At 65.6% G+C, this 56,451-nt stretch carries 56 protein-coding genes and 1 pseudogene (1 of these 57 cut by a window edge); 20 read left to right on the top strand and 37 right to left on the bottom strand.

What is annotated here, in order from left to right; genetic code table 11:
• Positions 1-466: 466 nt before the first annotated feature.
• The 10 genes from NOF53_RS17135 to NOF53_RS17090 all read right to left on the bottom strand — a co-directional run bounded on the left by NOF53_RS17135 (position 467) and on the right by NOF53_RS17090 (position 9,817).
• Positions 467-1,855 carry an MFS transporter gene (locus NOF53_RS17135; protein WP_255970840.1) on the bottom strand — a complete coding sequence of 463 codons (1,389 nt, stop codon included), beginning with the start codon at positions 1,853-1,855 and terminating at the stop codon, positions 467-469.
• 52 nt (positions 1,856-1,907) lie between these two features.
• The gene (locus NOF53_RS17130) at positions 1,908-2,699 is read right to left on the bottom strand and encodes an enoyl-CoA hydratase/isomerase family protein (RefSeq protein ID WP_255970838.1); all 792 of its coding nucleotides are present in this window, start codon (positions 2,697-2,699) and stop codon (positions 1,908-1,910) included.
• 103 nt (positions 2,700-2,802) lie between these two features.
• The gene (locus NOF53_RS17125) at positions 2,803-3,741 is read right to left on the bottom strand and encodes a DODA-type extradiol aromatic ring-opening family dioxygenase (RefSeq protein ID WP_255970836.1); all 939 of its coding nucleotides are present in this window, start codon (positions 3,739-3,741) and stop codon (positions 2,803-2,805) included.
• 6 nt (positions 3,742-3,747) lie between these two features.
• Entirely contained in the window at positions 3,748-4,653 is a 906-nt protein-coding gene (locus NOF53_RS17120; protein ID WP_255970834.1) for a fumarylacetoacetate hydrolase family protein, read from the bottom strand.
• 40 nt (positions 4,654-4,693) lie between these two features.
• On the bottom strand, positions 4,694-5,395 hold the full coding sequence (locus tag NOF53_RS17115) for a 4-carboxy-4-hydroxy-2-oxoadipate aldolase/oxaloacetate decarboxylase (protein WP_255970832.1): 702 nt from the start codon (positions 5,393-5,395) through the stop codon (positions 4,694-4,696).
• Entirely contained in the window at positions 5,395-6,102 is a 708-nt protein-coding gene (locus NOF53_RS17110; protein ID WP_255970829.1) for a PIG-L deacetylase family protein, read from the bottom strand. Before NOF53_RS17110 ends, NOF53_RS17115 begins: the two co-directional genes overlap by 1 nt.
• Positions 6,103-6,146: 44 nt before the next feature.
• The gene (gene fdxA / locus NOF53_RS17105) at positions 6,147-6,497 is read right to left on the bottom strand and encodes a ferredoxin (protein WP_250773786.1); all 351 of its coding nucleotides are present in this window, start codon (positions 6,495-6,497) and stop codon (positions 6,147-6,149) included.
• Positions 6,494-8,155: an FAD-dependent oxidoreductase gene (locus NOF53_RS17100; protein ID WP_255970823.1), complete on the bottom strand. Its 1,662-nt coding sequence runs from the start codon at positions 8,153-8,155 to the stop codon at positions 6,494-6,496. Before NOF53_RS17100 ends, fdxA begins: the two co-directional genes overlap by 4 nt.
• Complete coding sequence (locus NOF53_RS17095; RefSeq protein ID WP_255970821.1) at positions 8,152-8,586, bottom strand: nuclear transport factor 2 family protein; 435 nt, start codon at positions 8,584-8,586, stop codon at positions 8,152-8,154. The genes NOF53_RS17100 and NOF53_RS17095 overlap by 4 nt, the downstream gene beginning before the upstream one ends.
• Positions 8,579-9,817 (bottom strand): Rieske 2Fe-2S domain-containing protein, encoded by a 1,239-nt coding sequence (locus tag NOF53_RS17090; RefSeq protein ID WP_255970819.1) that lies wholly within the window; start codon positions 9,815-9,817, stop codon positions 8,579-8,581. The genes NOF53_RS17095 and NOF53_RS17090 overlap by 8 nt, the downstream gene beginning before the upstream one ends.
• Before the next feature lie 229 nt (positions 9,818-10,046).
• Here NOF53_RS17090 and NOF53_RS17085 point away from each other — a divergent pair, with 229 nt between their 5' ends.
• Positions 10,047-10,796: an SDR family NAD(P)-dependent oxidoreductase gene (locus NOF53_RS17085; RefSeq protein ID WP_255970817.1), complete on the top strand. Its 750-nt coding sequence runs from the start codon at positions 10,047-10,049 to the stop codon at positions 10,794-10,796.
• Positions 10,797-10,821: 25 nt separating this feature from the next.
• On the opposite strand, the gene NOF53_RS17080 is transcribed toward NOF53_RS17085, so the two are convergent.
• From NOF53_RS17080 to NOF53_RS17040, 9 genes are all read right to left on the bottom strand, one after another.
• Positions 10,822-11,445: a TetR/AcrR family transcriptional regulator gene (locus NOF53_RS17080; protein ID WP_255970816.1), complete on the bottom strand. Its 624-nt coding sequence runs from the start codon at positions 11,443-11,445 to the stop codon at positions 10,822-10,824.
• Positions 11,446-11,481: 36 nt separating this feature from the next.
• Positions 11,482-12,537 (bottom strand): LLM class flavin-dependent oxidoreductase, encoded by a 1,056-nt coding sequence (locus NOF53_RS17075; protein WP_255970814.1) that lies wholly within the window; start codon positions 12,535-12,537, stop codon positions 11,482-11,484.
• A gap of 32 nt (positions 12,538-12,569) precedes the next feature.
• Positions 12,570-13,343, bottom strand: coding sequence for an SDR family NAD(P)-dependent oxidoreductase (locus NOF53_RS17070; protein WP_255970812.1), 774 nt, complete (start codon positions 13,341-13,343; stop codon positions 12,570-12,572).
• Complete coding sequence (locus NOF53_RS17065; RefSeq protein WP_255970810.1) at positions 13,340-14,953, bottom strand: class I adenylate-forming enzyme family protein; 1,614 nt, start codon at positions 14,951-14,953, stop codon at positions 13,340-13,342. Before NOF53_RS17065 ends, NOF53_RS17070 begins: the two co-directional genes overlap by 4 nt.
• 20 nt (positions 14,954-14,973) lie before the next feature.
• Positions 14,974-15,834, bottom strand: a complete 861-nt coding sequence (locus tag NOF53_RS17060) for a 3-hydroxybutyryl-CoA dehydrogenase (protein ID WP_255970808.1) — start codon at positions 15,832-15,834, stop codon at positions 14,974-14,976.
• Positions 15,835-15,886: 52 nt separating this feature from the next.
• Entirely contained in the window at positions 15,887-16,942 is a 1,056-nt protein-coding gene (locus tag NOF53_RS17055) for a 2-oxoacid:ferredoxin oxidoreductase subunit beta (RefSeq protein ID WP_308213835.1), read from the bottom strand.
• Between the two features lie 15 nt (positions 16,943-16,957).
• Positions 16,958-18,799 (bottom strand): 2-oxoacid:acceptor oxidoreductase subunit alpha, encoded by a 1,842-nt coding sequence (locus NOF53_RS17050; RefSeq protein WP_255970879.1) that lies wholly within the window; start codon positions 18,797-18,799, stop codon positions 16,958-16,960.
• A gap of 807 nt (positions 18,800-19,606) precedes the next feature.
• The gene (locus tag NOF53_RS17045; RefSeq protein WP_255970806.1) at positions 19,607-20,089 is read right to left on the bottom strand and encodes a VapC50 family PIN domain-containing toxin; all 483 of its coding nucleotides are present in this window, start codon (positions 20,087-20,089) and stop codon (positions 19,607-19,609) included.
• Between the two features lie 99 nt (positions 20,090-20,188).
• Entirely contained in the window at positions 20,189-20,782 is a 594-nt protein-coding gene (locus tag NOF53_RS17040; protein WP_255970805.1) for a TetR/AcrR family transcriptional regulator, read from the bottom strand.
• A gap of 206 nt (positions 20,783-20,988) precedes the next feature.
• Here NOF53_RS17040 and NOF53_RS17035 point away from each other — a divergent pair, with 206 nt between their 5' ends.
• Both NOF53_RS17035 and NOF53_RS17030 read left to right on the top strand, forming a co-directional pair.
• Positions 20,989-21,213 carry a hypothetical protein gene (locus NOF53_RS17035; protein ID WP_255970804.1) on the top strand — a complete coding sequence of 75 codons (225 nt, stop codon included), beginning with the start codon at positions 20,989-20,991 and terminating at the stop codon, positions 21,211-21,213.
• Positions 21,214-21,823: 610 nt separating this feature from the next.
• Positions 21,824-23,662: an FAD-dependent oxidoreductase gene (locus NOF53_RS17030; RefSeq protein WP_255970803.1), complete on the top strand. Its 1,839-nt coding sequence runs from the start codon at positions 21,824-21,826 to the stop codon at positions 23,660-23,662.
• A 1,010-nt stretch (positions 23,663-24,672) separates the two neighbouring features.
• Here NOF53_RS17030 and NOF53_RS17025 read toward each other — a convergent pair.
• Both NOF53_RS17025 and NOF53_RS17020 read right to left on the bottom strand, forming a co-directional pair.
• On the bottom strand, positions 24,673-25,074 hold the full coding sequence (locus NOF53_RS17025) for an SPW repeat domain-containing protein (RefSeq protein ID WP_308213834.1): 402 nt from the start codon (positions 25,072-25,074) through the stop codon (positions 24,673-24,675).
• Positions 25,075-26,083: 1,009 nt separating this feature from the next.
• The gene (locus NOF53_RS17020) at positions 26,084-26,854 is read right to left on the bottom strand and encodes an IclR family transcriptional regulator (RefSeq protein ID WP_374212627.1); all 771 of its coding nucleotides are present in this window, start codon (positions 26,852-26,854) and stop codon (positions 26,084-26,086) included.
• A gap of 155 nt (positions 26,855-27,009) precedes the next feature.
• Here NOF53_RS17020 and NOF53_RS17015 point away from each other — a divergent pair, with 155 nt between their 5' ends.
• The 3 genes from NOF53_RS17015 to NOF53_RS17005 all read left to right on the top strand — a co-directional run bounded on the left by NOF53_RS17015 (position 27,010) and on the right by NOF53_RS17005 (position 30,033).
• Positions 27,010-28,161, top strand: a complete 1,152-nt coding sequence (locus NOF53_RS17015) for an acyl-CoA dehydrogenase family protein (RefSeq protein WP_255970801.1) — start codon at positions 27,010-27,012, stop codon at positions 28,159-28,161.
• Positions 28,161-29,189, top strand: a complete 1,029-nt coding sequence (locus NOF53_RS17010; protein WP_255970799.1) for an acyl-CoA dehydrogenase family protein — start codon at positions 28,161-28,163, stop codon at positions 29,187-29,189. Before NOF53_RS17015 ends, NOF53_RS17010 begins: the two co-directional genes overlap by 1 nt.
• Positions 29,190-29,253: 64 nt before the next feature.
• Positions 29,254-30,033: an enoyl-CoA hydratase/isomerase family protein gene (locus NOF53_RS17005; protein ID WP_255970797.1), complete on the top strand. Its 780-nt coding sequence runs from the start codon at positions 29,254-29,256 to the stop codon at positions 30,031-30,033.
• 120 nt (positions 30,034-30,153) lie between these two features.
• Here NOF53_RS17005 and NOF53_RS17000 read toward each other — a convergent pair.
• From NOF53_RS17000 to NOF53_RS16965, 9 genes and pseudogenes are all read right to left on the bottom strand, one after another.
• Positions 30,154-30,737: pseudogene (locus tag NOF53_RS17000) on the bottom strand (glycerate kinase).
• A gap of 28 nt (positions 30,738-30,765) precedes the next feature.
• Complete coding sequence (locus NOF53_RS16995) at positions 30,766-31,074, bottom strand: glycerate kinase (protein ID WP_255970795.1); 309 nt, start codon at positions 31,072-31,074, stop codon at positions 30,766-30,768.
• Complete coding sequence (locus NOF53_RS27725) at positions 31,010-31,993, bottom strand: vWA domain-containing protein (RefSeq protein WP_308213833.1); 984 nt, start codon at positions 31,991-31,993, stop codon at positions 31,010-31,012. Before NOF53_RS27725 ends, NOF53_RS16995 begins: the two co-directional genes overlap by 65 nt.
• Positions 31,990-32,412, bottom strand: coding sequence for a TerD family protein (locus tag NOF53_RS27720; protein ID WP_308213832.1), 423 nt, complete (start codon positions 32,410-32,412; stop codon positions 31,990-31,992). The genes NOF53_RS27725 and NOF53_RS27720 overlap by 4 nt, the downstream gene beginning before the upstream one ends.
• 234 nt (positions 32,413-32,646) lie before the next feature.
• Positions 32,647-32,973, bottom strand: a complete 327-nt coding sequence (locus tag NOF53_RS16985; protein WP_255970793.1) for a hypothetical protein — start codon at positions 32,971-32,973, stop codon at positions 32,647-32,649.
• A gap of 127 nt (positions 32,974-33,100) precedes the next feature.
• Positions 33,101-33,394 (bottom strand): DUF2516 family protein, encoded by a 294-nt coding sequence (locus NOF53_RS16980; protein ID WP_255970791.1) that lies wholly within the window; start codon positions 33,392-33,394, stop codon positions 33,101-33,103.
• A 75-nt stretch (positions 33,395-33,469) separates the two neighbouring features.
• Positions 33,470-34,315, bottom strand: coding sequence for a major lipid droplet protein TadA (gene tadA, locus NOF53_RS16975; protein ID WP_255970789.1), 846 nt, complete (start codon positions 34,313-34,315; stop codon positions 33,470-33,472).
• Positions 34,308-34,814 carry a helix-turn-helix domain-containing protein gene (locus NOF53_RS16970; protein WP_255970787.1) on the bottom strand — a complete coding sequence of 169 codons (507 nt, stop codon included), beginning with the start codon at positions 34,812-34,814 and terminating at the stop codon, positions 34,308-34,310. The genes tadA and NOF53_RS16970 overlap by 8 nt, the downstream gene beginning before the upstream one ends.
• Before the next feature lie 105 nt (positions 34,815-34,919).
• Positions 34,920-36,191: a DUF445 domain-containing protein gene (locus NOF53_RS16965; RefSeq protein WP_374212626.1), complete on the bottom strand. Its 1,272-nt coding sequence runs from the start codon at positions 36,189-36,191 to the stop codon at positions 34,920-34,922.
• A 144-nt stretch (positions 36,192-36,335) separates the two neighbouring features.
• On the opposite strand from NOF53_RS16965, the gene NOF53_RS16960 reads away from it, so the two are divergent.
• From NOF53_RS16960 to NOF53_RS16950, 3 genes are read left to right on the top strand one after another with little or no spacing between them, the layout of a single operon-like run.
• Positions 36,336-37,070: a TetR/AcrR family transcriptional regulator gene (locus NOF53_RS16960; protein ID WP_159920202.1), complete on the top strand. Its 735-nt coding sequence runs from the start codon at positions 36,336-36,338 to the stop codon at positions 37,068-37,070.
• Positions 37,071-37,119: 49 nt separating this feature from the next.
• On the top strand, positions 37,120-37,425 hold the full coding sequence (locus NOF53_RS16955) for a DUF4873 domain-containing protein (RefSeq protein ID WP_255970783.1): 306 nt from the start codon (positions 37,120-37,122) through the stop codon (positions 37,423-37,425).
• Positions 37,426-37,472: 47 nt separating this feature from the next.
• A complete protein-coding gene (locus NOF53_RS16950; RefSeq protein WP_255970781.1) occupies positions 37,473-38,333 on the top strand; it encodes a polyphosphate kinase 2 family protein in 861 nt (286 codons plus the stop codon).
• Positions 38,334-38,347: 14 nt separating this feature from the next.
• Here NOF53_RS16950 and NOF53_RS16945 read toward each other — a convergent pair whose 3' ends face one another.
• Positions 38,348-38,569: a hypothetical protein gene (locus NOF53_RS16945; protein ID WP_109327758.1), complete on the bottom strand. Its 222-nt coding sequence runs from the start codon at positions 38,567-38,569 to the stop codon at positions 38,348-38,350.
• 119 nt (positions 38,570-38,688) lie between these two features.
• On the opposite strand from NOF53_RS16945, the gene NOF53_RS16940 reads away from it, so the two are divergent.
• From NOF53_RS16940 to NOF53_RS16930, 3 genes are all read left to right on the top strand, one after another.
• Positions 38,689-39,246, top strand: coding sequence for a DUF2231 domain-containing protein (locus NOF53_RS16940; RefSeq protein WP_255970778.1), 558 nt, complete (start codon positions 38,689-38,691; stop codon positions 39,244-39,246).
• A 19-nt stretch (positions 39,247-39,265) separates the two neighbouring features.
• On the top strand, positions 39,266-39,421 hold the full coding sequence (locus tag NOF53_RS16935) for a DUF6131 family protein (RefSeq protein ID WP_255970776.1): 156 nt from the start codon (positions 39,266-39,268) through the stop codon (positions 39,419-39,421).
• 186 nt (positions 39,422-39,607) lie between these two features.
• The gene (locus tag NOF53_RS16930) at positions 39,608-40,804 is read left to right on the top strand and encodes a glycosyltransferase (protein ID WP_255970774.1); all 1,197 of its coding nucleotides are present in this window, start codon (positions 39,608-39,610) and stop codon (positions 40,802-40,804) included.
• Between the two features lie 53 nt (positions 40,805-40,857).
• On the opposite strand, the gene NOF53_RS16925 is transcribed toward NOF53_RS16930, so the two are convergent.
• Positions 40,858-41,166, bottom strand: coding sequence for an STAS domain-containing protein (locus NOF53_RS16925; RefSeq protein ID WP_255970874.1), 309 nt, complete (start codon positions 41,164-41,166; stop codon positions 40,858-40,860).
• A gap of 359 nt (positions 41,167-41,525) precedes the next feature.
• On the bottom strand, positions 41,526-42,221 hold the full coding sequence (locus NOF53_RS16920; RefSeq protein ID WP_255970772.1) for a GAF and ANTAR domain-containing protein: 696 nt from the start codon (positions 42,219-42,221) through the stop codon (positions 41,526-41,528).
• 217 nt (positions 42,222-42,438) lie between these two features.
• On the opposite strand from NOF53_RS16920, the gene NOF53_RS16915 reads away from it, so the two are divergent.
• Complete coding sequence (locus NOF53_RS16915) at positions 42,439-42,873, top strand: ATP-binding protein (protein WP_255970770.1); 435 nt, start codon at positions 42,439-42,441, stop codon at positions 42,871-42,873.
• Positions 42,870-43,667 carry a SigB/SigF/SigG family RNA polymerase sigma factor gene (locus tag NOF53_RS16910; protein WP_255970768.1) on the top strand — a complete coding sequence of 266 codons (798 nt, stop codon included), beginning with the start codon at positions 42,870-42,872 and terminating at the stop codon, positions 43,665-43,667. The genes NOF53_RS16915 and NOF53_RS16910 overlap by 4 nt, the downstream gene beginning before the upstream one ends.
• A gap of 1 nt (position 43,668) precedes the next feature.
• On the opposite strand, the gene NOF53_RS16905 is transcribed toward NOF53_RS16910, so the two are convergent.
• The 4 genes from NOF53_RS16905 to aceA form a co-directional block, all read right to left on the bottom strand.
• A complete protein-coding gene (locus tag NOF53_RS16905) occupies positions 43,669-44,709 on the bottom strand; it encodes an NAD(P)-dependent alcohol dehydrogenase (protein ID WP_255970766.1) in 1,041 nt (346 codons plus the stop codon).
• Positions 44,710-44,793: 84 nt separating this feature from the next.
• Positions 44,794-47,088, bottom strand: a complete 2,295-nt coding sequence (metE, locus tag NOF53_RS16900) for a 5-methyltetrahydropteroyltriglutamate--homocysteine S-methyltransferase (RefSeq protein WP_255970764.1) — start codon at positions 47,086-47,088, stop codon at positions 44,794-44,796.
• Between the two features lie 116 nt (positions 47,089-47,204).
• Entirely contained in the window at positions 47,205-48,101 is an 897-nt protein-coding gene (locus tag NOF53_RS16895) for a 3-hydroxybutyryl-CoA dehydrogenase (protein WP_255970762.1), read from the bottom strand.
• 125 nt (positions 48,102-48,226) lie between these two features.
• Entirely contained in the window at positions 48,227-49,516 is a 1,290-nt protein-coding gene (gene aceA / locus NOF53_RS16890) for an isocitrate lyase (RefSeq protein ID WP_255970759.1), read from the bottom strand.
• A gap of 517 nt (positions 49,517-50,033) precedes the next feature.
• Between aceA and ramB the strand changes: the two genes are divergently transcribed.
• The 6 genes from ramB to urtE all read left to right on the top strand — a co-directional run.
• Complete coding sequence (ramB, locus tag NOF53_RS16885; RefSeq protein ID WP_255970757.1) at positions 50,034-51,446, top strand: acetate metabolism transcriptional regulator RamB; 1,413 nt, start codon at positions 50,034-50,036, stop codon at positions 51,444-51,446.
• 209 nt (positions 51,447-51,655) lie between these two features.
• Positions 51,656-52,909 carry an urea ABC transporter substrate-binding protein gene (gene urtA, locus NOF53_RS16880; RefSeq protein ID WP_255970755.1) on the top strand — a complete coding sequence of 418 codons (1,254 nt, stop codon included), beginning with the start codon at positions 51,656-51,658 and terminating at the stop codon, positions 52,907-52,909.
• A 43-nt stretch (positions 52,910-52,952) separates the two neighbouring features.
• On the top strand, positions 52,953-53,837 hold the full coding sequence (gene urtB, locus NOF53_RS16875) for an urea ABC transporter permease subunit UrtB (protein WP_255970753.1): 885 nt from the start codon (positions 52,953-52,955) through the stop codon (positions 53,835-53,837).
• Positions 53,834-54,949, top strand: a complete 1,116-nt coding sequence (gene urtC / locus NOF53_RS16870) for an urea ABC transporter permease subunit UrtC (protein WP_255970751.1) — start codon at positions 53,834-53,836, stop codon at positions 54,947-54,949. Before urtB ends, urtC begins: the two co-directional genes overlap by 4 nt.
• A complete protein-coding gene (gene urtD, locus NOF53_RS16865; protein WP_255970749.1) occupies positions 54,946-55,809 on the top strand; it encodes an urea ABC transporter ATP-binding protein UrtD in 864 nt (287 codons plus the stop codon). The genes urtC and urtD overlap by 4 nt, the downstream gene beginning before the upstream one ends.
• Positions 55,796-56,451 carry the 5' portion of an urea ABC transporter ATP-binding subunit UrtE gene (gene urtE / locus NOF53_RS16860; RefSeq protein WP_255970747.1) on the top strand. Its footprint extends 58 nt past the window's final position, so 656 of the gene's 714 nt are visible here — the first part of the coding sequence; the start codon lies at positions 55,796-55,798; its stop codon lies beyond the right edge, outside the window. Before urtD ends, urtE begins: the two co-directional genes overlap by 14 nt.

Here is a 56,451-nt window from a genome sequence, read left to right as displayed (position 1 = left end):
GGTGCGCTGTGCCGCGAACATCCCGAGCTCGAGGGCGTGCCGTCCTGCCACGACAGTCCTGATGAGGGCGGATCAACGGCACTGCGCGGAGTCCGGATGGGGCGATGCCGCCGTCCGGACGCAGATACCGCCGCGGGATTCGCATCACGGTGGCGGCCTCGCCTGCCCGAAAGCCGGTAACGTGACCCGGTCTTCGGCTACCGGGCGCTGCAGACCACCGCGAGCGCTCACCCATCGGGCCGTCGAGGTGAGACCGAGCCCCCGCTTCTCCCGTGGACCCAATGCATGCCCAACCGCGCTACGGTATCGAGGGAAGACCTCGTCCCCGGACCGGCGACCTCGACCACCACATGCGCGTCCGCATCGGCCGGTAGGCGTAACGACGACGGCAACGCCGGTCGAAGTAGCTGCGACCCGATCACCGTCGTCGTGACGATTCCGCCCACGTAACACCGGTCGCGTTCGTTCAGTGAGAGAGTTCGGCTTCTCCGGCGTCGGCCGCGATGTCCTCGAGGGACCTGTTGGTGGTCTGTTCGCCGAACAGCATCAGCCCGAGCCCGAGCACCACACCGACGACCGCGAGGTAGACGAACACCGCGCCGAAGTCGAAGGCGCTGTATACCGCCGCCACGATGAATGGACCACCGATCCCAGCGATACGACCGACACCGTTGACGACACCGTTGCCGATCCCTCGTAGGTGCGTCGGAAACACCTCGGGGGCATAGGTGTACACCGCGGTGAGTAGCGCGTGGATCAGCATCGAGATGGCGAACCCCACCACGAGCATGACCGATCGATTTCCGGTGGCGGCGAAGACGAACAGCAGAACCGCCAGCAAGACGGTCAGGACGAACACGTAGTTCTTCCGATCCCATCGGTCGATGAGCAGCGAGGAGGTCAGCGCTCCCGCCACCGAGGCGACTCCCAGGACGCTCACGAAAGTCAACGCCTCCGCCTGGGTGTACCCTCGCCCGGTCAGCAGCGACGGCAACCATGGCGACCACCCGTAGGCGAGCAGGACGAAGCATGCCATCGCCGCGGACGCGACCACCGTGCGCCTGACGTACCTCCTGGAAAATAGCTCGCGCGCCGATCCTGTGCGGATGAGCCGCTCCGGGCGCGGGGGCGGAAGGGGCGCTCCCGTCGCCGCGACCGCCTCCGCCTCGAGTGTGGCCACCAGGGTCTCGGCCAGATCGGGTCGGCCCCGGGCAACTTGCCACCGGGGTGACTCGGGAAGACGCCGGTACCCTGTCACGATCCCGAGGATGCCGAGCGATCCGAACACATACATCCACCGCCAGGCCTCGTCGCCGAGCGGAACGATGATCCTCGAGGCCACCGCCGTCACTGGCACGGCCACCGCGCCCACCGCTGCGATGATCGCGAGGTAGCGCCCGCGGATGTGTGCCGGCAACAGCTCACTCGCATACACCATCACTGCACCGACCAGCGCCTGCAAGCCCAGTCCGGTCAGCCCACGCAGAACGACCACGACTTCATAGGTCGGAGCGAACGCGGTTGCAAGACAACAGACCGAGTACAACACGGTGGAGCCGAGGATGATTCGTCGCCTCCCGAATCGGTCGGCGAGCTGCCCGCCGACGATCGCGCCGATGAACATCCCGACGAATGGCGCGGCGGAACCGAGTGCGATGTCGTTCACGCTCAGCCCCCACTGTTCGCGCATCGCCGGCACTGTGTTTCCGAACACGACGATGTCGACGGCATCGAACAGGTAGAAGAACCCGACGAGGATCATCATCATTCGAAGGGTGCTCGTCGCGACCGGAATTCGGTCGAGCCGGGCACCGAGCCCCGATGTGTTCGGTGCCTGTGAAGCATCAACAGTCATGACGGAGTCCGTTTCTGCGAGGTGCTAGGGTTGCGGTGCGGGGATTGGAAGGTCAGCGCCACGGCGAGTAATCGGCGGGACGCTTCTGCAGGAACGCATCGCGGCCCTCATCGACAGATTCGGCCGGCACACCCATGGCGATCATGTCGAGGCCGTTGACCATGGTGTCGTAGGAGTAGTTCCACCACACGTTGCTGCCGGCTTTGGCGATCTGAAGTGCCTGGGGATGCAGCGCAAGCAGCCGCTCAGCCCACTCACGGGTGGTCGACAACAGGTCGGCATCGTCGACGACCGCGTTGACCCAGCCCCACTCGAATGCCTGTTGGGCCGAGACCTTTTCGCTGAAGAAGACGATCTGTTTGGCCCGCTTCTCACCGATCTGCAACGGAAGGACGTTCGTTCCACCGAGGACTGGGCAGGCCCCGATCATCGTGCCTGCCTGACCCAGTCGAGCGCTACGTGCGGCAATTGCGAGGTCGGCCGCGATGACCAATTCGTTGCCGCCGCCGACTGCGATCCCGTTGACCATCGCGATCACCGGCTTGCGGCACGACCGAATCGACGTCATGGCCCGGATTGCGTAGACACCGGTGTCGACCAGGCCCTTTTTCGTGAACTCCCGCACGTCCCCGCCGGCCGAGAAGGCCCGGCCGTTGCCGGTCATCACCACGACGCCGACTTCCGGGTTGACCGAGAGTTCGTCCAATATATCGGCGAGTCGATGGAACTGACTGGGGCCAAAGGCGTTCAGCGTCTCGGGCCGGTTGAAGGTGATCCAGGCGATCCTGTCCTCGATCGAGAGAAGGATGTCCTCCTCCGATCCGTGGTATCCGTTCACTGACATTGCGATTCCTTTCCGATCAGGGTGTGGTTTGTCGCACCACAGGGCGCGGGCGTAAACCGGGGCGCGAACGATCGTTGATCCACGCGTTGAGTAATGGTGCGGGTCAGGACGCCAGGACCCACTGGGCAAAGCACATGCCTACCCCGTACCCGGATTCCGTGCGATACGCCGGGACATAGTCGAAGACATCAGCGGGGGCCTGCGCGCAGGCGTCCGCGATGATCCAGTCTGTGATTTCCGCTGTGCCGTTGAGTCGCAGGGGCAGGCCATGGTGCTCGTGTGCGCGCCGTAGCTCGTCATCCCCGATCGATCCCCAGGAGTTAAGGTCGTTCGACCGCATGGCGGCGAGCACCCGGGCGTCGAGTTCCTCGTCCAGCACAAGGTGACTGAGCCCACCGGACGCGAGGACCGCGACCCGCGCCTGCGAGGGCGCGGCGGCGATCGCGGCGCGCAGCGCCCGGCCGAAGGCCACACAGCGGTCCACGCTCGGCACGTTCGGCGGGTTCCACACATTGGTCATGATCGGAAGCAGCTCGAGACCGGAGTCCGCGAGGTCGAGGAAACGCATCGGCCAGCTGACCGCGTGGCCGATGCCGTACTCGTCTGAGGTCTCCGACACGTGGGCGATATCGAACCCGTTGTGGCACAGATACTCTAAGATTTTCCTGCCCAACTGGTGGGCAACCGGAACGGAGATCCGGAACAGGTCGGGGCCCTCATCACGTCGGTTCGCGGCACTGGCCTCGATCTGCTCACCGAGGAACATCTCGAACACCGGCGCCGAGCGCGGCCCGAAGTTCTCGCCCTGATCACTACCCACGATGAGCAGCACATCGGGCTCCGCAGCCAGGATGGCGGCGCGCAGTTTCGTCGTGGCGATGTCGTACCGGGCCTGGTGCTCGTCCCAATGGTCGCGCACATTGCCCACTAACTTCTCCAGGGAGGGTCGTGCGATGTTCGGCTCCAGCGCGGGCCAGTCGGAGACCGGCGCGATCAGCGCGGGGCTGTGCGAGGTTCCGAAGACCCCTACAAGATGTGCCATGTGTCCTCATGCTCCAGTGTCGATGATGTGGTTGTTCTGGCGGCCGAGCCCGGTGATCTCGCTTTCCAAGAGGGATCCGGGGCGTAGCCACTGCTGGGGTGTGCTGGCCAGGCCGACACCGGCCGGGGTGCCGGTGCTGATGACGTCCCCGGGTTCGAGTGTCAACGTCCTGCTCAGGTCCGAGATGAGTGTGGCGACGTCGTGGATCATCAGCCCCGTGTGCGAGCGTTGCTTCTGCTCGCCATCGACCCAGCACCGGAGCTCGAGGTCCTGCGGATCAGGAATTTCGTCGCTCGTGACGATGAACGGTCCCAACGGTGAGGAACGTTCGATGCTCTTGCCCTTCCACCATTGATTCCGCGACAGCTGCACGTCGCGGGCGCTGACGTCGTTGAAGACGGCATAGCCGAAGACGTGGTCGAGTGCTTGCGACCGTCCGATATTGCGACCGGCCTTCCCGATCACCACCGCCAGCTCGACCTCCCAGTCCAGCTGCGTGCTCACCCGCTCGTCCCAGGGGATGGCGTCGAACGGGCCGCAGACGCTCCGCACGTCCTTGGTGAAGTACACCGGGGCGTCGGGAACGTCGATCTCGCCGACCGCGCGCTGGGACTCGTCGATGTGCTCGCGGTAGTTGACCCCGACGCAGATGACGTTGCGCGGGAGCCGGCCCATCGGCGCGAGAAGGGTGAGTTCCCCGACATGGCCGGCAATATGGTCCGATCCGGACTGCTCACTGAGCCGGTTCAGGCGTGCCGTGCCACCGGCACCGAGCTCGACCCAGCCCGCCAGCGTCCGAGGCAGGTCCACGTCCCGACCGTCGACGAGCGCGGTCGCGTCGATGACCGAGTCATCGGCGCGAACGACTCCGAGGTGTGGCAGTCCGCCGGACAGGAAGGAACACAGGCGCATGAGATGACCTCTCGAATGGTGTCGTGAAAGCCGGACTTATCTAGTGCGGCTCGGGTATCCGTTGGACGCCGACCTTGCGCAGCTGTTCGTGCAGCTCCGGAGACAGGCCCGGCCAGCGGCCGGCCGCGATGTCTTTCAGTAGCACCGCCTCCCGCTCGACCCGCTCCTTGCCGCGGGCGAGAACCTCCCCGGCGGACTCGCGGGGTACCACCACGACACCGTCGTCGTCGCCGACGACGATGTCCCCGGGCCGCACCGTGGCACCGCCGGCGACGACCGGTGTGTTGACCCAGCCGGGCCCGCCCTTGGTGGTACCGGTGGCGGAGACGGTCCTGGACCACACCGGCAGTGGGAGCCGGCGCAGTTCCCGGACATCGCGGACTCCGGCGTCCACGACGAGCCCGGCAGCGCCGCGCGCAAGGAGGATGCTGGAGATGATCTCGCCGACCATGCCGGCCGTGGACGGGGCCAAGTTGGCAACGACCAGGACGTCACCCTCTTGGCACAGGTCCAGGGCCGCCAGCAGCATCAGGTTGTCGCCGGGCTGGTTGAGGCATGTCACGGCCGGGCCGGCGACCCGGGATCCCTCGACGAGCGGCTTGATCGCGGGATCCATCAGGCCACTGCGACCCTGCGACTCGTGCACCGTCGCGACGCCGAGTTCGGCGAATTCCACCGAGAGCGCGCCCGCTGTGCGGTCCACTCGAGCGAAAATCGACGGACTGATTTGGTGGTTCGTCATCAGAACAGGTCCCCGGCCGCGGGCAGGAAGCGCTCGAACGCCTCTGCGTGTGTGACCTTCCGCTCGAGCAGGAGCCCCGCCATGATCGCCCGATAGCGGGCCCGCTGCTCGTAGACCTCGATCATGAACTGCTGCACCTGCGAGCACTGCATCATCTCGAGTTTCTGGTCTGCGACGTCGCTGATGTCGATGTAGGTGTCGGGCGTGAAGTCGCAGAACTCGGGAAACTCCGGTTCATAACCGTGGATCTGGCGCACGACGTGCCGCGCCGCTGCGGGGAGACGTCCGTGCGCGCGTGACCAGATCGCGGCGGCCTCGACCAGGTCGGCCGTCGCGACGTGATCGGGGTTGTTGGGGTCTCGTCGGCCGTGGGTGAGTACGACATCGGGTCGAAGTTCGCGGAGCAGCCGAACCATTTCGAGGCGGCGATCGTTGTCGATGACCATCGGGTAGTCGCCCCAGTCATAGGTGCGTAGTTCCACACCGGCCACGGCCGCGGCCTTCTCCGCCTCTCCCAGGCGGAGCGCTCGGACCTTCTCGGCCGTCTGGCCGGGCTCTGCCCACGCCGACGCGGACTCGCCTCGCTCCCCCATCGACAGGCACACGACGGTCACGTCCGCCCCGGCTTGGACGTACTTGAGAATTGTTCCGCCCGTGCGCCATACCCAGTCCATGCCGTGCGCGCTGACGACTGTCACCTTGGTCATGTCGTGTCTCCTTGTTTCGTGTTCGCTCGAGGTCGGTGTTGCGGTCAGTGGTCGGAGCCGGCTCGCGGCATCGCGCGGACGTAGCTGCTGTCCGCTGCAACGGGTCCAAGGCTCCGGGCCCCGCCGGGAGAGCCGATGGGTTCGTCGCGGCCTGGTAGCACGGTCTGGAAGAACTCGATTGCGTCGGCGACGAAAGGTTCGAAGTCCTCGTCGTCGTCCCGGTCGGAGGCGATCGCCTCTACCGGGCAGGCCGGCTCACAGGCACCGCAGTCGATGCACTCGGCGGGATTGATGTACAGCTTGCGTTCGCCCTCATATATGCAGTCGACCGGGCATTCCTGCAGGCAGGACCGGTCCATGACGTCCACGCACGGGGCCCCGATGACGAAGGTCACGATGTCACTCCCTGCTCGTGTGCATATGTTCCGATGGGGCGTTGCGCCGTGAGGTGCCGGCCGGCGCCGTAGCCGAACGCCAGGGCCGGGCCGATGGTCGCGCCGGCCGCCCAGTAGCCGTCGTTGGACGGCGACGCGGCGCAGTTCCCCACCGCGTACAGGCCGGGAACCGGGTCACTGTTTTCGTCGAGCACCTGGCCGGTGGTCGTGGTGCGCGGCCCGCCCTTGGTGTCAAGGGTCCCGAGACCGATCAAGACCGCGTGGTACGGCCCCGCCTCGCTCAGGGGCGCCATCACCGGGTTGGGTCCGCCCCCGGCGCGTGGTTCACCGGTGAAGAACATCTCGATCGGCTCGACGCCACGACCGTGGTCTGCATCGACGCCCGCGGCCGCCAAGTCGTTGAACCGCGCGATGGTCGCTGCGAGGTTTGACCGGAAGTCACTTCTCAATCGCGCGCCACCGGTCACGGATCGTAGTGATTGCAATCGGCTCTCGAGCCCCGCGCACAACTGTTCCCAGCTATCGCCCGAGACGAGGTGCGAGGTGGATTCCCCCGGCAGCGCGAGCGGGTAGGCGAACTGTTCGGTGGAGAACAGTTGCTCGGTTCGGCTGTCGAAGAGCAGCACCAACAGCTCAGGCGCACCGTCACCGAGGTGGATTTTGGCCCGATCACTGTAGAACAGCTTCTCGTTACCGACGCGGCGCCCCGCGAGATCCACGATCAGCGACGAATCTCCTGGGGCCACCCACATTCCGGCTCGCGTCTCGGTGGAGCCCTGGTGAGTGTGCTCGATCGCGACCTGGTCCCACCATGCACACTCCATGTTGTGCAGCGGGATCCCGAGGGACTCGAGGGCGCCGAGCGCGTCACCGGTATTCGCCGGGGCGGCGCACCCACCCCAGACCCGCGCGGGCAGGTGCTGTTCCCTGCGTCCCGGGTCGTGAGTGAAGCCCCCGACCGCGAGCACCACACCGAGTCGTGCCCGGACCTCGCAGTCGCGGGCGTTCTCGAGATCGCGGACGACCGCACCGACCACCCGACCGCCGTCGACGAGCAAGTCGGTGAACGCCTGACGCGTCGCGACCCGTACGCCCAGCCGCCGCGCGGCCGCGGTCAACTGCGCGACAAGATCGGCACCATCAGTCGGCCGGCCCTCGTCGTCGGCGGGGCACAGGGCCCGGCCATACACCCCGCCCTGTTCCGGCAGGCCCATGTGGTAATCCGGAAACCTTAGCGCCAACTCCATCGTGGAGCGCAGCGCCCCGATGCCACCGAGGAACTCGACCGCTTCGGATGCGAGCCCGTAGTAGCCGCTGATGAGGTCGTGTTCCCATTTAGTCAGCCCGAACAGGGCATCGTCGGCGCGGTAGCGGTCGGGGGCACTGACTCGGGCCATGTATCGAACGGCACGGTCCTCGGGATCGTCGATGCCGCGTTCGTCCATCAGGTGGTTACCGGGAATCCAATACACACCGCCCGATTTCGCGGTCGTCCCACCCACGGTGCCGGCCTTCTCGAATAGCTGCACGGTGCATCCTGCCGCGGCGGCGGTCACCGCAGCTGCGAGACCCCCTGCGCCGGAGCCGAACACCACGACGTCGGCCACTGAGTCGGCTTCGCCCGCTCTCACGTCAATGCCACGAGTGTCAGATCTCATCGCGACTGCTCCTTGCTCGCACCGAGGCGCGTGTCCAACTGAACGACCCTGCTGCCGAAGCGCCATCCGTCGGGGGTGCGGACCAGGTTGTCCGTGTAGCGACCGGTCGCCATGAGTGTGGGCTGTTCCTGGGTCGGGTAGCGGCGAAACATCAGCAGGTTGCAGCGTTGCTCGGCGCGATCACCGTCGACCGTCACTTCGGGATCGAGGGTCATGTGCAGGATGCCCCATCCACGGGACCGGCAGAACTGACCGAGCTCGGTGTGCCCGGTGTACGTGACGCCTTCGCCCGCGACTTCCAGGCGCCCGGATTCGAGGAAGGTTCCGGCCCACTCGGTCGCATCCGCGTTGTCGAAGCACCGGTTGTAGGTTGCGGTCAGCTCGCGGATCGCCTGCCAGTCCGCGAAGTCGACACCGGTTGCGCTAGACATAGCGCGCCTCACCGGTCGCCGCGGTGCGCCAGTCGTCACCGGTGTCGAGCGTCATCGCGACGCCGGCGGTGCCCGGCCGGGCGAACGGATCTGCCTGCCCGAACACCTCCGCGTTCTTCTCATGTGTGCGAACGGAGTTCAGCAGCATTCGGCGGGTCCTGACTACCGCGATGTCGCTGGTGCCCAGCTTCTCCCGGCTGCGGTCGACGATCGGACCCTGGCTCTCCTGGATCGCGACGTCCTCGAGGACGAGGTTGCTGAACCCGGAGAAGTGCCCCGCGGCCATGAGCGCTCGATCCTGTCCCCAGCTCTGCTTGCCGCGGACCAGCTCGGCGAAGTCGTCCGGTGCTCCCGTCAGGTCGCGGTACCAGAAGTGCGTGTCGGTGTCCTCGGTGAGCGGATGGTCGTCGTTCCACCGGATGAACCATTGCCGAGAGTGCTCGTCGTCGATGGGCGTTCCGATGATCGCGATCCGATCCTCGTCGCCGGTCGGGATGTACGCCGTCCACGGCATGACGAATTCGGTGACCCGCACGTGCATCCGGTCCGCACCCGCGTGTCGGATGGCGGCGAACCGGATGCCGTAGCCGGTGTCATCGGATTCGTACCGCGGCGCCGAGTCCTCGGCCGTCTCGCCCAGGCTGCCGCTGCTCTGACCCAACCACGACTGGTGAAGGATCGACACGTGCGAGGAGTCCAGGGTGCCCTCCACCGCCTGCAGCCAGTTGCAGTTCGTCTCCGCTGCCAGGGCGCGGACGTGATCCGCGGGGACATCGTCGAACGGGAAGCGGGGAAACGACGGCGGATCGTCGTGCGCCCCGAGATACACCCAGACCACCCCGCCGGCCTCGCGTGCGGGGTACTTGCCGACCGCGATCTTGTCGGCCATGTCCGTCAGGCGCTCCGCGGGCTCGGACGGCACCTCCACGACCGTGCCCGTGACGTCGATCTTCCAGCCGTGATAAATGCACCGCAGGGCGCAGTTCTCGTTGCGGGCCAGAGCCAGTGATGCCCCTCGGTGCGGGCACGCCTCGTCCAGAAAGCCCACTTGTCCATTCGTGGCGCGGAAGGCCACGAAATTCTCACCGAACAGTCTCACCTGCACGGGCGCGCCGTCGGCGACCAACCGCTCCGAGCGGACCGCGGGCGTCCAGTACTCACGCAGGTACGCGCCCATCGGCGCTGCACCCTCTACTCGGGTCAGGAGTTCGTTGTCTTCATGCGACAGCATGCGGATCCTCCACTCGTCCACGCCTCACAGTTGGGCGGGCTGAATCAGTCTCGGGGCCAAGCACTTCGGTCGAAGAGCTGGCTGCATCCAGGGGGCTGAACTGTTATCCTGTCACTCGGAAGGGTAACGCGGTTTCGTGGAGGAAAGCAAGACCTAGATCACATCAACATCTATTCGTGGCCCGCACCACACCGTGAAGGCGGGTCCGATCACACACAGGAGGTAACAAATGCAGATTCCCGGAGCAGTAGCCGTGGTCACCGGCGCCGGCGCGGGGTTGGGCCTAGCCACCGCGCACCTGCTGTCACAGCGCGGCGCCCGAGTCGCGGCTCTCGACCTGACGGCCCCGCCGGGCGAGGCCACCGACACCTGGCTTCCGCTCACCGCGGACGTCGGCTCGGCCACCGAGGTCGACGCGGCCTTCGACGCAGCGGTATCGGCGTTCGGCCGGGTGGACATCGTGGTGCACTGCGCGGGAATAGCCGGAGGCTTTCGACTCATCGGCAGGGACGGGCCGGTGGATCCCGGCCGGTTCACCAGGGTGATCGACGTGAACCTGGTGGGCACCTTTCACGTTCTGCGCGCGGCCGCGTGGCGGATGAGCAGAGACCAGCGACCGGACGGGGAGAACGGCGTAATCGTCACTACCGCGAGCATCGCCGCCTACGAGGGACAGCAGGGACAGCTGGCCTACTCGGCGTCGAAGGCCGGTGTCATCGGGATGTTGCTACCGGCGGCGCGAGAACTAGCCCAGTACGGAATTCGCTGCACCGCAATTGCTCCCGGCGCTTTCGAGACGGCGCTCACGACGGACCTCCCGGCAGAGTTGCAGGAACAGCTGACCGCGTCGGTGGCTTATCCGCAGCGCCTGGGCAGGCCGACCGAATTCGCCGACCTGGCATGTGCGGTCATCACCAACGAGATGCTCAACGGTGAAGTCATCCGGTTGGATGCGGGCGCGCGGCTCTCACCACGCTGACCGCCTCGTAGAACAGGGGCGGGTTCTATTTTGTGCCCGCCCCTTTCACGCGTCGTGGCTGCGGCCGCAGGCCGTCGAAGGCCATGTCGATGATCTTGTCGACGAGCGGCCGCAGCGGTCCGTGGTCGTCCTCGTGGTACCAGAATGCACACCAGCTCATGCTGCCCATGAGCCCGTTCACCGTGAGTTCCGGATCGACCTTGCGGAAAATGCGCTTGCGTGAGCACTCCGCGACCACCTCCTCGAAGGTCCGCTGGTATTGGCGGACAACCGCCGGCTGGTGGCGACCGTTCGGCGCGGACGGCGAGGTCCACAGCTGCATGAAGCCGACCAGCACGGGGGACGATACGCGCAGGGTGCAATGCTCGGCGTGGAAGTAGAGGAGCTCGCGGAGCCGCTGGTCCGGCGTCAGGTCGCTGCGCTCGGCGATCTTGGCGAGCTCGTGCTCCGCGACGTCGGTGAAACGCGCTTGGATCAGCTCGACCAGCTCTTCCTTGGAAGCGAAATAGGTGTTCAGGCTGCCTTTCTTGATGCCGACGGCGTCGGCGATGTCCTGCAGGCTCGTGCCGTCGATGCCTTTCTGGCGGATCAGCTCGATGGCGGCGTCCAGAACTTCGGCGTGCCGCTCGGCGGAGCGCTTGGGTGGCATCGTCTTTCCCCTCCGGCAGGTAGGCGTGGCCCACGCTTACCGCGGCGGCGGTTGGCCTTCCGCCGTGGCACGCAGGCCGGGCACCGTTAGCCTACCGAACGTCTGGATGGCGTCGAGCACCGCGTCGTGCGGCATGTAGGGGTGATAGAGGCGGAAGCACAGGTGCGAGTCGGTGCGGCGGGCGAATCTGTGCTCGTACGGTCGCAGGGCGGCGGTGACCTCATCTACGGTGCCGATGAGATTGTATTCGCGGACGGCGTCGTCCGAGGTGAGTTGGGCGTGCGCCGCGACCGGCTTACCGGCTTCCTCTGCGGCCCACCGGGCGTGCACGTCCATCGTGTACGTCATGCCTCGCCGCGCGAGTTTCCAGCCGAGTTCCGGGTCCTCGGCGATGAATCCCGATCGCAGTTGACCGAACGAGAACGATTCCCGTCGCTCGTCGGGTGCCGATTCGAGCACGCGGGAATAGGTCGACATGATGGCGTCGAAGGGAGCGCACACCCCGAAGTAGCCGTCGCCCAGTCGCCCGGCGCGGGCGAGCGCCCGCGGGCCGGTGCCCCCGAGCCAGATGGGCGGGCCGCCCGGGGTGAACGGCTGTGGTCGGACGATCGCGCTGTCGATCTTGTGCACCCGCCCGTCGAAGGCGAATCGCTCACCCTGCCATGCGCGCCGCAGGACCTCGACGGTCTCCTCGAGCGCCCTGCCCCGTGTGGCCGGGTTGGCGCCGAAGGCCCGGAATTCGCTGCGCCGCCACCCCGTTCCCATGCCAAGGATGAAACGGCCGCCAGACATCTGATCGAGGACCGCGACGTCCTCGGCCAGCCGGAGCGGGTCGTGGAAGGGTGCGAGCAGGACCGCGGTCCCTACGACCAGCCGGGTCGTGCAGGCGAGGATCGCCGACGCGAGAGGCAGCACCGAGGGTAGGTAGCCGTCGTCGGCCCCGTGATGTTCGCTCAGCCAGATCGAATCGAGACCGACCGCTTCGGCCAGCTTCGCCTGCTCGATGATTCGGGCGTACTCGTCATGAAAGCCGATGTCCTCACCCGGCGGTACCTGTCCGGTGTACAGGCCGATTCCATACTGCACGTTCATACCTCCGTTACTCGAACGCTATGGATAGGGATCTATGTGGCCGGCGGTAGGGTGACCCACCCGCCGCCGTGAACTGCGATCTCCGCGCCGCTGACATAGGAGGCGTCCGGCGAGCACAGGAAAGAGACGACGGCCGCGACCTCTTTGGGCTCGCCGCCGCGCCGCGATGCGATGGCCGCGATGTTCGCCTCGAGCACCGCCGGATCGACGTCTCGGACAATGTCGGTGAGGATCGTCCCCGGCAGCACCGCGTTCGAGGTGATACCCCGACGTGACACCTCGAACGCCAGGCTCTTCGACATCGCCAGCAGGGCACCCTTCGAGGCGCCGTACCCACTGTCGCCGGGGCCGCCGGTCGCGCCGAGCACCGAGCTGATGAACACCACTCGCCCCCAACCGGCGTCGTACATGTGGGGCAGCGCGGCACGGGTGACCGACCAGGCCCCGCGGACATTTGTGTCGAGCATTTGCTCGAGTTCGTCCGGGGTCTGCCGGATCATCGCCCGCGAGCGTTGAACGCCCGCATTATTGACCACCACGACCGGTGGTCCGAGCTGTGAAGTGGTCTCAGCGACCAGTTCCTCGCCCGCACCCGCCACCGAGATGTCCGCCTGTATCGCGGCCGCGTTGCCCCCGTTGGCGATGATCTGCTTCACAACCGCCTCGGCGTCCTGGGCGGATCTTCCGTAGTTCACCGCAACGCGGTATCCCTGCGCCGCCAGGCGCAGCGCGCACGCGGCACCGATCCCGCGGGAGGCCCCCGTTACGAGTGCAACCCTCGGCGGCTCGTCGTTCGATATCGTCATGACACGTCCCTTTCGTGCGCTGCCCAGTGCGGGCGACGAAGCGCCAGCTTGTCGATTTTGCCGGGGCCGGTCCGGGGCAGCTGTGCGTGGAATTCGTAGGAGCGGGGAATTTTGTAGCCGGCGATCAGTTCGCGGCAGTGCCGGTCCAAGTCGGCGTCGGTCGTCGCCGCACCCGGGCGGATCACCACCGCGGCGTGCACCTGTTCGCCCCATTGTGGTGACGGGACGGCGATCACCGCGGCCTCCACCAGGTCCGGGTGTCGGGCCAGGGCGGCCTCCACCTCCGCCGCGTACACATTTTCGCCGCCGCTGATGATGGCGTCGCCCGCCCGGCCCACCAGGTAGAGGTAGAAGCCGTCATCGCGGTACGCCAGATCGCCGGACCAGTACCAGCCGTCGCGGAACCGTTCCCGGGTGACGTCGGGCTGTTGCCAATATCCCAGCGCGAAATTCGGTCCCCGGCCAATGATCTCGCCCGTCTCCCCGACCTCGCAGTCGGTGCCGTCCGGTCGCACCACCCGCACCTCCACCCCGACCACCGGCCGGCCCGCCGACCGGAGCACCTCGCTCCCGAGGAGCCGGTCCTCGTTCGGGAGGAAGCTCAGGATCGGACCCGCCTCGGTCATGCCGTAGGACTGGGTAAACGAGCAGCCCAGTCGCGCAATGGCCCGAGTCAGCAGTGTCGGTGAGATGGGCGCACCGCCGTGCACCACCAGCCGCAACGACGACAGGTTCGGATCCCGCCCGGTCCGGTCGAGGTACTCGAGCAGCAGGGTGAGCATGGTCGGGACCAGGAAGGTACAGGTCACTCCCTCTGTCTCGATTGCATCGACGACGGCCTGCGGGTCGAAGCGCGCTACGACCACGTGTTTTCCGCCCGCCCAGGTCATCGGGTAGGTCGACATACCATCGCCGAGGTGGAACATGGGCGAGCAATGCAGATACACGTCGTCGGCGCCGTAACCGACGCCGGCGATCATGTGCAACGCGTTCGCGGTGAGGTTGGCGTGGGTGAGCATCGCACCCTTGGCCCGGCCCGTGGTGCCGCCCGTGTAGAAGATGGCGGCGAGATCGTCTGCCTTTACGTCGAGTATGCGTCGCCCACCGGATACCTCACCCGAATCTGCGAGCACCTGCGCGAAGGTGACAACCCCGACGCCGCCGCACGCGGTGATCGCCTCTGCTCGCGCTCGATGTTCCTCGTCCACTACCACCACGACCGGGTCGCAGTCGCCGAGCAGCTCGATCAGCTCCGCGTCGGCGAGCCGGGCATTGAGCGGAACCAGGACATGACCCGCCGCCGGTATCGCGAAGTACGCGGCGAGGTACTCGGCGCTGTTGGCACCGAGAATTGCGATCCGGTCACCGTGCTGCGCACCGCACCGGGCCAGTCCGGCGGCCATGTGCTCGCACCAGGAGAGCAGTTCCGCGTAGGTGAGCCTGGTCGTGCCGTCGACGACCGCGACCGCCGCACCATGCAGGGCGGCGGCTCGCTTCAGCGTCCAGCTCAGGCCGGGTGCCACGGTGACCGCGGTACCGGTGCCGCCCGCATCGGAGAGCGACCACGTCACGGCCGGTGCCACGGTCAGGCTGGCGTCGTCGATCGGCACGAGTCCTCCTTCGCCGGTGATCATCGGGAGTACGTGAAGAAGCCGCGTCCGGTCTTCTCACCCAGAAGCCCGGACTCGACCATGCGCAGCAACAGCGGCGGCGGGGCGAACTGGGCATCCTTGAACTCCTCGTACATCGAGTTCGATGCCGCCAGCAGGATGTCGAGTCCGACGAAATCGGCGAGGGACAGGGGGCCGAGGGGATGAGCGCAGCCCTCAACCATGCCCTGGTCGATGTCGGCGGCGGAGGCGAATCCGGCCTCGAGCATCCGCACAGCCGACAGCAGATACGGCGTGAGGAGAGCGTTCACCACGAATCCCGCCCGATCTTGGGACCGGATCACGATCTTCTGCAGGTCCTCGCTCGCGAACCGCTCGATGCGGTCGATCGTCGATGCCTCCGTGTGCAGCGTGGGCACCAGCTCGACGAGCCGCAGCGCCGGAACCGGGTTGAAAAAGTGCAGGCCGACGACGCGCTGCGGCTGGGTCGTCGCAGCTGCCAGCTTCGTGATCGCAATGGACGAGGTGTTGGACGCAAGGACGGCGGTCGGTGCGGACACTGTCTTGTCGAGGGCGGCGAACAGCTCCACCTTGACGGGCTCGTCCTCGACGACGGCCTCGATCACCAGTTCTCGGTCGCCGAGTTCCTCGAGTATCGCCGTGTAGCGGAGTCGGGAGAGCGCCTCGGCGCAGTCGGCGCCGGTGATCTTGCCCGCTGACACTGCACGGCGCAGCGAACTTTCGGTCCGCACCCGGGCCGCCTCGGCCCTGCCCGAATCTGCCTCGCAGACTACGACATCGGCCCCCGCCAGGGCGCATACGCGGGCGATGCCCGTTCCCATGAGACCGCCACCCACGACGCCCACCTGATCGATGATCAATTTCTTCCTCCTTCGTTGGTCCCTGCAGTTGGGGTGTATCGGTGACGCCGGCCTACTCTGGGTCCGGGCCCACGAGCCAGGTATCGCTTCCCGCGATGACCGCGGCGAGATCGGGGGCCGGGCCGTCGCGCCGCGAGTCGACGAGTTGCTCGTTGACCAGGTCGTCGTAGGCGGGACGGGCCACATCCCGGAAGACGCCGAGCGGCGTGACGCCGCCGGGCCGGTCCGCCAGGCGCGAGAGCATGAATGCGATCGATGAGTCCTGTTCGTGGACATCGTGGATCAGCAGGGCGTCATCATCGGCGTCGTCGAGCGCCACGATCTCCAGACCGCCTCGCGGGGTGACCCGCACACCCTTTCTAGCGGTGGACCCGAAGACCACCGGTTCGCCGTGCCGCAGCCGGACGGTGACGTCCTCCCGGGTGTCGGGGTTCTTCAGCGCGTCGAAGGCTCCATCGTTGAAGATGTTGCAGTTCTGCAAGATCTCGACCAGCGCCGTTCCCCGATGCTGGGCCGCGGCTCGCAGGACCGAGGTGAGGTGGTCGCGGTCGGAGTCGACCGTCCGCGCGACGAAGGTCGCCTCCGCGCCCAACGCCAGCGAGATCGGGTTCAGCGGTCGGTCGATCGAGCCGGCCGGCGTCGACTTGGTGATCGTGCCCGCCGCGCTCGTCGGCGAGTACTGTCCCTTGGTCAGTCCGTAGATCTGATTGTTGAACAGCAGGATCTTCAGGTTCACGTTCCGTCGCAGGGTGTGGATCAGGTGGTTGCCGCCGATGGAGAGGGCGTCGCCGTCTCCGGTCACGACCCACACGGACAGGTCCGGACGCGACATCGCCAAGCCGGTGGCAATCGCGGGGGCACGACCGTGGATCGAGTGCATGCCGTAGGTGTTCAGGTAGTAGGGGAATCGGGAGGAGCACCCGATCCCCGAGACGAAGACCATGTTCTCCCGCGCGAGCCCGAGCTCCGGGAGCAGCCCCTGCACCGCCGCCAGGATCGCGTAGTCCCCGCATCCTGGACACCAGCGGGCCTCCTGATCGGTCTTGAAGTCGTTGGGAGTCAGGGTGCCTCGGATTCCGGGCGCGTGGCCCTCGCTCGCGTGCGCCATGAGGTTGTCGAGCATTCAGATCAGCTCCTCGATCCGCGCGGCAAGCTCCGCCGCGGTGAACGGCAGACCACGAACGCGGTTGTATCCGACGGCATCGACGCCGAACGTGGCCTTGATCAGCAAGATGAGCTGACCGAGGTTCAGCTCGGGGATGAGCACCGTTCGGTAGCGGTCCAGCACCTCGCCGGTGCGCGGGGGAAAAGGATTCAGATGGCGGAGGTGGGCCTGTGCCACGCGGCCTCCGCGTCCGCGCACGGCAGACACGGCCGCACAGATGGCGCCGTAGGTCGATCCCCACCCGAGGACGAGTACGTCGGCGCCCTCACCCGGGTCATCGACCTCGAGGGGCGCCACATCGTTCGCGATGCCCGCAACCCTGGCCGCACGAAGCCGCACCATCGACTCGTGGTTGTCCGGGTCGGAGGAGATAGTTCCCCGGCCATCGAGCTTCTCGAGGCCCCCGATGCGGTGCTCGAGGCCGGGAGTCCCCGGTACCGTCCACGGCCGCGCCAGCGTCTCGGAATCCCTGAGGAACGGCCAGAACTCGCCGCCGTGGTTCGGCTCGGTCGTGAACCGCACTCCGATGTCCGGAAGCTCATTTAGATCTGGCAGCCGCCATGGTTCCGAGCTGTTCGCGAGATGCGCGTCGGAGAGCAGGATTACCGGTGTGCGGTACTTCGTCGCGATCCGCACCGCCTCGTACGCCACGTCGAAGCAGTCCGAGGGCGAGCGGGGTGCGAGCACCGGCACCGGTGATTCGCCGTTGCGGCCGAACATCGCCTGCAGCAGGTCCGCCTGCTCGGTCTTCGTCGGCATGCCGGTGGACGGTCCGGCTCGCTGGATGTCGCACACGACGAGCGGCAGCTCCAAGGCCACCGCGAGACCGAGTGCCTCCGCCTTCAGCGACATGCCGGGGCCGCTGGTCGAGGTCACGCCGAGGTGACCACCGAACGAGGCGCCGATCGCCGCCGCGATCCCGGCGATCTCGTCCTCTGCCTGGAAGGTCCGCACCCCGTGGGCCTTGTGACGGGCGAGTTCGTGCAACAGGTCGGACGCGGGAGTGATCGGGTAGGCGCCGAGGAACAGTGGTATTCCCGCCCGCTGCGCGCCCACCAGCAGACCGTGAGAGAGCGCAGTGTTGCCGGCGATGTTGCGGTAGCGCCCCTGTGGCAGTCGAGCGGGGCGTACCTCGTACCGCGCCGCGAAGGTCTCGGTGGTGTCTCCGAACGCGTAACCGGCCCGAAACGCGGCAATGTTCACGTCTGCGATGCCGTCGGGGAATCGGCGGCGCAGGAACTGGACTGTCGATTCGGTGGGCCGGTCGTACATCCAGCACAGAAGCCCCAGGGCGAACATGTTCCTTGCGCGCTCGGCGTCCTTCTTGCCGATCGGGAACTCGCGCAGTGCCTCGACCGTGATCGAGGCCAGTGGAACGGCATGCAGACGGTAGCCATCGAGGGTGCCGTCCTCGAGCGGGTTCGATTCGTACCCGACCCGCCGCAGGCTCCGGCGTTTGAATTGGTCGCTGTCGACAATGATTTCCGCCCCGGTAGGAAGATCCGCCAGATGCGCCTTCAACGCCGCCGGGTTCATCGCCACCAAGACGTCGGGTCGGTCCCCCGCCGTCTGGATGCCGTGGTCCGCGAACTGCAGCTGGAATGACGACACGCCAGCGAGAGTTCCTGCCGGCGCTCGGATCTCGGCAGGAAAGTCGCGCATGGTGGAAAGATCGTTGCCCAGGAACGCGGTTTCTCCGGTGAACCTGTCACCGGCCAGCTGAACACCGTCGCCGGAGTCCCCAGCGAACCGAATCACGACACTCGACAGTCTTTGCTTCTCAACAGAACTGACAATCATGGAGGTCACCGCTCCTCGTTCCGGAGTTGCCGACGACAGGCGCGAGAATGCCCGGCCATCGGACCCGACCACAGAATCGGATCGGCTTGTCCGAGGAATCTAACCCCTTCCGATCGGAAGGTCAATACCCACCCCACGGCGGCGCCAACTGAGGAGTTGACCGCGACTGTGACCGAACATGAGCCCCAACATCAACTATGCGTGCCGATCCGTTTTCCCTGGAAGCGCGGTCCCACGGATTCATGACGCCCCGTCATGCACCCGAACCGGGAGACCTGCCCCATGTACGACAATGCCTAGTTGATCGCCCGGCGCGATCGGTGGCAGCACCCATCCCGTCTGGCGCACGGACTCAGCCGCAAGCGCGTGCCGCGGGCCAAACCTTGACGCCCAACAGCGAAACGTACTGCAGAGCAGTCGCGTTCAACTCTGCAGGCAGTGAGGCGGACCATTTCGTGCCCGTCGCATGTTGGCGCACGGCGCCCGAAGGAGTGGATTATGGGAACAACACGCAATGCTAGGGCACCAAGGCGTCCGCGGAGCCCGGCCCGCGGATGTGGTGGTGCTGGCCGTGCCGTCCGCACAGCGCGGCGTCGATAACGCCACGACCACTGCCAGCTGGGAGGTGGGTACGCATTCTTTGCCGAGTCTCTCGCGTTGGGCGGCGAGTTTTTGTTCGCTGCAACCGGCCCGACCACCCAACGGTCCGTGTCCACACCCCGGCGAACGGCAAAGGCCGTCGTGGCCATCGCACACGCTGGCAGAACAATCTGGCGCGCGACCGAACCCACCTGGTCACTCCCCCGCTCAGCGGCGGAGCGCAGCCGCGGAAATAGGAAGCCCCGCCGCCACCAGCCGGCACACACATCGGCCGGGATTCCCGGGTGGATTGCGCCACGCCGCGGCGGTCGCACTCACCGCCTGATGTACCCGCACCCCGTCGAGGTGGAACAAATCCATCACGAACTCGCCCGGATGCTCGGCTTCGATACCGAACTTCGCGAGCTCCGAGGCGGGGACATCCAGCAGATTCGCGGTAACGAGAATTTGGGCGCCGACGCGGATCACCGGACCCAGCACATGCCGATAATCCTCGTCCGGCATCGTGAGCGCAGGGATGAGTCTCTCGTATCCGGCGACCGGGGAGTCCGGTACCGCCCTGTTCAGCCTGCGCAACGTTCCTGTCGGGATGTCCGGGCGATCCTCGGCTAAATTATGGAGCATCTCGTCGAGGATGCGATCGGTCCAACGGGCGTGTACGAGGCCAGTCTGCAGAAGCCGGATCAGCACACTGATAGAACACTCACACAGTTCGCCCCTGATGCGTGCCGATCACCGCCTGCCGGTCGCCGCTCTACTGTGGTCGCGGGGCGCGGTGATCGGCGCTCCTTACTCGGTCAGGTCGGGCCACAGGGTGCGCAGGAGTCGGTCGGCCCAGTCGTCCTCGACGGTTCCGTGACGCAGCGCCGCGGCGAGGTAGGAGCCGATGATGATGTTGATGGTCTCGTCGGTGTCGAGGTCCGCCGGTAGGGAGCCGGCGGCGATGCCGGCGGCGAGAACATCGATCATGGTGCGGCGGCGGGCGGCGGTGACGGCCCGGAACAGGTCGGTGAACTCGGGGTCCTGATCGGTCAGGATCGCCGCGATCGTCCCCATCCCGGCTTGCTCCTCGAGGACCCGGCGGGTGTCGTCGAACATCCACCGCAGTTGCTGCCGAATCGGCAAGTCCCCCGGAATGCGGGGGGCGTCCTCGTCCACGGCCGCCGCCAGCGCAGCCCGCAACATCTGCGCCCGGTCCTGGTAGTGCCGGTAGATGGTGGTCTTCGCGACACCCGAGCGTGCGGACACCGCGTCGATGGTGACCCGTTGCGGGCCCTGGGCGCGCAACAAGTCGAGGGTGGCCTCGATGATCCGGGCAACGCTGCGTTGTCCGCGCAGCGCATAGGGCGGAGCCTGCGGCGATGGACCGTCTGTCGTGGGCATGTTGTCGCGTCCTCTCAGTCGTGGTCCTGCTTCTCTCGGCCTGGCCGGGGCGTTTCCCGCCGCCCGGGTGCGGTCGGTGAACGACGCTCAGCGAACCCTCAGAATCTTTCGCTACGCTTATCGTATCGTAGCGTCACGTTGGTGGTGCACCTGGCAGCCGGTGTGACGTCACGAGCGACATCCGCTTTCACAGGAGGAAGCACGAGATGACACCTACATTCACACTCGAGCGAGCAGATCGGTCGTTCACGACGAGCGCGCACAACCCCACCGGCCATGACGCGTGGTCCCCGGTCGTGCCGCTGATCGCGGTCGCCGCGGCGGCGCCGACCGCCGCATTCGCGGCAGTCGTGGCCCATTCCGTGACCACCGGCGCCCTGATCGCGCTGCTGATGTTCGCGGCCGTCGTCCTGGCTGCCCGAATGATCTGACCGAGCGTGCACGGACGTCGGCCGTAACCGATGCCCACCTACAACAGGAATCCCAGCAATGAACCTGCCCCGAACACCCACCCACACCCTCTACGGATCGACTCGCCTACGGCGGATCGATAAGCACCCTCGACATCAAAGCCCACATCGAGGCCATGTTCGACCCGGCCCGCACCGGACACACCCGCTGCACGGAACCGCCCGTCTCCGCACCCACTGAGACTTGGTCACGTCGAGTTCCCTGAAACCTCCACGGGCACAGAACGTTGTGTGGAACAACCGCGACTGAACCCAGCGACCGCCATCGCGAATCGCGATCAATCGAGGGTGTCGATCTTTCCGCAATATCGACACAGGCGGATCCTCGCCCAGTTATTCGTCGCAACCAGGGCGGTCGGTCGATGCGCGGCTTCTGAGTACTCAGCACCTGGCGGCACGGAGCAGGCACGGCGCCTTCTCCCAAAGAAGCGTCCGGGGCCGGCAGCCTTCTCAAAGCAATGCCCAGGGGGGAGCGATAGCCAAGCATAGTTGACAGTTCAATTACATAGCGGGTTGCATCCTGCTGATTCAGCAGGGTTGTGACCGAAAACTGTTTGTACGGAAGGACATCATGGTTAGCAGTTCGACTCAGAACAGTGGCTCCATCGGGACCGTGTCCCAGAAGGGCATCCCCCAGGAGGTGGACGTGGCGATCGTCGGGTCCGGCGGCGCCGGCCTGATGGCGGCACTGACCGCCGCCAAGGAGGGCGCGCGAGTCCTCGTGGTCGAGTCCCGCGAGATCGTCGGGGGCGCCACCGGGATCTCGGCGGGTGCCGCCTGGATCCCCAACCACGGCTTCTCGACCAAGGCTTTGAAGATCAACGACGACCTGGACCAGGCCCGGCGGTACATCTACGGCCAGGGCCGCGACCAGATCCTCGACCACGACCTGGTGGAGAAGTTCCTTCAAACCGGACCCCACGTCGCCCGGTTCATCGAAGAGCACACCCCCTTCGGGTGGATCCCGACAATCTGGCCGGACTACCGATCCGACATCGACGGCGCGTCCGTCGGTCGGGCACTCTTCCCCGGTCCGTACTCCCCCGCGGGACTGGGCGAGGACGCGAAGTTCGTGCGACCGGCCCTGACGACGGGCATGGCCAAGAACCCGCTCCCGTTCTGGCTACTGGGTGGGATCGGCATCGACGACGTCTGGCTCGCCGGACCGGCACTGATCGGAGCGCTCCTCGAGGCGGGCCTGCGCAACGGCATCGACGTCCGCGTCGAGACGCCCGCGACCCGGCTCGTCACGGACGAGTCCGGGGTGCGCGGGATCGTCGTACAGGCCGATGACGTCGAGCACACGGTGCGCGCCACCAGGGGGGTCCTGCTGGCCAGCGGCGGATTCGAGAGCTCAACCGAAATCACCACCACCTACCTCGACGCGCCCTTCGGCGTGCAGGTTTCCCCCCAGGGCCATGACGGCATCGCGGTGCAGCTGGCCCAGGAAGTGGGCGCTGCTCTGACCGGCATGGAGGACGCCTGGTGGATGCCCGGGGTGCAGCTGCCCGGTGAGGAGCTCGAGGGTCGCCCGCTCGCTCGGGTGTTTTTGGGCGAACGCGCGCTGCCGCACAGCATCATGGTGAACAACAAGGGCGAACGCTTCGCGAACGAGGCCCTGCCCTACGACCAATTCGGACAGATCATGCGCGAGGTCGACCCGGAGACCGGCACCATGCCGAACGTCACGGCGTGGCTGATCTTCGACCAGAACTACTGGACGAAATACGGGATCTTCGGCATCACGCCGGGCGCAGAGGTGCCCGACTGCCTCCACCGCGCCGACACCCTGTCGGAGCTGGCGAGCAAGATCGGGGTCGACGAGGTGGGGCTGCTCCGCACCGTCGACCGATTCAACCCCGAGGCCGCACGAGCGCGTGACCCGCAGTTCCACCGCGGTGACACGGTGTTCGACCGCTACTTCGGCGCCTTCTATCCCCGGCTGGGCAAGAACTCGCCCGACGCACGGTTCCCCGCCGCCACCGCCAAGGCCCGCAAGGGCATCGCCGCGGCGATCGGTCCGATCGTGAGCAAGCTCGCAGGACGGGTAGCGAAGAACAACGACCCCGAACGCGTCCGTTCCCTCGTGGTCGGGCCCCTGGCGAAGATCATCCGACCCGTGCTCGAGAGCCCGAAGTCGAGCGTGCTGGGACCGGTCGACACTGCGCCGTACTACGCGCTCGAGGTCCAGGCCAGCGCGCTCGGCACCGTGGGCGGTCCGAAGACCGACACAGCCGGGCGCGCGCTCGACACCGAAGGCAACATCATTGCTGGCCTGTACGCCGCCGGCAATTCCGGTGGCGCCCCCACGAAGGGTTTCTACGGAGGCGCCGGCGGGACGATCTCCCTCGGGCTCGTGTTCGGCTACCTGGCAGGACGGGAAGCAGCCAGCCGTCGCAATGACGCCTGAGCATCTCGTCGGTTACCTCGACCGCCCAGACGGCGGTCGAGGTAACCCCTCCCGGGCAACAGCATTCGCTGCGGGTATTCGCATGCCCCATCGTGTGCAGTCATCCTGGCAAGTACCGGCCTATCCTCGGCCACGACACAGCTAACCGAGACGAACCTGCCACGGCGAAACCGCAATGCCCATCTCATATGGGCAAACCCCTCGCCGACTCAGCACAACCGCAACGAAAGCTTTCAACAACATCAGTTTCACCCGATGAGCACTGTCACCCAATCCTCAGCTCCGAATCGGGCGATTAGATCGGTCTTTGAATGCAAATATCGGGAGAATCGCTGTATGGATCGTTTCTGGAACGGCACGGTCCCACGTCAGGTAGCCGACGCTCCGCCCGCACCCCTCCCTGAACCGGAATCACGGGTTGGCGGCAGTCCACCCCGGGGCACACTCCCCGAAATACCGCACCCCAAGGGCCACCTTCATCGCTTCCGCCGACCAAGCCGGCACTTCGCGAGCAGACCGCCCTCGTCGGCCAGGATGATTGACGGAGCGCTCGGCCGGGGCGCACCACTCCCGGCTTGCCGACTCCGTTTCGACGGCCCCTTGTCGACGACGGGCCGGCTCTTACAGCGGGGCGATAACACGCTCGATCGAATTGCCTTGCCGGCAGGAGGACTCTCCCGACACAATGTTGATCCTTCAGCACGGAGTTCGTCGAACTAACCTGCGGGGACCAGCAAAGACGTCTGCTCGACAAAAGGTTCGTGATTCGCCTGAACGATGGCTGAAATCGACGTCACAGTTTCGCGGACCTCGACCGCACCATGACTCCCCATGGACCACTCTTGTTCCTCGTACGCGGTCAACAAACGGTCAAAGGGGGCGACCTGGCGCAGTCGACCGTCGTCTTCGGCGTTCCTCAGGCACACAGCAGGAGGGGCATCGACCGATGTCCCTCCTGCTGTGTACAGCGTTTGCGGAGCCGCAACGACCGCCCGCCGCGAGACCGGGCTTCATCGGATCGACGCCTCGTAGCTCGCACGGTTGTGCACTCGCGCGTGTTCGGTCACGTTGGCCGATTCGTCGCTCAGATACGCGCCGCCGCCGACCAGCATGATCAACGCGCCGCAGATCCACGCGGTCCAGGCCGCACCGTCACCAGCGAACAACCCGACCCACGGCGCGATGAAGAGCGCCAACCCCACCACCGAGAGCGCCCAGTGATCCTTCGTGGGATCCCGCGCGATCAGCGACCACGCCGCATAAATAGTCACCAACGCACCGAATCCCAGGGTGAGCCCCGCACCAACGGGCGTGGTGTCCGCCCACCACGACGCCGACATCGTTACACCACCGAGGAACATAATCGACGATCCCGACCACGAGTTCCGGATCGTCATTGTTTGGGCCGTCATTGTTCAGGCACCTCCCAAATTAAGATACGCTACGGGTATCGTAGCTATCTTAAGTGTAGCGCTCCACGGCCAGGTGATTTTCCTGTGATGAGATTTCGGCACCGGAAGGAGACGGTCGACAGGAACGGCGGAGACCAGCGCACCCGACAGCGGATCGCCGAGGGCGTGCTCGCGCGGGTGCGTCAGAGGCCGAAGGCGGTCACCATAGCGGCCGCCGCGGCGCGACCTTGTTCAACGTGCCGATCAGCGGAGCCCGCCCCGTCGCCGCCCACTCCTTCTCCCTCGAACGAATAAGACTGCGGGCCAGACACGCCGACGCCACCATGAACCGTACTGATAATGCGCGCCGGCACCGTGGAGGCCCATCCGCACACCCGCGACGCATTGCCCAACAACCCGTTGATCGCGATGTCCCCGGCTCCCGCTTGATATCCCGTCGACGTCCTGTCCGGTTATCCGTCTCCGCGTTTCCGCGCTGCCAAACGATCCCGCCGACCGCCATGAACTTCGCACGACACACGGCTACCGCGACCAGCGAGGCGCCGCCACAGACCAGCTTCCAGAGCCCGGACGAGGTCGCGGTCTTCGAGCCCCTGAGTTCCGTCGATGTCGTCGACGAACTCACCGATTCCGGTGTCCTGCACATCGGCCGAAATACCGACGCCCACAACCCGCAGTCTTCCCGACGTTCACTATCAGCGCTGACCTATCGGAGCGGGACGTCTTCCACGTTCACGAGGAATGGGAGTCGCAGTCAGCACTCGATTAGCACGCTGCCTCCGAACATGGCCGGGCATTCGTCGGGGAGCTCCCCTCACTAGGAATGAGGGAGTTGCCCCTGCGCGTCCACCGGGTGGCGTCGAGCCGGGAAGTCACTCTCCCGGCCTGACGCCAAGCCGACCGGTGGCAATGGATGCACTGTTGTACTCGGCCTATGACCGACCAGATTTTCGATGCCCGGGACGCCGAACCTGCGAGGGTTCGGCGTTCCTCGTCGGATGACTCTCTGCTAGTCGCGAGCCCGACGAAATTGGGCGCGTCGTGGATCCCAGCGCCGCGAACACTCCGTGAGGACGTCCACCAGCCTGTCGCGCTGCTGAGTGATCACTTCGTGCGACGCGATGACACCCACGGCAGCAACGGTTTTCGCGTTGGCCTGTACGGCGATCGATACACCGTCACCTTGTTCGGAGGCGTTGGGGGAAGCACAGATACCGGTCTGTTCGATCGCGGGTAATGCGGCAAAGAATCTGTCGACAAGAGGTTGCTCGTCCTCGCCGACGTTCCTGAGGTATGCCCACAGATCCCTTTTCTCCATGCCTGCGAGCAGTACCCACCCACCGGAAGTGCGGATGAGGGACCGCCGCACGTAGTTCTCGGCGAGGTAGGCGAACCGGGGATCGGACGAACAGTAGTCCACGTAGAAGATGTCCGGTCCCACAGCGATGGACAGCACGGTCGTCAGGCCGGTTCGTTCGTGTATCTCCTCGAGGTCGGCATGCGTCACCGTCGAGACCGGCTGCCGCCCTGCGAGGCGGTTGAGCAAGTAGGGCGCACTGCCCAATGAGTAGCGCCGACCGTGTTCGTCGAGATAGCCGGTTGCAACGAGGCCGTTGACGAGCCCTTGAACCGAACTGATCGGCGCGGATGCCTCTTTCGCTATTTCACTGAGGGTGATTCCGCCACGAGCCCGCGCAACACATTCGAGGATCGAGGCGATGCGATCCACGGTGCGATGACGAGCGCGGGCCCGCGCCCCGGTTGCGCCCTCCGGTTGCACCACGACAATCCCTCCTCGGTAGTCGCCCGGCGCGACTGCGAGCCACACTACCGCTTACGTATATGCGTAATCTACTCCAGTATTGCGTATCCCGCCGACAAGGTGCCATAGTCGTTGAACGAACCCACGTCGGCTTGAACGGAAAGACCACCACCATGACCACCCTCAGATTGGTTCCCCCGGTCTCCGCCGATCCCCATGCCTCGGCCGCCCTGCGCGCCGAGGTTCGCGAATTCCTCGCCGGCCAACGCGCCGAGGGCAAGATCGGCCGGGGCGTCGACTGCTGGCTCACCGGATGGGACGAGGACTTCTCCCGCGCCCTGGCCGCCCGCGGTTGGCTCGGCATGACTGTGCCCGTCGAGTATGGTGGCCACGGCCGCAGCCACCTCGAGCGGTTCGTCGTCACGGAGGAATTGCTGGCCGCCGGGGCACCCGTGGCAGCGCACTGGATTGCCGATCGGCAGATCGTTCCGTCGCTTGTGAAGTACGGCACCGAAATTCAGAAGCAGCAATACCTGCCGGCCATTGCGAGTGGTGAGTGCTATTTCGGTATCGGTATGAGCGAACCGGATTCCGGTTCCGATCTGGCGAGCGTTCGCACCAAGGCTACCCGGGTCGACGGCGGCTGGTCGATCACCGGCACCAAGGTGTGGACCTCGGGCGCACACCGTGCTCATGCATTCTTTTGCCTCGCCCGCACCACCGCGGTCGATCCCGCGCACCGGCACGACGGACTGAGCCAGTTCATCGTCGATCTGCATTCCCCGGGGATCGACATTCGGCCCATCGTGTCGATGACCGGCGAGCACCACTTCAACGAGGTCATACTCGACGACGTCTTCGTCGCCGACGACATGGTGTTCGGCACCATCGGCGACGGCTGGCAGCAGGTCACCTCCGAACTGAGCTTCGAACGCAGTGGTCCCGAGCGATTCCTGTCCACGTTCACCTTGCTGGCCGAAACCGCCGAGCAGATGCGCAGCAATGCGATCCCCCGGCATACCGACCTCGGCCGTTATGTCGCCCGCATCGCCGGCCTGCATCAGATGTCGACCGCAGTCGCCGGCGCGCTCGAACGCCGGGAACCGGCCGATACAGCGGCGGCCGTCGTCAAGGTTCTGGGCACGTCCACCGAGGGCGACATCGCCGATCTCGCCGACCTGCTCACCGGTGACTACTCGCCGGATCGGGCCGAGTACCACGACATGCTCGACGACGCCGTCGTGCAACGCCCCGGATTCACTCTCCGCGGCGGTACCAACGAAGTTCTGCGCGGCGTGATCGCGCGAGGATTGGGGCTGCGCTGATGACTGCACCGTTCACGGTCGACCACGACCTCGTCGAGATGATGTCCGCGGTCTTCGCGAACCACCGCGAACAGAACGAGCCGGAGAGCGGCACCGCCCCCTGGGATGCGGGCTTGTGGAGCCGGCTGGACGAGCTGGGGTTGGTCCGGCTCACCGGCCGGGAAGAAAACGGGGGCAGCGGCGCAGGCTGGTTCGAGGCCGCCGAGCTGATCCGCGCGTCCGCCTCGAACGGCGTCCGAATCCCGTTGGTCGAACACGACTTGCTGGCCGGGTGGCTTCTCGAGGTCACCGGCTCCCCTGTCGATGCAGCGCGCCGCACGGTGTGCGTACTCGACAACGAAGGATTGGCCTCCGGCGTGCCTTGGGCAGCCCAGTCCGACAAGGTCGTTCTCGTCTGGCGGAACAGCGACACCTACCACGTCGCCGACGTCGAAACCTCGACGCTGGACATCGCTCCCGGCACCAACATTGCCGGCGAACCGCGCGACACCGTCACCGCCGACACCACCGTTCTGTCGGGCACCTCGGTCGCGGATGCTGTCGTCGACCAGCTGCTGCTGCGCGGCGCACTGGCACGCGGACTGCAGATTTGCGCCGCACTCGCACGCATCCTGGACCTCTCCATCAACCACACGACCGAACGCACCCAGTTCGGGCGTCCACTCGCCAAGTTCCAGGCGGTCCAGAACCTGGTCGCCGACATCGCCGCCGAAGTCGCCCTTGCCCGAGCAGCCACCGACGCCGCACTCATCGAGGCTGTCCGCACGGACTGGTCCGGAGCCAACCTCGAGTTTCTCGTCGCCGCTGCCCGGTCCTGCGCGGGCCACGCCGCCTCCGTGGTGGTACGCAACGCACATCAGGCGCATGGCGCAATCGGCACCACTCGCGAGCACCGGCTGCACGAGTTCACCACACCCGCTCTCGCCTGGCGTTCGGAGTTCGGCTCGGTCCACTACTGGGACGAGAAGTTGACCGCGGCCGCCCTCGAAGCAGGGCGCGAGGGCTTGTGGGCCCTCGTCACCGCCTGAACACTCCAGCTCCGCCTCGCCGACGCCCAGCGCAGTGACGCTCGACTCTGACAAGGAATAGAACATGGCTGACCTGGAATTCACCGTCACCGGCGGCGTCGGCACTATCGTGCTCAATCGCCCGCACCGTAAGAACGCGTTCACTTTCGACATGTTGGACGCGTGGGCCGAGGCGCTGCAGTCGGCACGCACCGATCCCGACGTGCGCGTCGTCCTCGTCACGGGTTCCGGAGGATCGTTCTGCGCCGGAGTCGATCTCGACGACTTCTCGGAAATCACCTCGACACTCGGCCGTCAGCAAGTACTGCAGGACCGCGTTCACCGCGTCGCCGCGGCTGCCCTCGACCTCGACAAACCACTGATCGCCGCCGTCGACGGTGTCGCGGTCGGCGCAGGCATGGACATGGCCCTGGCCTGCGACATCCGTCTCGCCTCCACCCGGGCACGTTTCTCGGAGGCGTACGTGCGGGTCGGGCTGATCCCCGGTGACGGCGGCGCACACCTGCTGCCCCGCATCGTCGGTCAGGCACGCGCTCTCGAACTGCTGTGGACCGGACGCTTCGTCGAAGCCCCAGAAGCCCTCGACCTGGGCATCGTCCTGTCAGTACACTCCCCGGAGGAACTGCCCGAAGCCGCGCAGGATTTGTGCCGACGCCTTGCCGACGGTCCCCCGGTCGCGATCCGCGCCATCAAGCGTCTCGTGCGGAATGGGGAGAACGTCGACTTCAGAACGTCGCTGTCGATGGTGGCCGCCGAGCAAGCCGTCGTGCAGTCGACCCAGGACTCCGCAGAGGCCGTCGCGGCATTCCGTGAGAAGCGCGCACCCGCCTTCGTCGGCGAGTAACAGAAATAACGGAACCCCCACAGCTGCAAGAGTTGGCTACCTGCCGACGCATATGCGTCGGCAGGTAGCCAATGTCTGCGCGGATCCACCGAACGCGACGGTCCCCTGATCGGCAGTCACTCACGAGCGCCCAGAGCGGCACCGAGAAGACCACCGACCTACGCCGAAACCTCGCGAACAAGGTGGGCGCTGTTCGCGACCATCCGCGAGGCTCGAAGGACCCTTGGCGATGGAGAACGCCGAAAGGACTCCAGATGAGGCGATTTCGGCAGCCGACAGCTGAACCGTTCCCGCGATCACGACGACCGGGCAGATCGGTGGGGTGACGTCGAGGATGCCGCGGACGACCTTCCCCCGCAGCGATTGCGAGTCGAACGAACCCTCGCCCGTCAGAACCACGTCTGCACTAGCGCAGATTTCGCGCAGGCCGACGACGTCCGTGACCAACCGGGCTTTGGGTGTGAGTTCGGCTCCCAGAAGTGGCACCAGACAGGCCGGCATTCCACCGGCAGCGCCCGCTCCTCGATGCTGGTCGATGTCGATACCGGTCTCGGCTCGGATGATCCGCGCAAGGTGGTGCTCCAGCCCGGCGTCGAGATCGACCACGTTCTGTGGTGTCGCCCTATCTGCGGACCGAACACCGCTGCAGCGCCGGATGATCCGCACAATGGGTTGTCGACGTCTGTGGCGACCCGCCACCGCACGTGACGGGCGCGCGGATGAAGCTGGGAATCATCGACAGACGCGATGCGCGATGACACCGGCACCGTAGCTGTCTGCGCGCATGGGCTGCAGGGGAATATCGGACACCTGTGGGAGACCGTTCCCCTCGACGGCTTCGATGATGCCGACCACTCCGTCATTCGAAAACCCGTATCGAGCCGTCCGTGCCCGCCCCACCGCATCGGTCGTATCGAGCAATCGAGGAACGGCGTGCCAGTTGGCGAGCAGTGCATCCAGCGTGCCCTCGCCGCCGTCAGCGAGAGGGCACTCGATGATCATCGCGTCCGGACCGAGCGCTGTTCGCACACCTTCGGCCATCGCTGCGGCGCCCTCGGCAGCAGTCAGGCTTCCCTTGAAGGAGTCGGGCGCGATGACGACTGTGGGTCCCGGCGGGTCTTTCAGGCCAGCTGAGAACGCGCGCCTGCCGGGCCGCGCGTAGCCAGTCCGGGTACTCACTCAGGAGCAGTTCGTACAGGGCTGTGTCGGTGAGCTTGTCGACGTTCTCGACCGCGAAGAACCCGGCGTTGTCGACGAGTCGGCCGGTCAGGTTGTCGAGTTTTTCGAGGACACCGAAGCTGGACTTGCCGATTCCGATGAACTGCCAGAACGCCGGGAACGCACTGGCTGTCCGCATCAGGGCGGTGATCTGCGCCCGCGCGTGGAAGCCGCCGTCGGTGAAGAACAGCACCAATGTCGGGGCCGTGGCACCTTTGTCGAGGGTGCCGATGATCTCTTCCATGATCGGGATCTCGTTGTTGGTTCCGCCGATCGCATCGAAATCGACGCCGCCGTGCCGGCCGTGCAGGTGGACATAGGTGTTCACCCACGTATCGGCGTCGGCGACGGTGACGTCGGGCAGCCTCACGAACCGCTGAGCATAGGCGTAGGCCTCGAGGTTCCCATCGGAATCGAGCTGGGTCGCGACCGGCACCATCCGCTCGATGATCCGTTTGACCTCACCGGACCGGTACCGCTTGGACATCGACCCGGTGTTGTCCATGACCAGGACGACCCGGCCTACCGGGCTGGCGGCACCCTTGCGCAGAAGGACTTTCGCGACCTCCCGCTTCTGCAGGTTCAGCTTCTCCCGCTTGACCAGCGACAGCTTCGCTTCGCCGGGCACCGTCCGCACACCACCCCCATCGACGGTCGCCGAGGATGGTGCTGCAACGTTCCGTGCGGGTTCGGGCGTGGGTACGGGTGCGGGTGTCCGCGCGGGGGATTCGTCGACACTCACGCCGTGCTCGGTGACCAGAGCATCGAGTCCCCCACTCCACCCGGCCGACCGGTTACGCACCTTCCAGGACCCGTTGCGCCGATACACCTCGAGCAGCACCGCGGAACGCTCGGTGGCCAGGCCTTCCGCCGGGATCTCGACCGAAGTACTGCCCGCCTGGTGAGAGTCACGGCCAGGCCCGGCACCTGGGCAAGGCTGCCGGGCGCGTTCTCATCGAGTGCGACGGCCACAGCCAGGGTGTCGACCGCGGCAGGCACGGCCGCGAGGTGCAAGGTCACCTGCCCACCGGTGAGGGTGACTGCACCTTCGGGGGTGCTGGCGTTGTTGAAGAACACCAGATCGGCGTCCGTCCGGACCTTCAGATCGGCGCCGAGCTGGAAGACGAACAGATCGACCGTTCCCTGCCGGGCGCCGGTCACCTGGACCGTCGTGGTTGCCGTGTCGATCGGGCTGTTCGCCCCGCGTGTCAGAGAAGTCTGGTGTGCGCCGGCCGGCAAGAGTGGGGCCGAGTCCTTTCGTCAAGGGCCGCGAGGCGGTCGGTGCGCCCGCGACCTGGAGCCTAGTAAGCAGATTCATCGGATACGCACGTTGACGTGCACAGCGGCACAGGGGTGTGCGTCGATCGGGGCATCTTGTCGCTCACCGGAGCACCGCTACTTGGTGGCTGCTGGTGTAGCGCGGGCTGTCGTGTTCGGTGCCGTCGTCATCGCGCAGACGCAGAATCCACACCGTCCCGCCGCGCGGTGACTCGGTGCACGGCTCCCCCGGACGCCGATCAGGGTGCGGTAGGCGCCGTTGCAGGTCTGCGGATCGGTCGAGGTCTTCGACCACACCGTCCGGCCGATGCAGCGGTCCAGCATTACGGGCGGGACGACATTGTGCGTGCGGAAGAACTCCGCGAGTCGTGGATCCGTTGCCGGCAGCGGTGGATACGCATCGAGCTCGGGCTCACCGAACTCATCGAACAAGGCGGCGTTCACGGATCGGTGTCCTCCTTCGCGCAGTCGGGGCAGAAGTCCTCGCTGGTCTCGTGCACCCAGCCCGGGGCGAGCTGCCCATCGATCTCGTTGCATCCGGCGTCGTGCTGCGTGCTCGTCTCTGTGGGGACTACCAGCGGGGTCCGCGCTGCACGTCGTCGACGCGCGGCCGGACATCCACCAAATAGACGCAGACGGCCACTACCGCGACGATGCCGAACAACTGCACCGCCGGGAACAGCAGAAGGACGAGGAACGCCACCGCGAGAATGCTCAGCCAGATGGGTTTGCTCAGCTTGTCGACGGCCGTGAAGGCGTCTTTGCGCTGGCGAGCAGCGTGAATCAGAGCAAATGCCGCGCCGCCGAGGGCGACGATGCGTATCACCAACAAGATCACCGAGACGATGCCGTCGACTTGAATCACACGCTCATACTACGAGGTGCACACGCAAACGGCCCCCACACCGAAAAGTGCGGGGGCCGTGACAGCGGGAAAAGATCAAGCCTTCTTGATCGGAGCTGCCTTCTTGGCCGGAGCCGCCTTCTTGGCGGGCGCGGCGGGAGTTGCAGCGGCCTTGGCCGGCGCAGCCTTGGCGGGGGCCGGGGTCGCCTTCTTGGCGGGAGCAGCATGCTTGGCCGGAGCGGCCTTGTCTGCGCGAGCCTGGACGTCGGCAGCCGTCGCGTTCACGCGATCGGCAGCCTCCTTCGACGCTTCTTCTGCCTGGTCGCCCAGCTCGAGAACGCGAAGCGCAGCCTCGTCACCGGCGTCGGCAATGGCTTCGCCGACGCCCTCGGCGGTGTCGGAGATCCGGAGCGATGCGCGGCCGGCCAGCTTGGCTGCCTGCTCGCCCACGGCGCGGGTCTGGCGTGCCACGGTGCCGAGAGCTTCCTCGGTCAGCTCGACTGCGTCACCGAAGGCCGACTCGGCGCGGCCGAGGCCCTCCTCGACGACCGGCTGCTTGCGGATGCGCTCGACGGCATCCTCGCCGCGCTCGGCGAGCGAGGTGTAGAGGTCGGATGCAACCTTCAGGTACGCCTCGGCGACCTTGCGCAGCTCGTCGGCGGTGAACTTCTCGCGCAGCTCGGCGAGCTCCTCGGGCAGCTCGGACGGCAGGCCGGCGAGGCGGTCGCGAAGAGTCTCCACACCCTCGGTGACCTCTTCCTGCAGACCGGCGATGCGCTCGCGGGCGCCACCGACGCGCCCTTCGACATCATCCTGGGTGGACTCGGCGCGGGAGCGGACCTGGGCGACCACGTCGGCCACGGCCTGCACCACGACGTCACCGGCACCTACGGCCGCGTACAGCGAAGTCTTGACATTGTCGATGGTCTTCTGGTCAGTCATCGGCTTTCTCCTGTTCAACGATGGGGGGGTCGAGTTCCGGCGTCTCGGATCCGGAACGCTGTTGTTCTTGTGTCCGAAGCTCGGACGTCCCGGATTCGGCCGACTCTGCCGAGTCGTTCTCGCGACAGAACGACTCGTAGATTTCGAGCAGCACTTGCTTCTGCCGCTCGGTGATGGCCGTATCCGCAAGCAGGGCGTCACGAACGGGACCGTGGGGCCGTTGCTCGAGGTAGCCCGCCTGGACGTACAGGACCTCCGATGACACCCGGAGACCCTTCGCTATCTGCGCAAGCACCTCGGCCGAGGGCTTGCGCAACCCGCGCTCGATCTGGCTCAGGTACGGATTGCTGACACCGGCGAGTTGCGCCAATTGCCGCATCGAGACCTGAGCGGCTTCGCGTTGTGCGCGAATGAAGCCACCGATGTCGTGTGCGGCGTTGCTGACTACGCGAGCGGCCACATCTCCTGCGCCGGCTGCATCGCGGTCGTCGCTAGCCATCAGTCCTCCCGAATTGCTGGGCGAGACCCAGTGTAAGAGAGGGTGCTAGCAATTGCAAGCGCTCTGCTAGCAGTAGGTGTACGGCCTACGCCACCGACGCGGCAGTCAGCCGAACATCAACGAGGAGAGCGTGTAGATCAACAATCCGGCGATGGAACCGACCACGGTGCCGTTGATCCGGATGAACTGAAGGTCCCGCCCCACCTGCAGTTCGATCTTCTTGCTCGCTTCCTCGGCATCCCAGCGTTCGACGGTGTCGGAGATGACCCCGGTGATCTCGTCGGTGTAGTTGACGACGACGTATCGAGTTCCCACCATCACCCACCCGTCGACCTTGGTTCTCAGCTCGTCGTCGTCGCGCAGTCGTTCGCCGATGCGGACGACGTTCTCGGCGACCTTCGTCCGCAGTGTGCTGCCGGGATCGTCGACGGACTCCATGATGAGGCGCTTGGCCACCTTCCACGTCGCGGCCGCCAGCCCGGTGACCTCTTCGCGGCCCATGATCTCGGCCTTGATCTTTTCGGCCTTCTCCATGGTGACGGGGTCGTTCTGCAGGTCGTCGGCGAAATCGACGAGGAAGCGGTTGGCCGCCTGGCGGACCTCGTGTTCGGGGTTCGAGCGCACCTTCCAGGTGAATTCGACGAGCTCGCGGTGGATCTTCTCACCGAGCATCAGGTCGACGAACTTGGGCGACCAGGACGGCGAGTCGCGGGTGACGATGCGGTCGATGGTCTCCTGGCTGCCGAGGGCCCACTGGTGCGCGCGCTCGGCAAGCAGGTCGAGGATGGGCAGCTGACGATTCTCGCGGAGTAGTTCACCGAGCACTCGCCCGATGGGCGGTCCCCACTCCGGCTCCGCCAGCCTGCGCACGATGGTGCTGTCGATGATCTGCTGCACGTCCTCGTCGCGCAGCACCTCGACGAGTCCGCGCAGGACGGTCGCCGTCTCGGCGGCAATGCGCTCGGCGTGTTTCGGCTGCGCCATCCAGGTACCGAGCCGCAGCGGGACCTGGGCCGCCTCGACCTTGGCGGACACCACTTCGGGTGCCAGAAAGTTCTGACCCACGAAACTGCTCAGGCTGGCACCTAGCTGATCCTTCTTCCGTTTGATGATCGCCGTGTGCGGGATGGGCAGGCCGAGTGGATGACGAAACAGCGCGGTCACGGCGAACCAGTCAGCCAGCGCACCGACCATTCCGGCCTCCGACGCGGCCCGCACATAGCCGACCCACTCCCCCGCGCCCCGCGATTCCTGCCACCGGCACACGAGGTAGACCAGCGTGGCGAACACGAGGAAACCCGTCGCCACAGCCTTCATCTTGCGAAGGTCGCGCCGCTTCTCGCCGTCATCGAAAGCAGAAAGACTCAATTGCTGCACAGTTGCCATTGTGCCGAAGGTCGACGACGCGGCGCTCACCTGAGGCGGACGCGCGAGGGGCACAGACGGCTTTGTGCGGCCCGACAACAGCCGAGCACTAAGCTGGGAGAGGATTGCGACACGAAACGGATGTGGACAAGCTCAGTGGCGAATGACGACCTGAAGGATGCCGAGCAGGTGACGGAGTCGATGACGAAGCTGGAGAAGGCGACAAAGCCCGATGGGCGTAAGCGCCGCTGGCGCGAGCACAAGATCGCGCGCCGGGAGGAACTCGTCGACGGAACGATCGCCGCCATCCGCCTGCGTGGACGTGACATCGGCATGGATGAGATCGCCTCGGAAATCGGCGTCTCCAAGACCGTGCTGTATCGCTATTTCGCCGACAAGAGCGATCTCACCAATGCCACCATGGCCCGCTACGTGGAAACCACGCTGGCACCCCGGATCTACGAGGCCATCGGCGAAGATCTCGACGACTTCGAACTCACCCGCGCCACGATCACCGCCTACGTGGAAACGGTCGCATCCGATCCCGACGTGTATTTGTACATCATGTCGAACGGTTCAGGGCCGGGCCGCGACACGGTGGCCGATTCCGAACGGATGATCGCCGAGGTCCTCTCGACGGTGCTCGGCGAGCGACTGCGTCAGATGGAGATGGATTCCGGAGGCGCGGTGCCGTGGGCGTACGGCATCGTCGGCGGTGTCCAGTTGGCTACCCACTGGTGGATCTCGAACCGATCGATGTCGGTGGAGGATTTGATCAACTACCTGACGATGATGACCTGGGGAGGCATCACCGGCATCGCTGCCTTCAACGGTTCGCCCGCGCGATTCAACGCGGCACCGCACCCGCTGCTTCCCACGACCGACGAGTAGACGCTCACTCAATATTGTGTAACCAGAAGTAACAGGTAAACTCGGGGTCATGAACGACTCCGAGGAAGAAGAGGGTTACCGCGGGCCGGCCGAAGTCGTGGTGGGTGAGCTGCCCGCCGTGACGGTGCAGGTCCAGCTCGCAGGAAATTTCGAACCCATCAGTGGACGCTACGTCTGGCACGGCCGTGTACGCACGCTGACGGAAGCCCTCGGCGACGACGCCGACCTCTCGCCCGGCACGGAGCTCCGCATCACGGGCCCCGAAGGTACCGCCACCGCCAAGATCACAGGGGTGGATCTGTGGGGCAGCCACCTCGTCGACGGGGTCACCCCGCCACCGTTCAGCAGGGTGTGAACCCTGGTTCATGCGTCGGCGGAGCCTGAATGTGGCACTGTTCGTAAATGGCAGACAACACAGCGGGCTTCTGGGAGACACCGGCCGCAAAAGTGCTGCGGTTCCGTCCCGGCATGCAGATCGCCGATCTCGACCGTCGAGGCACGCCCGGATTCGTGGGCGGCAAGACCGAAGGGACGCGTGTCCTCCACGAACGGGGAGCCGTCCTCTCCTCGTTGCAGGAGAAACTCCACGCCAACGGACGGTCCGGCGACAATCGGTCGGTGCTCCTCGTCCTCCAGGGCATGGATACCGCAGGCAAGGGCGGAATGGTCCGCCACGTCATCGGGCACGTCGACCCGCAAGGCGTAGACCACGTGGCATTCGGGGTGCCCACCGAAGAGGAGAAGCGGCACCACTTCTTGTGGCGGGTCACGAAGGCGTTGCCCCGCGGCGGGCAGCTGGGTGTCTTCGACCGATCCCATTACGAGGATGTCCTGGTGGTGCGCGTACACGATCTGGTCCCCGAATCCGTGTGGTGCGGACGCTATGACGAGATCAATCAGTTCGAGAGGGAACTCGTCGGCACCGGCACCACTTTGGTGAAGGTTGCCATGTTCGTGTCCCTGGACGAACAGAAGTCGCGACTGCAGGAGAGACTGGAACGCCCGGACAAGTACTGGAAGTACAACCCGGGCGATGTCACCGAGCGCAAGTTGTGGCCGGCGTATCAAGACGCGTATCAGGCGATGCTCGACAAGACCTCGACGGACGACGCGCCGTGGTACGTGGTGTCGTGTGACCGTAAGTGGTACAGCAGAATTGCGGTGAGCGAATTGCTGATCCACGCTTTCGAAGGCCTTCGTCTCGAATGGCCTCCAGCCGATTTCGACATTGACACGGAGAAGCGGCGACTCGCGGAGTCGTGAGGAAACGCGGTCGCTCAGAAGAGGTGTGGCGTGTCGTGATGCACCCGATGATCGTGGCGCACGGTGCCGCCGTACAGCGCCATGGCTGCTGCGAGCGCGACGACGCACAACGAACCGGCGATCACTGCCCAGCCGCCCTCACCGGACCCGGCAGCGACAAGGAACCCGGCGATGCAGACCACCGCGAACAGGACGAGCGCGAAGCTTGTCCACGCGGCGAAGAGATTGAGTTTCATCGGTACTCACCTCACCTGGTGGAATCTGTGTCCGACGGTACGCCGGACCGGAATCGGCGACAAGATGCCCACGGCGTCGACGGCGTTTTCGCGCCCGCCGACGTGGGTATTCGAGCCGAATGAACGTACCCGGTCTTTTACGCAAGACGGAGTCCGCAAGCTTTCTCGACAACGCGAGCGCGCTGCTACAGCGCAGGATCACTGCCAGGCTCCGCGGCACCGAAGTCCGTGAAGTTCTGCGGGGTTCGTGGCTGGGCCATCCGTTGCATCCTGTGCTTGTGACAGTCCCGATCGGTGCCTGGTCCGGGTCCCTCATTCTGGATACGGTGCTGCGCGATCACGTCGCCGCGCGGCGGTTGATCGGTTTCGGCCTTCTCTCCGCGGTGCCCACACTCACGACCGGGTGGGTGGATTGGGCCGAACGCGACGTGACGCAACGCCGCGTCGGCCTCATTCACGCGGGCGCTAACGCAGTCGGGATCGCTGCCTTCCTTGCGTCGTTCATGCGCCGCCGCCGCGGTACCGACGCGCGAGCCGTCGCGCTGAGCGTCGCCGGGTTTCTCGCGGTCGGCGCCGGCGGCACGCTGGGCGGGCATCTGACCTACGCAATGGGCGCAGGAGTCGGCGAAGTGGAGCGCAGTCCGTCAGCGGACACGCTTCCCTTGTCGAGAGGATGAGGAAGAAACGAGGAACGTCATGATCGTGCTCGGGTTGATCTTGCTCTTGATCGGATGGCTGGCCAATCTCAACTGGCTCTGGGTTCTCGGCATCATTCTCCTGGTGATCGGTGCAATTCTGTGGATCCTCGGCTCCACCGGACGCGCTGTCGGCGGCAGGCGCCACTGGTACTAGATCGCGACACCGGCCGGTCCCGTGAACCCTGTCCTGTGACAGCGTCGGAGCCGGTCGGTTTACAAACCCACAGTTCGGGAATCCCCTGGCATGACCGCCACTCATCGCCAGCCGAGACCCGACTCCTGCATCGGTCAAACGATCAGAACGACCCATCTCGTCACGGCCCGGCGGTTACGGATATCGATGATCTCCGGCAACGCGGGTCCCTTGACCGATGCGGGCGGTGACGTCGGCGGGCAGAGCATCCATTTGGCGGAACTGTCCGCTGCCCTCACCCGCGAGGGCCACGACGTCACCGTCTATACGCGCCGCGCCGACGAAGATCTCCCTGACCGCTTCACCACGCCGAGCGGGTACACGGTCGTACAGGTGCCGGTCGGTCCGCCCCAGCCGATGCCGGAAGCGGAAGTACTGCCGCTGATGGGAAGTTTCGGCAACTTCCTGAAGAACGAATGGGAAGCCGAGAGGCCGGACATCGTCCACGCCCACTACTGGATGTCGGGCATTGCGACGCAGCTCGCGGCGCGACTCCTCGGTATCCCGACCGTGCAGACCTTCCACGCCCTCGGCGTTGTCGAGGAGCGATTCCAGGGCCCGGTGTCGTGCCCGTCCAATCGCGTCCACCTCGAGCAGTTGATCGCCCGCGGAGCCACCCGGGTGGTGGCGACGTGTACGGACGAAGTATTCGAACTGGCACACCTCGGTCTGCCGCGTTCCCGCACCTCGATGGTTCCCTCCGGTGTCGACGTCGCGGAATTCACCCCGGACGGTCGCGCCGACGACAAGGGGATGCGTCATCGCATCGTGATGGTCGGCAGGCTCGCCCCGAGTAAGGGTTACGACACCGCCATCGAGGCTCTCACCCACCTTCCGGACACCGAGCTGGTGATTGCAGGCGGACCTGCAGCCGAGCAGGTGGCCGACGATCCGGAAGCGTCACGACTGCTGTCCCTGGCACGTGTCGCCAAGGTGGGCAAACGAGTACGGATCATCGGCCACGTTCGGCACGACGTCATGCCGTCGCTGCTGCGCTCCGCAGACGCCGTGGTGTGTACGCCGTGGTACGAGCCTTTCGGCATGGTCCCTCTGGAAGCGATGGCCTGCGGCACACCAGTGGTCGCCTCCGCCGTCGGCGGTATGCGGGACACGGTGGTCGACGGAATCACGGGACGGCTGATCTCACCCCGGAACCCGGTACGCCTGGCGGAAGCGCTGCGGCAGATCTTCGACGACGACGCTCTACGCGCCGGTTACGGCATGGCAGGGTGCGACCGCGCCCGCGCCCGGTACTCGTGGGATCGTGTCGCCACCGACACACTCCGCGCCTATGGACGGTGCGTCTCCGCTCCCCCGCGAACCAGCCGAACGGGCGCGCACTGATCGTCCGCGCCGGTTCTCGTCGAAAATTGCGTTCGAAGGCCGCGCTGCCGCTGTCAGGCAGTTCTTCCGTGCCACGCCCCGAGCGCACTGTCGACCGACGAGAAGCACGGGTAGCTCGATTCCTGACCTGCCGCCCGCAACAGCCGATACAGCGGACGGCCGCAGATCATGGCCCAGTGCCGCCCGTCCCGGATGTTCGATGCGTGGACGCTGTCGAGAACCGACAGTCCTGCCGTCCCGATGAAGTCGACCTTCGACATGTCGAGGATGAATTGCCCCTCAGGCGAAATCCGGGTGCAGACGTATTCATGGAAAACGGGTGCACTGAACAGGTCGATGTCACCTCGCACTCCGACCACCATCACGCCCGAACCTATTCGCTCGGAATGAAATTCTGCGCTCGCGCAGCGTGTCGGAGCGGTACAGACCGCCGAAAGGACTACTTTCGGTGTGTAGTCGACGCCCGTCCCCGCGCCCGAACAGGCCAATTCAGGTTCTGGGACCCCTGGAACAACAGACATGGCTCACCCCATCTCGAACATTGAGAGGGGAAGCGGAGCACCTGCAGACAAAACCCGACCTCGGACACCTCTCACCGTCTGCTGCGGCAGCGCTTCCCGACATCGGCTGTGTGTTCAACCTCGGTTCGAGACTACTCCCGGCAGTGATGTGTCACAAGGAAATAACAGATCCCCTTGGCGACATCTGCGCAGGTGAGCTATTACAAAGCGTTACCTACGGGCGCGTGTCTCGCGACGGCCTGCACCACTTGCTCGGCGACCACGCGCAACTTTACGTTTTCCTGTTGCGAGCGCGCGACGAGGACGTCGAACGCAGCTCCGGCATCTACGCCCCGCAACGCCATGACGATGCCCTTGGCCTGGTCGATCACGGCCCGCGAATCATTTGCGATCCGCAACTGTTGGACCAGGTTCCTCGCTTCTTCACATCGTCGTGCATGACGCAGTGCGACGGACGCCGCATCCACGTACAACCCGAGCACCGACTGATCGATGTCATCGAACGCGTGGGGACGGGTGCCGTAGAGATTCAAGGCACCCAGCATCTCGACACCCGCCGACCGGTGGTCTGCTGGAGGGCCGCCGTCTCTCAACGGCACCGACAAGAAGCTACTCGGTTGGGCAGCATCGCTGTGCGAGACTTCGCGCAGGCGCGCAACTTCATCCGACGTTGCGACCACGGTGGCCGGCCCAGCCGCGCGTAGCAGCGTGATCGCGGCCGTTTCCGCTCCGGTGAACGCCTGAACCACCTGCCTGCACAGGGTGTCCAACTGGGTAATGACGCTGTCTTGTGTCTCGAGAAGCCGCAGCACCGCCTCGAGCGACACGGTGACGGGATCGGCGTCCGTGGGGGCGCCGACGCTCGTGGAAGTCTGCCGCCGGAGGTCGTTCCGCATCCACTCGTCTCCTCTGACCACATGCCCCGTCGAGAGCTTGAGGAACGCTCATCGCTCCGCCAACATTACCTGCGAATACGTACCGCACGGACTGGTTTGATCGGTGTTGTTCTGCGGTATTCCACCTGCGGTGTCTCCGGATCGCTACCCTGACTTTTCACGACCGCGAGCCGGCACACTCCCGCCGACAACCCGGTACGCCCGACCCGGAGGTCTCATGGCCATCGCCAAGACAATCGAACCCGACCAGGATCACACTCATCCTGTCGTCGAACTGCGCGTGCGAGCAACGCCCGATCAGCTCTCCGTATTGCGCGCCCTGGCAGCCACCGTTGCCATCCACGAAGATTTCGACCTCGACTCCATCGCCGACATCAAATTGGCCATGGACGAGATCTGTACCCAGTTGATCGTCCGTGCCACGGCCGACGCGGTCCTGGTGTGCCGGCTGCAGTACCTCGACGGCACCCTGCGGGTGGCCGTGTCGAGCACCACCACCACCATCGATTCACTCGGACCGCGCTCGTTCGGCTGGCACGTACTCCATGCCCTGACCGATTCCGTCGACATGCGAAACGAGCCGGACCCTCCCACGTCGGGATTCGTCACCACCATGGAATTCACCAAGGTGAAGAACGGCTCGATTCTGTGACGTCCGATACTCGCGGTGGGGGGCAGACGGCGCGCTGGCCGGACGAGTATCACGATGTGGCAGCACTGTTCGAGCGGAAGGCCGCGCTCGAAGAGAACGATCCTGAGCGACGGGTTCTGCGCGACGCGTTGGTGACGCGTTGCCTCCCCCTCGCGGAGCACATTGCCCGTCGATTCGACGGGCGAGGCGAGGCGCACGACGACCTGGTGCAGGTTGCGCGCCTCGGCCTCGTCAATTCGGTAGACCGCTTCGATGTCACCCGCGGGTCCGACTTCGTCTCCTTCGCGGTTCCCACCATCATGGGCGAGGTACGCCGGCATTTCCGCGATACCGGGTGGGCAGTGCGGGTGCCGCGACGCATGAAGGAACTGCATCTGGCTCTGAGTCTTGCGGTGGCCGAGCTGTCGCAGACCCTCGGCCACGCCCCCACGGTCAGCGAGCTGGCCGACCATCTCCACATCGATCAGGAGGACGTGGCGCAGGGCCTCCTCGCCGGCAACGCTTACCAAACGGTCTCCGTGGACAACACGTCGTCCGAGCGGTCCGGCGAACTGTCCATGGTGGAGACGATCGGTGACTACGACGCCGCGATGGACGAAGTGGAGAACCACGAGACCCTACGCCCTCTGCTCGATTCACTGCCCGAACGGGAGCGGACCGTCCTGATGCTCCGGTTCTTCGGAAACATGACTCAGACGCAGATCGCCGATCGCGTCGGCATCTCCCAGATGCACGTCTCCCGGCTGCTGGCGAAGACGCTGGCGTCGCTCCGCGACCAGCTCGGTGAGGCGTGAGTCAGATCGTTGCCACGTCGATCACGAACCGGTACCGCACGTCGCTGGCCACCACGCGGTCGTAGGCTGCGTCGATCTCGTCCGCCGAGATCACCTCGATCTCCGCGCCGATGCCGTGCCGGGCGCAGAAGTCCAGCATCTCCTGGGTCTGGGCGATCCCGCCTACCATCGACCCGGCGAGACTGCGCCGGTTGGCGGCGAGACTGAACGCGCGCACCTCGATCGGCTTCTCCGGCAGGCCCAGCTCGACGAGGGTTCCGTTGATCGCGAGCATCGACATGTACGCGTCGATGTCCAGGTTCACCGACACCGTGTTGACGATGAGATCGAACCGGCTGCGCAGCGTTCTGAACGTCTCCGGATCCGAGGTGGCGTAGTAGTGATCGGCGCCGAATTTCAGCCCGTCCTCCTTCTTGCCGAGTGACTGGCTCAGAACCGTGACTTCGGCGCCCATCGCATGTGCGATCTTCACACCGACGTGTCCGAGGCCGCCCATGCCGATGACGGCGACCTTCTTGCCCGGGCGGGCGCCCCAGTGCGCGAGTGGTGAGTACAGGGTGATTCCGGCACACAGCAACGGCGCCGCGACGTCGAGGTCCAGCGCGTCGGGTATGGACACGACGAATCGTTCCGTCACGACGATGTGCGTCGAGTATCCGCCCTGCGTCCACTGACCGTCGCGGCCGCGCGCGTTGTAGGTACCGGTGACCCGGCGCTCGCAGTACTGCTCCTCGTCGGCACGGCAGGCGTCGCACTCACCGCAGGAGTCGACGAAGCAGCCGACTCCGACGCGGTCACCCACGTGGTGACGGGTCACCTCGGAACCGACGGCGGTCACCACACCGGCGATCTCGTGGCCGGGGACGACGGGGTAATGGGTTCCACCCCACTCGTTGCGGGCGGTGTGGATGTCCGAGTGACAGATGCCCGCGAACTTGATGTCGATGAGAACGTCGAGCGGTCCGAGCTCACGGCGTTCGATGGTGGTCTTCTCGAAGGCGCCCTCGGCGGACGGCACTGCATATGCTGCGGCGGTAACCATGCATACATGCCTACCTGGTTGCATCAGTGAACGCACATGCGGGACCGTGTCCGACGACAACGGCCCCGCATGGACGGCTCGAACTCAGTCTTCGAGTTCTTCCTTCTCGGCCCGACGGCGCAGCCGCCTCGCTGCCGCCACGAGGTTCCGCAGCGAGGGCTCGAGCTGCCAGTAGTGACGGGTCTTGAGACCCCCGTCGGGATTGGCCCACAGCCGCTCCAGGGAGACCGATTCACTGGCCTCGGTGAGCAGTTCGTCCAGCTCGTCGATGTCGGGTATCCGCGCCGACCGGCTCTCGTACACACCGGGACCCACTCCGTGAGTCAGAGCCCGCTCCTTGATGGCATCGAGCACCCAGGTGATGGACCGGGTGGCCACGATGGCGGTGACGTCCGCGTCGAGGCGTTCGATGGCATCGACGACCGAGGCGCGGCTCGTGTAGGTGAGGTGGGTGTGGATCTGCGTCTCCGGCTTCGCACCACCGGTGGCGAGACGGAACGCATCGACCGCCCACTCGAGATACGCCTCCCGGCCGTCTTCGCGCAGGGGCAGCAGCTCCCGGATGGCCGGCTCGTCCACCTGAATGATCGCGATGCCCGCGGCTTCCAGATCGGCGATCTCGTCGCGGATCACCAACGCCAGTTGGTCGGCCGTTTCGTATAACGGCTGATCCTGCCGCACGAACGACCGGGCGATCATCGTCACCGGACCGGTGAGCATGCCCTTGACAGGCTTGTCCGTCAGGGATTGTGCATACGAGATCCACTCGACCGTCATCGGCTTCGGCCTCGACACGTCTCCGTAGAGGATCGGCGGACGTGTGCACCGGGAGCCGTATGCCTGCACCCAGCCGTTGTGGGTGTACGCGTAGCCCTCGAGGAGCTCCGCGAAATACTGGATCATGTCGTTGCGCTCGTGCTCGCCGTGCACCAGCACGTCCAGACCGATGTCTTCCTGCAACCGGATGGTGTTCTCGATCTCGGCTCGAATCCGCTTGTGGTACTCGTCCCACTCGAGGCGTCCCTCCCCCAGCTCATAGCGAGCCTGACGGATCTCGGTCGTCTGCGGAAAAGAGCCGAGCGTCGTCGCGGGAACCAGGGGCAGATTCAGCCGCTCCTGTTGAGCGACGCGCCTCTCCTCGTACGGAACACGGGCACGGTCGGACGACTTGATGGCGTTGACCCGAGCGCGCACGGCGTGCTTGAGCTTGAAGTGCACGGAGGTGGGCCGTTTGCGCCACCTCTCCGACGGACCCTCGGTGAGGGCCTTGGCGAGCGACACGACCTCGCCGACCTTCTGCTTGGCGAACGCCAGCCGGTCGGCCACGTCACCCTGGATGTCGTACTCGGACAACACGTCGTAGGGCACGTGCAGCAACGACGTGGAAGTCGACACCACGAGATCCGGAACGACGTCCTTGATCGTATTCAAGTACGTCAGCGTGTTGTACCGGTCGACCCTCCACACATTGCGGCCGTCGACCACACCGGCGTAGATACGCTTGCGCCGGATGCCCGGGATCTTCGCCAGGTCGTCGGCGCTCATCCGGTGGCTGACGAGGTCGAGGCCGAGAGCTTCGACCTTGGTCGCTGCGAGGATTGCGAGTGCTTCACCCAGGTGGCCGTACGGGCCGGTGACGAGGACGCGAGGACGCAGCGGTGCGTGCGACAGCTTGTCGTAGGCCCGTGTGAGTGCGGCCAACTCGTCGGGTGTGCGGTCTTCGGTGAACGACGGCTCGTCGAGCTGGACGCACGTGGCGCCGGCCTTCGCGAGCTGCTCGAACAGCAGCTCGTACGCCGGCAGGATCTCGTCCAGCAGGTCGAGCGGCGAGAAGCCGTGCCGCCGGGACGTCGGCCCGACCTTCGACAGCAGCAACAGCGACACGGGGCCGAGCACAACGGGACGCAGTTCGATTCCGCGCGCCTTTGCCCGTTCGAACTCGTCCAGCAGCGTCTCGGAACGCAGAGCGAAGGTGGTGTTCTCGTCCAGTTCGGGCTGGCGGTAGTGGTAGTTGGTGCCGAAGAACCGCACCAATTCGAGGGGCGGGAAGTCGGGCCGGCCGCGACACATCGTGAAGTAGAAGTCCAGCGGGTCCAGTTCGCTCTCGAGTGCTGCGAACCGCTCGGGCACCGCACCGAACAGCAGCGCGTTGTCGAGTACGTGGTCGTAGTAGGAGAACGTGTTGCCCGGGACCTGGGTCAAACCGGTCGCGGCGAGCTCACTCCACGTCTCTTCCTGCAGGTCGCGCCCGACGGCGACGAGTTCTTCCTTCGTGCTCGTGCCATGCCAGTAGGACTCGAGGGCGCGCTTGAGTTCGCGGTGCGGTCCGATGCGGGGATACCCCAGGATGCTGGATCCGTATGTTGCGGTGCTGGACATGCGGTCGACCTTTCTGGGCTCAGTCCGATGGCGGGAGATGCCGGGACTCGATGCACCTGTGCGCCTCTCACAACCGTGGTCGTGAAAGGCGCACAGGGTAGTCGCCTACCTACCTACTAGCTTGCCTTCTTGCTGGCCCGGCCGTTCTCGGCGTATTCGTAGAAGCCTGCGCCGGCCTTCTTGCCGACGAGTCCCGCCTCGACCATGCGGAGCAGCAGCGGCGGTGCCGAGTACAGGGGCTCCTTGAACTCCTCGTACATGGAGTCGGCAATGGACTTGACTGTGTCCAGGCCCACCAGGTCGGTCAGCGCGAGCGGACCCATCGGGTGTGCAAGACCGAGCACTGTCGCCTTGTCGATGTCTTCCTTGGTGGCGAAGCCCGACTCCACCATGCGGATGGCGGAGAGCAGGTACGGCACCAGCAGGGCATTGACGACGAAGCCGGAGCGGTCTGCGGAACGGACGACCTGCTTGCCCAGCACATCGCTCGCGAAGGCTTCGGCCCGCTGGGACACCGTCGAGCTGGTCTTGAGGGTGGTCACCAATTCGACGAGTGGGAGCACCGGCACGGGGTTGAAGAAGTGCATGCCGATCACCCGTTCAGGCGACTTCGTGGCGATGCCCAGCTTCATGATCGGGATCGACGACGTGTTGGACGCCAGCACCGCATTCGGATCCGTCACGACCGAGTCGAGTTCGGTGAAGATCTCGCTCTTCACCTTCTCGTCCTCGACGACGGCCTCCACGACGAGCTGCCGATCCGCGAAATCACCGAGATCGGAGGTGAACCGCAACCGCCAGGCGGCCTGTTCCCGCTCGCGTTCGGTGATCTTTCCGCTGCTCACGCCGCGGTCGAGCGAACGCAGGATGCGCGAACGCCCTGCCGCCGCAAGCTCACGGGTCTGCTCGAACACCAGAACATCGACGTGCGCGCGAGCGCACACCTCTGCGATTCCGGCGCCCATGATCCCGGCGCCGATAACGCCGACGCGCTGAATTTTTTCGCTGGTCACGTCGTCAGCTCCTTTTCGTCTTGTGGAGTCGTCGCCCCGGGAGGGGCCTGGAAAAAGGGCCCTCCCGGGGGTCGGGATTGATCAGGTCACACCGTGATCGGTCGAAGCCTTGTCGAGGACAAGGCTCAGTGGAACTGACCCTCTTCGGTGGAGCCCTTCAGAGCAGCCGTCGACGTGTTGGGGTCGACCGTGGTGGCGATGCTGTCGAAGTAGCCGGCACCGACCTCACGCTGGTGCTTGATGGCGGTGAAGCCACGCTCCTCGGCGGCCTTGAACTCGCGCTCCTGCAGGTCGACGAAGGCGGTCATGCCCTCACGGGCGTAGCCGTGGGCCAGGTCGAACATGCCGTAGTTGAGCGAGTGGAAGCCGGCGAGGGTGATGAACTGGAACTTGAAGCCCATCGCGCCGAGCTCCTTCTGGAATTTCGCGATGGTCGCGTCGTCCAGGTGGGCCTTCCAGTTGAAGGACGGCGAGCAGTTGTAGGCGAGCAGCTGGTCCGGGAATTCGCTGCGAACGGACTCGGCGAACCTCTTGGCGACTTCGAGGTCCGGCACGCCGGTCTCCATCCAGATGAGGTCGGCGTACGGCGCGTATGCCTTGGCGCGAGCGATGCACGGCTCGATGCCGTTCTTGACGCCGTAGAAGCCCTCGGCAGTGCGGGTTCCGTCCAGGAACTCCTGGTCGCGCTCGTCCACGTCGGACGTGATGAGGGTCGCGGCCTCGGCATCGGTGCGGGCGATGACCACGGTGGGGACGTCCGCGACGTCGGCCGCGAGGCGAGCCGAGGTCAGGGTGCGGATGTGCTGCTGGGTGGGGATCAGCACCTTGCCACCGAGGTGACCGCACTTCTTCTCCGACGCGAGCTGGTCCTCCCAGTGCGAACCGGCGACACCGGCCGCGATCATGGCCTTCTGCAGCTCGTAGACGTTGAGCGCGCCACCGAAGCCTGCTTCGCCGTCGGCGACGATCGGGGCGAGCCAGTTTTCGACGGACGTGTCGCCCTCGACCTTGGCGATCTCGTCGGCGCGCAGCAGCGCGTTGTTGATGCGGCGCACGACCTGCGGGACCGAGTTGGCCGGGTAGAGGCTCTGGTCGGGGTAGGTGTGTCCCGACAGGTTCGCGTCGCCGGCGACCTGCCAACCGGACAGGTAGATGGCCTTGAGGCCTGCACGAACCTGCTGAACGGCCTGGTTACCGGTCAGTGCGCCCAGCGAGTTGATGTAGTCCTCGTTGTTCACGAGGTCCCAGAGGATCTCGGAACCACGGCGTGCGAGGGTCTGCTCTTCGACAACGGTGCCCTGGAGCTTGGTGACCTGCTCCGCCGTGTAGTTGCGGGTTACTCCCTTCCAGCGCGGGTTGGTGTCCCAATCCTGCTGAATCTCAGCTGCGGTCTTCGGGGTGCCGGTGGTCGACATCAAGACTCCATCTCTTCGATCTGCTGGTCCGGTACGGATGTACTGCTTCACATCCTTGCCAGGCCCTTCTTAGGTACGTACTGAGAATGACACAAGCAAAAAGTGCCGTCTACCTGTTGCTAATGCCAATCTTCGCTAGCTTTTCACCACGCCTTGCAAACTTTGCGAAGAAGGATTGGGGCTCGACCTCTCCGTTCGGGGAGGAAAGATACCCGTCAGTAGCAAAAAGGCGCAGGTCGTGAACGCAATGCACGCAACTTGCCGTACACAGATAGTCGGGGCCACCCGACGCGGCCGACGCGGCCGGTTCTCCGGAAGCCGGCGTCGTTCGCAACCGAATTGTGATGGCAATCACCAGGGAGTTTCGGCCGCGTGGCCTCGGCGCACCGGTCGGTGGCACTTCCGGCGCCTCCAATGCACCAAAGGGTCACTCGCTCGGCCGCCGCGGGCGCACACCACCCGCGAAGGCTGCGAAGCCGCTGTTGCGAACCCCGCGAACCGTTCGTATCCTGGGGAAATGTCGAAGACCTTCGTCGGTACCCGGTTGCGCCAGCTCCGCACCGAGCGAGGCATGAGCCAGGCCGCACTGGCCAAGACGCTCGAGATCTCCGCCAGCTACCTCAACCAGATCGAGCACGACGTCCGGCCGCTCACCGTGCCGGTCCTGCTGCGGATCAGCGAGGTGTTCGGCGTCGACACCACCTTCTTCTCCTCCCAGGACGACACCCGACTGATCGCAGAGATGCGGGAGGTTGCCCTCGACCAGGAGATGGGCATCGACGCCGACGCGCAGGAGATCGCGGAGATGGTGGCGTCGCATCCGGGTCTGGCGAAGGCCATGGTCAACATGCACCGCCGTTTCCGCAACACCACCGCACAGTTGGCGGCCGCCACCGAGGACCGATTCAGCGACGGCAGCGGCAGCGGTTCCATCACGATGCCGCACGAAGAGGTCCGGGACTACTTCTATCAGCGTCAGAACTATCTGCACGAGCTCGATACTGCGGCGGAAGAGCTCACGGCCCGCCTGCGTTTCCACCGCGGCGACGTGGGTGGTGAAATGGCCCGCAGGCTGGAGACGGTGCACGACGTGCAGATCGTCCGGCGGATCGACCTGGGCGAGAACGTGCTGCACCGGTACGACCCGGAGTCGCGGTTGCTGGAGATTTCGACGCACCTCTCGGGCGGGCAGCAGGTGTTCAAATTCGCCACCGAGCTGGCCTACCTGGAGTACGGCGAGCTCCTCGACAAGATGGTGGCGGAGGGCGGTTTCACCAGTGACGAGTCGGTTGCGCTGGCCCGGCTGGGACTCGCCAACTACTTCGCTGCCGCGACCGTGCTGCCCTACGGGCAATTCCACGATGTCGCCGAAGACTTCCGGTACGACATCGAGCGCCTGTCGGCTTTCTACTCGGTCAGTTACGAGACCGTCTGCCACCGCCTCTCCACCTTGCAGCGGCCGAAGCTGCGCGGTGTGCCGTTCATGTTCGTCCGCGTCGACCGCGCCGGGAACATGTCGAAGCGCCAATCCGCCACGGGCTTCCACTTCTCGACGAGCGGTGGCACCTGCCCGCTGTGGAACGTCTACGAGACGTTCGCGTACCCGGGCAAGATCATGAATCAGATCGCGCAGATGCCCGACGGCCGCCGGTATCTCTGGGTCGCGCGCACAGTCGAGCGTCGCGCCGCCCGCTACGGTCAGCCTGCCAAGATCTTCGCCATCGGGCTCGGCTGCGAGATCCGGCACGCCCATCGCCTGGTCTACGGCGACGGACTCGACCTCGACGAGTCCAATCCCGGCACGCCGATCGGCGCCGGCTGCCGGGTGTGCGAGCGGGTCAACTGCCCGCAGCGGGCGTTCCCGCCTCTGGGCAAACAACTCGACATCAGTGAGCACCGCAGTTCGGTGTCCCCCTACCTTATTCGGTGAGGGACTGCACTTTCCGCAGCGTGCCGCTGCCCTGTGAGCGCTTGTTCACACGTCTGTAATTCGCGACACGAAGACGTCACCGAGAGACATTCAGGCGCAACAACCGCCGCTTAATGTTCGCCCCACGAATACACCTCTGTATACGTGGGGCGGATACATCCGTTCCGGAATACGGGGTTCTCCACCTCCTCCGACGGAAAGGCCCGTACATGCGCACCTTCTCCAAGCGCGCCCTCGCTGCACCGACCGCGCTCGCCGCGATCGGGCTCGTGCTGACCGGATGCGGCAGCAAGGCGTCCGACACGACCGGCGAGTCCACCGCGGCGTCCTGCGTGGACACCTCCGGGGACACGATCAAGGTCGGGTCGCTCAACTCGCTGTCCGGCACCATGGCCATCAGTGAGGTGACCGTCCGGGATTCGATCGCGCTCGCGGTCGACGAAATCAACAGCGCCGGCGGCGTGCTCGGCAAGAAGATTCAGATCGTGGCCGAGGACGGCGCCTCGGAGCCCACCGTCTTCGCCGAGAAGGCCGAGAAGCTGATCAGCAGCGACTGTGTGGCAGCGGTATTCGGTGGCTGGACCTCCTCGAGCCGCAAGGCGATGCTCCCGGTGTTCGAGGACAACAACTCCCTGCTCTACTACCCCGTCCAGTACGAGGGCCTCGAAGATTCGAAGAACATCTTCTACACGGGTGCCACCACCAACCAGCAGATCGTTCCGGCCCTCGACTACTTGAAGGAGAAGGGCGTCAAGTCCCTGTACCTGGTGGGTAGCGACTACGTGTTCCCGCAGACCGCGAACCGCATCATCAAAGCGTACGCCGAGGCAAACGGCATCGACATCAAGGGCGAGGACTACACGCCGCTCGGTTCCACCGACTTCTCTACCATCGTCAACAAGGTCCGCTCTGCCGACGCCGACGCCGTCTTCAACACGCTCAATGGTGACTCGAACGTCGCGTTCTTCCGCGAGTACAAGAATGTCGGACTGACCGCGCAGGACATGCCGGTCGTGTCGGTGTCGATTGCCGAGGAGGAAGTCGGCGGTATCGGCGTCCAGAACATCGAGGGTCAGCTGACGGCCTGGGACTACTACCAGACCATCGACACTCCGGAGAACAAGAAGTTCGTCGACGCGTACAAGGCCCGGTACGGCGCCGCCAAGCCGACGTCGGACCCGATGGAAGCCGCCTACACCTCCGTCTACCTGTGGAAGAACACCGTGGAGAAGGCGAATTCGTTTGCCACGGCGGACGTTCAGGCGAACGCGGACGGTGTCACGTTCGCCGCGCCGGAGGGACTGGTCACCATCGACGGTTCCAACCACCACATCAGCAAGACGGCGCGCATCGGTGAGATCCGGGGAGACGGGCTGATCTACACGGTCTGGGATTCCGGAACCCCGATCGAGCCGGACCCGTACCTGAAGTCCTACCCCTGGGCCGAGTCGCTGGGTAGCTAGCAACACGTCCGACGAGTAGAGGGAAGAGAGAGGACATGCATCGATGGATGTAGTGATCGGACAGTTGTTCACCGGGTTGAGTATCGGATCCATCCTGTTGCTCGCAGCGCTGGGACTGTCACTGACGTTCGGTCAGATGGGCGTCATCAACATGGCCCACGGCGAGTTCATCATGGCGGGTTCGTACACGGCATATGTGGTGCAGCAGGTGATTTCGAGCGCCACCGGGTCCCTGTTCGTCTCTCTGCTCGTCGGCTTCGTGGTCGGGGGCGCCATGGGCGTCCTCCTCGAGGTGACCCTGGTCAAGCGCATGTACCACCGTCCGCTGGACACCTTGCTGGTGACGTTCGGGGTGGGCTTGATCCTGCAGCAACTCGCGAGAGACCTCTTCGGTGCACCGGCGGTCAACGTCGTCGCACCGGGGTGGCTCTCGGGCGGTGTGGAGATTCTGGGAGCGGTAGTTCCCAAGGCGCGTCTGTTCATCCTCGTGCTCGCCGTCGTCTCGGTGGTGGCGCTGTCGCTGGCACTGAAGAGGTCGTCGATGGGCCGTCGTATCCGGGCGGTCGTGCAGAACCGCGACCTGGCCGAGACGAGTGGGATCTCCAGTCGCCGTACCGATGTGACGACGTTCTTCATCGGGTCCGGTCTTGCCGGTGTCGCGGGTGTGGCGCTCACCCTGATCGGCTCGACCAGTCCGACCATCGGTCAGAGCTACCTCATCGACGCCTTCCTGGTGGTCGTGGTCGGCGGCCTGGGGCAGATGAAGGGTGCGGTGATCGCCGCGTTCGCACTCGGCCTGCTGAATTCGTTCATCGAGTACTCGACCACGGCGTCGATCGCCAAGGTCATCGTATTCGTGGTCATCGTGGTGTTCCTCCAGGTTCGGCCACAGGGCCTGTTCGCCGTCAAGACGAGGAGTCTCGTATGAGCATCCTGACGAGTGGCCGTTACCGTGCTTGGGCCGGCTTCGCGCTCGCCGCGCTCCTGCTGTTCGTTCTCGCCCCTGCGGTTCTCAGTGATTTCCGGCTGAGTTTGCTCGGGAAGTTCCTGTGCTTCGCGATCGTCGCAGTCGGTATCGGTCTCGCGTGGGGCCGCGGCGGCATGCTCACGCTCGGCCAGGGTGTGTTCTTCGGGCTCGGCGCCTACATGATGGCCATGCATCTGAAGATTTCGGACGCCGAGCTCCGCGGTGACACCGTGCCGGACTTCATGCAGATCGCGGGCATCCGGGAACTGCCGGGCTACTGGGTGCCGTTCACGTCCCCGGTCGTGACCGTGCTGGGCATTCTGCTGATCCCAGGACTCGTAGCCTTCGCTCTGGGTCTCGGCGTGTTCAAACGCCGCGTCAAAGGCGCATATTTCGCGATCCTCAGCCAAGCGCTCGCCGCCGCGTTCGCAATCCTTCTCGTCGGGCAGCAGACCACCGGTGGCAGCAACGGCCTCAATCGATTTCGCACATTCTTCGGTTTCAACCTGAACGATCCCGCCAACAAACAGATGCTGTTCTTCATCGCCGCCGGCGTTCTCCTCGCGGTGGTGGCCATCGTGCGGCAACTGATGAACAGCCGCTACGGTGAACTGCTCGTCGCCGTCCGCGACCAGGAAGAACGTGTCCGCTTCCTCGGTTACGACCCGGCGAACATCAAACTCGTCGCCTACGTGACCGCCGCCTTCTTCGCCGGGATCGCCGGCGCGCTGTTCGTGCCGATCGTCGGAATCATCTCCCCCGCCGACGTCGGAATCGTCCCCTCGATTGCCTTCCTGATCGGTGTCGCCATCGGTGGCCGCGCCACGTTGCTCGGCCCGGTTCTGGGTGCGATCGGTGTCGCGTGGGCGCAGAGCGCCTTCTCGGAGTCGTTCCCGTCCGGCTGGACCTACGCGCAGGGTCTGCTGTTCATCGTGGTGGTCGGATTCTTCCCGGCCGGGGTTGCCGGCCTGTTCGCACTGCTTAAACGAAAGAAGGCGTCGTCCCACGAGCCGGAACCCACCGAGCCCGGCGACGAGACCGAGGCCACGGAACGAATGGAGCTGGCCCGATGACCACGTCCACCCCAGCCAAGGAACCTGTGCTCGGTGGAAACGCCGGGATGTCGAGCGAGTACCTCGAGGTGCGCGACCTTCGCGTCAGCTTCGACGGATTCAAGGCGGTCGACGGCGTCGATCTCACTCTGCTGCAGGGCGATCTGCGGTTCCTCATCGGACCCAACGGCGCCGGCAAGACCACTCTCGTCGACGCCGTCACCGGGCTCGTCCCCGCGACGGGATCGGTCACGAAATCCGGTGTCGAACTGATCGGCAAGAAGGTTCACCGCATCGCCCGGCTCGGGGTGGGACGCACGTTCCAGACCGCGAGCGTGTTCGAGGAACTGACCGTCCTGCAGAACCTCGACATCGCCGCGGGCGCCGGCCGGTCCGCGCTGACACTGCTGCGCCGACGCAGGACTGTACTCCCCGCCATCGAGGAGGCACTCGACGTCACGGGTCTCGGCAAGCTCCGCAACACCCCGGCGGGGATCCTCGCGCACGGGCAGAAACAGTGGCTCGAGATCGGAATGCTGCTGGTGCAGAACTGCTCGGTACTGCTGCTCGACGAGCCAGTGGCCGGGATGAGCCACGAGGAGCGGGATGAAACGGGTAACCTGCTGCGCCGCATCGGTGGTGAGCGGACCGTCGTGGTGGTCGAGCACGACATGGACTTCATGCGCGCCTTTGCCACGTCGGTGACCGTGCTACACGCGGGAAAGGTGTTGAGCGAGGGCACCGTCGAACAGGTTCAGGCCGACCCCCGCGTGCAGGAGGTCTACCTCGGGACCGCCGCTGCCGGTGCCGCTCCCGAGCTGCAACCGGACGCCCCGACCGGCGACACGATCGACAAGGAGGACAGCGATGCTCGAGCTTGACGGCGTCCGGGCCGGTTACGGCCGAACCGAGGTGATACATGGCGTGTCGCTGACGGTTCCGGTGGACGGCGTAGCAGCGGTGATGGGGCACAACGGTGCGGGCAAGACGACGCTTCTGCGCGCTGCGGTCGGACTGATCTCGGTGAACTCCGGGAAGGTGTTGTTCGACGGCGAGGACGTCACCACCTTGCGCCCCAGCGCGAGGGTTGCGCGCGGGCTCGCCTACGTCCCGCAGGGCCAGCAGTCGTTCGGGCAATTGACCACCGCCGAGAACCTTCAGGTGGTTGCAGACGGCCGCAAGCGCGGAAAGGAACTCATCGGGGAGGCACTCGATCTGTTTCCCGCGTTGCGCGGCCTTCTCGAACGACGGGCCGGTCTGCTCTCGGGCGGTCAGCGTCAGCAGCTGGCCATTGCGCGGGCACTGATCACCGAGCCGAAGATGTTGATTCTCGACGAACCGACCGAGGGCATTCAGCCGTCCGTGGTCGCGGAGATCGAACGCACGATCGTGGCGCTCACACGTCGTGGCGGACTCGGAGTTCTCCTCGTGGAGCAGCACATCGGGTTCGCGCTCGAATCGGCCGAGCGGTATTACGTGCTCGAGTCGGGGCGGGTCACTTCCTCGGGCGCCGGCGGCGCCGC

The sequence above is a fragment of the Rhodococcus tibetensis genome, from assembly GCF_024438035.1.
GTDB classification, from domain to species: Bacteria; Actinomycetota; Actinomycetes; order Mycobacteriales; family Mycobacteriaceae; genus Rhodococcus_F; species Rhodococcus_F tibetensis.
The sequence above is the reverse complement of the archived record's forward strand: the minus strand, read 5'-3'. Positions and strand labels throughout refer to the sequence as shown.

What these genes read in the sequence shown, in the direction of transcription:
- NOF53_RS17135 (WP_255970840.1), bottom strand. Translation starts at nt 1,855, where the DNA reads ATGACTGTTGATGCTTCACAGGCACCGAACACATCGGGGCTCGGTGCC.
- NOF53_RS17130 (WP_255970838.1), bottom strand. Translation starts at nt 2,699, where the DNA reads ATGTCAGTGAACGGATACCACGGATCGGAGGAGGACATCCTTCTCTCG.
- NOF53_RS17125 (WP_255970836.1), bottom strand. Translation starts at nt 3,741, where the DNA reads ATGGCACATCTTGTAGGGGTCTTCGGAACCTCGCACAGCCCCGCGCTG.
- NOF53_RS17120 (WP_255970834.1), bottom strand. Translation starts at nt 4,653, where the DNA reads ATGCGCCTGTGTTCCTTCCTGTCCGGCGGACTGCCACACCTCGGAGTC.
- NOF53_RS17115 (WP_255970832.1), bottom strand. Translation starts at nt 5,395, where the DNA reads ATGACGAACCACCAAATCAGTCCGTCGATTTTCGCTCGAGTGGACCGC.
- NOF53_RS17110 (WP_255970829.1), bottom strand. Translation starts at nt 6,102, where the DNA reads ATGACCAAGGTGACAGTCGTCAGCGCGCACGGCATGGACTGGGTATGG.
- NOF53_RS17100 (WP_255970823.1), bottom strand. Translation starts at nt 8,155, where the DNA reads ATGAGATCTGACACTCGTGGCATTGACGTGAGAGCGGGCGAAGCCGAC.
- NOF53_RS17095 (WP_255970821.1), bottom strand. Translation starts at nt 8,586, where the DNA reads ATGTCTAGCGCAACCGGTGTCGACTTCGCGGACTGGCAGGCGATCCGC.
- NOF53_RS17090 (WP_255970819.1), bottom strand. Translation starts at nt 9,817, where the DNA reads ATGCTGTCGCATGAAGACAACGAACTCCTGACCCGAGTAGAGGGTGCA.
- NOF53_RS17085 (WP_255970817.1), top strand. Translation starts at nt 10,047, where the DNA reads ATGCAGATTCCCGGAGCAGTAGCCGTGGTCACCGGCGCCGGCGCGGGG.
- NOF53_RS17080 (WP_255970816.1), bottom strand. Translation starts at nt 11,445, where the DNA reads ATGCCACCCAAGCGCTCCGCCGAGCGGCACGCCGAAGTTCTGGACGCC.
- NOF53_RS17075 (WP_255970814.1), bottom strand. Translation starts at nt 12,537, where the DNA reads ATGAACGTGCAGTATGGAATCGGCCTGTACACCGGACAGGTACCGCCG.
- NOF53_RS17070 (WP_255970812.1), bottom strand. Translation starts at nt 13,343, where the DNA reads ATGACGATATCGAACGACGAGCCGCCGAGGGTTGCACTCGTAACGGGG.
- NOF53_RS17055 (WP_308213835.1), bottom strand. Translation starts at nt 16,942, where the DNA reads ATGGCGCACGCGAGCGAGGGCCACGCGCCCGGAATCCGAGGCACCCTG.
- NOF53_RS17050 (WP_255970879.1), bottom strand. Translation starts at nt 18,799, where the DNA reads ATGATTGTCAGTTCTGTTGAGAAGCAAAGACTGTCGAGTGTCGTGATT.
- NOF53_RS17040 (WP_255970805.1), bottom strand. Translation starts at nt 20,782, where the DNA reads ATGCCCACGACAGACGGTCCATCGCCGCAGGCTCCGCCCTATGCGCTG.
- NOF53_RS17035 (WP_255970804.1), top strand. Translation starts at nt 20,989, where the DNA reads ATGACACCTACATTCACACTCGAGCGAGCAGATCGGTCGTTCACGACG.
- NOF53_RS17030 (WP_255970803.1), top strand. Translation starts at nt 21,824, where the DNA reads ATGGTTAGCAGTTCGACTCAGAACAGTGGCTCCATCGGGACCGTGTCC.
- NOF53_RS17025 (WP_308213834.1), bottom strand. Translation starts at nt 25,074, where the DNA reads ATGACGGCCCAAACAATGACGATCCGGAACTCGTGGTCGGGATCGTCG.
- NOF53_RS17015 (WP_255970801.1), top strand. Translation starts at nt 27,010, where the DNA reads ATGACCACCCTCAGATTGGTTCCCCCGGTCTCCGCCGATCCCCATGCC.
- NOF53_RS17010 (WP_255970799.1), top strand. Translation starts at nt 28,161, where the DNA reads ATGACTGCACCGTTCACGGTCGACCACGACCTCGTCGAGATGATGTCC.
- NOF53_RS17005 (WP_255970797.1), top strand. Translation starts at nt 29,254, where the DNA reads ATGGCTGACCTGGAATTCACCGTCACCGGCGGCGTCGGCACTATCGTG.
- NOF53_RS16995 (WP_255970795.1), bottom strand. Translation starts at nt 31,074, where the DNA reads ATGGCCGAAGGTGTGCGAACAGCGCTCGGTCCGGACGCGATGATCATC.
- tadA (WP_255970789.1), bottom strand. Translation starts at nt 34,315, where the DNA reads ATGACTGACCAGAAGACCATCGACAATGTCAAGACTTCGCTGTACGCG.
- NOF53_RS16970 (WP_255970787.1), bottom strand. Translation starts at nt 34,814, where the DNA reads ATGGCTAGCGACGACCGCGATGCAGCCGGCGCAGGAGATGTGGCCGCT.
- NOF53_RS16955 (WP_255970783.1), top strand. Translation starts at nt 37,120, where the DNA reads ATGAACGACTCCGAGGAAGAAGAGGGTTACCGCGGGCCGGCCGAAGTC.
- NOF53_RS16950 (WP_255970781.1), top strand. Translation starts at nt 37,473, where the DNA reads ATGGCAGACAACACAGCGGGCTTCTGGGAGACACCGGCCGCAAAAGTG.
- NOF53_RS16945 (WP_109327758.1), bottom strand. Translation starts at nt 38,569, where the DNA reads ATGAAACTCAATCTCTTCGCCGCGTGGACAAGCTTCGCGCTCGTCCTG.
- NOF53_RS16940 (WP_255970778.1), top strand. Translation starts at nt 38,689, where the DNA reads ATGAACGTACCCGGTCTTTTACGCAAGACGGAGTCCGCAAGCTTTCTC.
- NOF53_RS16935 (WP_255970776.1), top strand. Translation starts at nt 39,266, where the DNA reads ATGATCGTGCTCGGGTTGATCTTGCTCTTGATCGGATGGCTGGCCAAT.
- NOF53_RS16930 (WP_255970774.1), top strand. Translation starts at nt 39,608, where the DNA reads ATGATCTCCGGCAACGCGGGTCCCTTGACCGATGCGGGCGGTGACGTC.
- NOF53_RS16925 (WP_255970874.1), bottom strand. Translation starts at nt 41,166, where the DNA reads ATGGTGGTCGGAGTGCGAGGTGACATCGACCTGTTCAGTGCACCCGTT.
- NOF53_RS16920 (WP_255970772.1), bottom strand. Translation starts at nt 42,221, where the DNA reads ATGCGGAACGACCTCCGGCGGCAGACTTCCACGAGCGTCGGCGCCCCC.
- NOF53_RS16915 (WP_255970770.1), top strand. Translation starts at nt 42,439, where the DNA reads ATGGCCATCGCCAAGACAATCGAACCCGACCAGGATCACACTCATCCT.
- NOF53_RS16905 (WP_255970766.1), bottom strand. Translation starts at nt 44,709, where the DNA reads ATGGTTACCGCCGCAGCATATGCAGTGCCGTCCGCCGAGGGCGCCTTC.
- metE (WP_255970764.1), bottom strand. Translation starts at nt 47,088, where the DNA reads ATGTCCAGCACCGCAACATACGGATCCAGCATCCTGGGGTATCCCCGC.
- aceA (WP_255970759.1), bottom strand. Translation starts at nt 49,516, where the DNA reads ATGTCGACCACCGGCACCCCGAAGACCGCAGCTGAGATTCAGCAGGAT.
- ramB (WP_255970757.1), top strand. Translation starts at nt 50,034, where the DNA reads ATGTCGAAGACCTTCGTCGGTACCCGGTTGCGCCAGCTCCGCACCGAG.
- urtA (WP_255970755.1), top strand. Translation starts at nt 51,656, where the DNA reads ATGCGCACCTTCTCCAAGCGCGCCCTCGCTGCACCGACCGCGCTCGCC.
- urtB (WP_255970753.1), top strand. Translation starts at nt 52,953, where the DNA reads ATGGATGTAGTGATCGGACAGTTGTTCACCGGGTTGAGTATCGGATCC.
- urtC (WP_255970751.1), top strand. Translation starts at nt 53,834, where the DNA reads ATGAGCATCCTGACGAGTGGCCGTTACCGTGCTTGGGCCGGCTTCGCG.
- urtD (WP_255970749.1), top strand. Translation starts at nt 54,946, where the DNA reads ATGACCACGTCCACCCCAGCCAAGGAACCTGTGCTCGGTGGAAACGCC.